Genomic DNA, 56,597 nt, shown 5'->3' on the forward strand with positions numbered 1-56,597 from the left:
TGCACCCGGTGGGTCTGTTCGTGCAGGCACACCCAGAGCCGGAAGTCTTCGGGGACCACGTTGAGCTCGCGAGTGATCTCCACGACGTTCGGGGCGACCAGGATCAGCCGGTTCTGCGTGAAGGGGTCGAACTGGCCGAGCACGTTGGCGGAGAGGAAGGCCAGCACCGCGCCGAGCTCGGCTCCGGCGAAGGAGGAGCCGAAGACCTGCGCATTGGAGCCCTCCTTGCCCAGTTCTGGCTTCTGCTCCAGGGCGATCTTCAATGCCGGTCCCAGCAGCTCCCGGAAGCTCTGCACGTTGGCCTTGGACCAGGTGGCGCGATCCACGATCAGGGTCTCGGCGGGATCGGCTCCCAGGTTCTGGGCCGCATCCAGGCCGGTGATCCGGTGCACGTGATCCACTGCGGCTGCGGCGGCGCCGCGCAGCGCGGCCACCTCCTGCTGGACCTGGGCAGCGCTGAACCGGGGCCCCGCAGGCGCGACTCGCGCCGCCGTCGTGCTGGCGAGCTCCCAGTTGATCATCAGGTCACCGGCTTGAGCCTCGGAGATGCTGTTCATCTCTCCATCACACCACAACAACCCTTCAGCCGGGGCAGGGCCGGGGCCTCAGCCCATGATCCGGCCGGTCACCTGGTCGAGCAGCTTGTCGCTGAGCATCCGGCGGCCGAAGAGCCCCACCCAGGCGAGGTGCCCCAGCGCGTAGCGGGTGCGTGGCCGTGAGCTGGTGGCGGCGCGCTCGATCACTCGGGCGATGACCTCCGGACCCGAGGCGCGGCGCTGCACGCACGCGGGGTTCAGGATCCCGCGGGCGAGCCCTTCCACGCGGTGCGCGTAGTCCCCGTCCCCGGAGGCTCGGCGGGCCGAGTCCAGTGCGTGGGCGCCCCATTCGGTCTTGATCGCTCCGGGCTGGACCACCACCACGCGGACTCCGAAGGGGGCCACCTCCTGGCGCAGCGAGTCGCTGAAGCCCTCGAGCGCGAACTTCGTGGCGTGGTACCATCCGCCCAGGGGTCCGGCCACCTTCCCCGCCACCGAGGAGACGTTGATGATGGTGCCGGTGCCGTGGGAGCGCATCATGGGCAGGCTCAGCTGCACCAGCCGGGCCAGTCCGAAGAGGTTGACCTCGAACTGCCGGCGCGCCTCCTCCAGCGGCACGTCCTCCACGGCACCGAAGGAGCCGTAGCCGGCGTTGTTCACCAACACGTCGAGCCGTCCGGTGTCCTCCCGGATCTGCTTCACCGCGGTGGTCAGCGAGCCCTCGTCGAGCAGGTCGAGCACCAGCGGGACGACGCCGTCTCCGCGCAGCTCCTCGAGTCGCTCAGCACGGCGCGCGGCGCCGTAGACGAGGTACCCGGCGGCGGCGAGTCTGCGCGCGGTCGCGGCGCCGATCCCCGAAGAGGCACCGGTGACCAGCGCGACGGGCTGAGGGGAGGTCATGCTGTGGGCCTTTGCGTGTGGTGGTGGCGGAATCCGCGAGCGCCCCCGGGTGACCACGGCGAACGCTGGGAGTCGGGGCGAGCCGGAGGGTCCCTTGGGGAGACGGAGAAGACCGCAGGCATGCATCGAGTGGGCGTCTTGAGGGAGGGTTCCTGGCCGGAGCGGCCCTGAGATCCCTGAATTCGATCCCTCAGTTCGCCCACTCGATGAGAGGTGGGGCTGGGTCAGCCCTTGAAACGCTCGATGGAGCGGGTCAGCTCGGCCTCGGCCTCGGCACGGCCTGCCCAGCCTTCGATCTTGACCCACTTGCCGGGCTCGAGGTCCTTATAGCGGGTGAAGAAGTGCTCGATCTCCTGGCGCGTCCACTGATCCACGTCCTCGAGCTCCTGGATGTGGTCGAAGCGCTTGTCCTTGGGCACGCAGAGCAGCTTGGCGTCACCGCCGCCGTCGTCGGTCATGTTCAGCACGCCCACCGGGCGGGACTCCACGACGACGCCGGGAACCAGGTCCACTCCGGGGATCCAGACCATGGCGTCCAGCGGGTCACCGTCTTCTCCGAGGGTGTCATCGAAGTAGCCGTAGTGGGTCGGGTACTGCATCGGGGTGAAGAGCACCCGGTCGAGACGCAGCCGGTGGGTCTCGTGGTCGATCTCGTACTTCACGCGCGAGCCTTCAGGGATTTCGATGGTGACATCGTGGGTCAGGGCCACGGGTCCTCCTCATGTAGAGCGTCAAGGGCGGCGTCATGCGGCCGCGCGGGGTGCCCGTGGGGGCCCCGGTGCGCGCCCGTTTCCACGCCCAAGCGTACACAGTGCACCCGCTCGCAGCGGGACGGAGTCACAGCGCCGCAGGGTCGCCGGGGCACAGCGCCGCAGCGCCGCCGGGTCACAGCGCCGCAGCGCCGCCGGGTCACAGCGCCGCAGCGCCGCCGGGTCACAGCGCCGCAGCGCCGCCGGGTCACAGCGCCGCAGCGCCGCCGGGTCACAGCGCCGCAGCGCCGCCGGGTCACAGCGCCGCAGCGCCGCAGCGCCGCCGGGTCACAGCGCCGCAGCGCCGCCGGGTCACAGGTCCTCGGGGAGCTGCACCCGGGTGCCGAGCTGGGTGCCCAGCGTCCTGGCTCCGGCCCGGACGCGAGCGGTCACGGAGCGGGTGCCGTGTCCAGGCTCGGGGAAGACCCGGTTGATCTGCAGCACCGGGCCCACGCGCTGGAGGTCCACCCGGCCCACGAGCTCGGTGCCGGAGAGCACCGCCATGACGTAGTGGCCATAGCGCCGCTTGTCCTTGGGCACATAGGCCTCGAAGGTGTAGTCGAAGCCGAAGATCCGCCGAGCACGGCCGCGGTCTCGCAGCAACGGATCGAACGGGCCGATCAGTCGGGACTGCGCGGCGGGAGCCGTGCCGGCCGGCGGCAGGTCCTCGGGCGGGCGTTGAAGCAGCTGCGGGTCGCAGTAGCCGAGGTCTTTCCAGCCCGGCACCCGGAGCTCGGTGAGTCCTGCAAGCGCGATGCCGTGGGCGGCGTCGGCGGAGGCGAGGTGGTAGTGGTGCGCGAAGTCGGCCACGGTCATCACCCCCAGGGTTCCCGCGGCTCGGCGCGCCAGGTCGGCGCGCAGCTGCTCCGGCGGCAGGTGGGCGGCCTGAAGGACCGCAGCGGGCAGCGCACGTTCTGGCAGGTCGAAGAGTCGAATGATGCCGTTGCGGGCCGTGATCACCAGCTCCCCGGTGCGGACCATGAGCTCTGCCGCCTGCTTGATCTCCGACCAGCTCCAGCCGGTGGTGCGGGTGGTGCCCAGTGCGGCTTCGATGGCGCCGATCTGTGACCCGTCGGGCGCCGCGGCGACGACCTCCCGGATCCGCTCCCGCATCCCAGTGTCCAGCTGCCGCCCATAGGTCTCGCGGACGCGTTCCCGGCGCAGCTGCAGCAGGGGCCAGTCCTCGATCGGGAACACACAGGCCACCTTGGTGAAGGCCTCGAAGGAGACCGGCTCCCGGTGCAGCGGCGCCCCGGCGGGCCAGAGCGAGGAGTCGACCTCCTCGGCGCGTGCGCTGCGCGGCAGCCGGGTCAGCGTGGTGAGCCGTTGGGCGGTAGAGACCCTGGTCAGCGGGTCCAGCTGGATCAGCCCGATGCCGCGCAGCACCTCAGCCGCATCGTCATAGAACCCGGGACCGGCGGGGGGTGGGATGTGCTGGGCTTCGACGACGACGCCGCGGACCCAGTCCGCGGTGACCGGCTGCGGCGTCGTCGTCGACGGTGCGCAGGCCGTGGTGGCGGCTTCGGTGCGGGCAGGCGTGGGCGCGTCGCCGAGGTGAGTCTCGGGCTCAGTCATCGCCTAAGAAGCGCTTGAGCTCGGCGTTGCCCGTCACCCGGATCTGGAAGCCCGGACGGAGCAGGTCGTTCTTCGGCAGCCGGAACAGGTGCTCCCACTCCGGTTCGACCCCGTGGGCGTCGGGGACCCGCTGGGTGCCGGAGGTGAAGTAGCCCAGAGATTCGGAGACCCGGCGGGAGCGTTCGTTCCAGGTATAGGCGCCCGACTCGGCATATTCCGCGCCGAAGTGGTCAAAGGCCCAGAGCAGCATCGCCCCCCGAGCCTCGGCGCCCAGGCCCTGACCCTGCCGGTCCGCGCGCAGCCAGCTGCCGGAACTGACCGTGCGCAGGATGGGCCAGTCATGGGCGTAGCAGTCCTGCATCCCGATCAGCTCGGCGGGCGCACCGTGTCCGGGCTGCCCGGCTGTGGAAGTCTCGTCGCCGGAGTCTTTGAGAAAGACCCCGAATGCCAGGTGCCAGTGCTCCGGGCTCACCGCGGAGCGGGTGGACCAGAGAAAAGGCAGCGACGCCCTGATGAGCGCTTCCGGGTCCTTCTCATTCCAGGCTTGGCGAAAGGGATTCCGGGTGGTGTGTGTGACCCCAGAGCTTGCGGCGGCCACGTAGGCGGGGAAGTCGGTCTCGCGCACGACGCGCAGCTCTAGGCGGGGAGACTCGATGCGCAGGCCGAAGGGCGGCCAGATCTCCTCCAAGGTTCTCTCGAGGGTCACCGGGGGCTCGCTGGGCTGGGGCATCACATGATCCTAACTTCCCGGTACAACCACGCGGTGTCCCCGGTCACGCATTGCCGCGTACTATGTCTGGCATCACATCATTCGCACCGTAACCGGTGTCTGCCTGGGGGCAGGCACCCCTCAATGAGGAGGACACGATGGACGGGGTCAATTCTCTGGTCATCGCCGTGATCGGCATCGCCATGATGCTGAGCGGCTATTTTCTGTATTCGCGGTTCCTCGCGAAGAAGGTCTATAAGCTCAACGCCGAGTTCAAGACGCCGGCGCACCAGTTCAACGACGGCGTGGACTACGTCCCCACCAACCGTTACGTGCTCTGGGGGCACCACTTCACCTCGGTCGCAGGGGCCGCACCGATCGTGGGGCCCGCCGTCGCCGTGATCTGGGGCTGGCTCCCGGCGTTCCTCTGGGTCACCATCGGCACCGTGTTCATCGCGGGCATGCACGACCTGGGCGCCCTCTGGGCCTCCCAGCGCAACCGCGGACAGTCGATCGGCACACTCTCGGGCCGCTACATCAGCGCCCGCGGCCGCAACCTGTTCCTGGTCGTGGTGTTCCTGCTGCTGCTCATGGTCGTCGCCGCCTTCGCCGTGGTGATCTCCAACCTGCTCGTGGCCCAGCCGGGGTCGGTCATCCCCACCTGGGGTGCCCTGATCGTCGCGCTGGCCGTGGGACAGGCGATCTACCGGTTCCGCTGGAACCTGCTGGCGGTGACCGCCGTCGGCGTGATCGCGCTCTACGGACTGATCATCGTGGGCAACGCCTACCCCATCAGCCTGCCGGAGAGCACCTTCGGGCTGGCGCCCAACGGCGTCTGGATCATCGTGCTCTTCCTCTACGCCGGCATCGCCTCACTGCTGCCGGTGTGGGTGCTGCTGCAGCCGCGTGACTACATCAACGGCGTGCAGCTCTTCATCGGGCTCGGCATCCTCTACGGCGCCACCATGTTCGCCACCCCGACCATCGTGGCCCCGGCGATCAACACGAACCTGCCTGAGGGCACGCCCTCGATGATCCCGCTGCTGTTCGTCACGATCGCCTGTGGCGCGATCTCCGGCTTCCACGGGACTGTGGCCAGCGGCACCACCTCCAAGCAGCTGGACCGTGAGACCGACGCCCGGTTCGTGGGCTACTTCGGCGCCGTGGGCGAGGGGCTGCTGGCGCTGGGCGCGATCATCGCGACCACCGCAGGCTTCCAGACGCTGGCCCAGTGGGAGGACGTCTACGCCTCCTTCAACGACAATCCGGTCGGGAACTTCGTCGAGGGCGGCGGCGCCATCGTCAACGCCGGCCTCGGGATCCCGGTGGACCTCTCGGCCACCATCCTGGCCACCATGGCGGTGCTCTTCGCCGCGACCACCATGGACACCGGTGTCCGCCTGATGCGCTTCGTGGTCCAGGAGATCGGCGAGCTGGCCAAGATCCGGATCGGCGTCATCGCGGCCACGGTGATCGTGATCGTGATCGGCGGAGGCCTGACCTTCTCGCAGGGCGCCGACGGCTCCGGCGGCATGCTGATCTGGCCGCTGTTCGGCACCACCAACCAGCTGCTCGCCTCACTGACCATGGGCATCATTGTGGTGATGCTGATGCGCAAGAGGCGCCCGTTCCTGCCGGTGCTGATCCCGATGGCGATCGTGCTCGTGATGAGCTCCTGGGCCGCAGTGGTCCAGGTGTTCAGCTTCTTCAACGGCGGCGAGTGGCTGCTGTTCTCCATCAACGTGGTGATCATCTTCGCCGCGGTCTGGGTGCTCGCCGAATGCATCATGTCCATGAAGCGGGCCTTGAGCGGGAAGAAGGAGCCCGAGGACGACGTCGCGCTCACCGCAGAGGAGAAGCTCCCGCTGCGCTGAGCCAGGAGCGTTCGTGCCGACGCATTCCGTCGGGCCACCTCACATCGAGTGTGCAATTCGTGCAGGTCTTCGACCCTGATCGGTGGAGAAAGCCGGTCGAATTGCACACTCGATGTGCTTCAGGCGGGGCGCGCTGTCACCGTGCACGCGCTTAACGTCCTTCGGGGAGGCCCTCCACCCACCAGGCGATGTCCTGTGGCTGCGGCATGGTGGTGATCAGTTGGGCGAGCAGCACCCAGGCCGGGGTCGGCTCCAGCACGTGGGCGGATCGGAGCAGCCTGCGCTCCTCGGAGTGCATCAGCAGCCCCGCGGGAGTGTCGATGGCCAGCACCCTGCCGACCTGCTGCCCCTGGACGCCGTTGAACTCCGTGGTGGCCGTGATCACGGCGTATTCTCCTGACCGCAGATCAGCGGCAGGACCAGGCGCGATGCCCGCTACAGCGGATGCCAGCGCCTCCCGAGCCTGGTGCTGCGGGCCGGACTCGGCGGAGATGATCTCCCAGAGCAGACGCTCCTCGATCCGCGCGGGGTCGAAGCCTTTGCTCGGTGCTGGCCGCGCCTGCAGGCCGAGCACGTCGATCAGCACTCGAAAGACGGCGCGCCCGCTCTCCGCCTGCAGGGTGAAGGTCGCGGCGGCGGCGTCGCCGCTGGTGTGCACGATCCCCTGCGGGGACATCCACACGTACCCTCGGATGTGCTCCCCGGTCGAGGCGGTGCGGCTGAGCAAGATCAGGCCCTGCTTCCAGGCCAGGGAATCCATGATCTCCTCGTACCCGGGTGCCGCCTGTCCGGCGCTGAAGAGAACGGCCCCGTCAGCACCGATGATCTGCTGGGCGTCGTTGCTGGGGTCGGGGGCGTTGTCCTGGATCATCGCGTCGAGGGAGGCGGCGCTCACGGTGAAGGAGGTGTGCTGCGTGGTGGCGGTCATGAGGCAGTCTCTTTCCATTCCAGCGCGGAGCGCATCATCCAGCTGATGTTGATCCAGTCTGGGAGCAGGGCCGTTGGGAAGGTCACGGTCATCGACACCTCAACCCCGGATCGTCGGGCCACCCATTGATGCAGGGTGACCGGCACCCCCTCTTCGGTCGTGTGGGCGGCGGAGCGCATCACACCGGGCACCTCCTGGGCGCCGACCTCGTCGTAGTCGAGCTGAAGAAGCCGGTAGTCCCGCAGGGCGGACTGCAGCCCGGGCTCCGCCTGCTGCTGGCCAGCCAGCGTCGCCTCCGGGGTCTGGACCTCTCCGTCCAACGGCACCTGGATCAGCGTCACGTTGGGATGGAAGCCCATCAGTTCCGGCTCTCTGGCGCGTCCGATCACCAGCCCGTCATCCAGGCCGCTGTCATCGAAGTCCCACTCGGGAGGCGCATACAGGATCACCGCTGACCGAGGGTGGTCGTAGCTGTTCGGTGAACTCATCGATTTCCAATCACGATTGATGTTTTCGGTAAGCGATCTACCCCTGGACTTTTTCGGCCTTCTTTCGATCCCGTCGACGGCGCCGGTCCGCGCGGTCTTTAACCTTTCTTTCGTAGACCCACTTGGGCATCAGGAATCGCGGCATTGGGACACCCATGAAGGCGAGAAATCCGACGAACACAGAGGCCACCAGCAGGATCCCCAGAGTGCCCACCACCGACACGGGGAGTTCGACTCTCATGGCATCGGCAGCGGCAGTCGCTGAACCTAGGGAGAACAGCATGAGACCTGGCGGCAGCAGGTAGAGATAGAGCGGCTCCGTCAGGGTTCCATACCAATGCGCGTCGCGGATCCTTCTTGGATATACGAAGAAAAATACCGAAGCGGAGAAGAATACGATTGCTCCAAGAATCCACAGAATAAGCAAACCTTAACCTCCGAAGAACGATTTGAACTTGTCGGCAACGGCCTGTGCCTGCTTCCCCACCTCTTCTTTCACGGTGTCGCCAACAGCTTGGCCCAGTGAGCTTCCCGCGACGCCACCGACGACGCCACCGATCACCGCGCCCACGGCGGTTCCTGGGCCAGGCCCGAAGAATGATCCGACGGCTGCCCCCATGGCGGCACCCGCCTTGGCTCCCGCAGCAGCCCCGACGAAGGCGGTGCCGGCCGAAACGGCGGCCCTCGAGGATTTCTCGGCGACACCCATGTCTGGATGCGCGAGGGAGTCTTCTGACCAGCTGGACGCAGCGGTACTGGCGACGCCGACCGGGGCGGCCACTCTCGAAACGACATTTCCGATCCGGCCCCACGTGGCATACGGCGCAGCCGACCCGGGCCGCGGCACCGTCACCATCTTGGTCCTCGAAGCCGCGGACACGCGGCCGAGCATCACTCGAGCACTGTCGCGCACACCCACCGGCCTCCGGAACGGGCTGAGGGCACCATCTTTGGCGATGAACTGACCTGGATTCTTCACATCCTGGTGACTCCACCCCAGACCCGCGCGAACCAGCTTCTCGCCGATCGGGCTGCTCTTCGACAGGCTCTGAATGAAGTTCGGAGGCCACCCATGGCGCACTGCTCCTCGAACCATCAGACCTCGTGCGGAGTCCACGATGAATGCTGCTCCTGTGAGCCCATAGCCCAGCTGCTCCGCTCCGCTGTCTAGGTTGAGCCCTCCCCACTCAGCCCGGCTGCCAGCCAGCGTCTCGACGTAGTCCGTGTACGGGGTTCCCTGTGCCACGTCGGAACCCTCGTTGGACGAGGGGACGACACGCAGACTTTCCCGTCCGTGCGCTGAGGAGGTGGTGATGGCGGCCAATTCAGCGGCGCACGTGTTCTGCGCGTCATCCTTCGCCTCCGCCAGTGCCTGACACTGGGCCTTGAGCCCTTCAATGGCCTCTTCCCGCGCGGAGCGATCATCGTCGTCGGCTCCCTGCACGCCATCAGTCTCGAAGCTGCCGATATCGTTCAGCAGCTGCGCTCGGGTGGTGGCAAGTTCAGCAAGACGCTCCGCGTACCGGCTCAACGCTCCATAGACTCTCGTGCCAGCGTCTGCGAGTTCCTGGGATACAGAAACAGGGGTCGTGAGAGCACTGTGCAACGCGGGGGCCTCGGGTGCCGAGTACTCCTGCTCGAGGGGGCTCCAGGACTGGGTCGCGGCCCGCATCCCGTGGTGCAGCTCTGCCGCTGCCGTCTCCACGCCCCCGGCAGCTATGCGAACGACATCTGACTCATCGAGCTGCACCACCGTGAAGAGTCCCGCGCTCATGAACGCGATCCTCCCGGCATATCGGGCACGTTCACCGAGGAAGCTCGCGAATGCGTCGTGGAACGCATCTGCTCGTCGCCCTCGGAGAAGTGATTCAAAGCCAGAGAGGCTCCCGCCGTCGCGGATCTGGTCTTCGTGATGACCGCCTCGCTCGTCGGATCGAGAACCTCCACCTGAAGGGCCTCGACGCTGCCGGCCACCACTGGACTCTCCGGCAGTGCCGCCACCAGGGCTTCAACTCTTGCCCGGAGGAACTCCCTGCCCTGCTCGACGTCCTCAACAGAGGCTTCCGTGGAAGCAACGGTCTGGCGCGCGGACACATGATGTATATCGAACTTCATGGAGGCCTTTCGGGCGCCGACCTGGGACCAGGCCATCGATGAACTCACTCAGCTGACTGAACATAAGCTACCCCACCTCCGTCCGATCAGACAGGGGGTGCCCGAGCACGTCCTCGTCGAGGGATCTAAGCAGCGGCGCTGCGCAGGGCCCGCAACCTCAGTCCTGCGTCAGCAGACTCCGCAGGACCGGGACCAGGCCGTCCTCCTCCACCGGGGCGGTGAGCTCGTCGGCGACGTCGACGACCTCCTGGGGAGCCTGCCCCATGGCCACTCCGCGAGCCGCCCAGCCGAGCATCTCGATGTCATTGCGCCCGTCGCCGACGGCCACGGTATCCTCCGCCGGCACCTGCAGCCTCTCACGCAGCGCTTCGAGCGAGGAGCCCTTGGTGACGCCGGCGGCGGCGATGTCCAGCCAAGCCGACCAGCCCACCGAATAGGTCACGCCATGCAGGCCGATGCTCTGCACCGCGAGCGCGAATTCCTCGGCGGTGGACTCGGTGGAGTTGACCACCAGTCGGACAGCCTCGGCCTGCTTCATCTCCTGGAAGCTCACGCCGCGGGCGTCGAGGCCGAAGGACATGTCCTCGAAGCGCTCCGTGGAGAGGAAGTCTCCGAGGGAAGTCTCGATGGCGTAGCGCGCATTCGGCAGCCGATCCACCAGCGCGTCGAGCGCGGAGGCTGGATCGAAGACCCGACGATCCAGCACCTCATAGCCCTCCTCCAGAGACACGTCGATGCGCACGGTCACTCCCCCGTTGCTGCATACCGCGTAGCCGTGTTCGATGCCGAAGGTCTCGATCACTGGAAGCGTCGCCGGAAGCGAACGACCGGTGGAGACCACGACGGTGTGTCCATCTGCCACCAGGGCACGACCGGCCTGCTTCACGGCCTCGGACATGCGGCCGTCATGGAAGACGATCGTGCCGTCCACGTCCAGGCAGACCATCTTCTTGCCCGGCGTGTGGGAGAAGCTGCCACCTGCGCCGGCCGGCGGGATCGAGAACTCTTCAGAAGTTGTCATTGCCGATGTATTCACTGTCATCACACTCGCTCAGAAGGGGTAACCGGTCATTATGCCTCATGGGTCAGTCTCGCACTGCCGCGACCCCTGGTTCGGCACGAATAGGCCGAACTATGGGCTTTTGGGTACTGTTGCCATACTTGTCACTTCGCGTTTCACTGCCGCCGTCCGCCTGGTCCTCAGCCGGGTCGCCGGCAGTGCCAGGGAACCGCGCAGGATTGCGACGCTTCGTAGGAGGCACCACAAATGGACACGACGAACTCGGTCTCCATCACCGGCGGCGGGTATACCGCGCAGATCAGCCTCCTGGGCGGTCAGCTGCTGAACCTCTCGCACCTCGAGGATGAGCTCATCGTGCCCGCCGCGCAGACCGAAGGGGCCTTCGCCGGTGCCGTTCTGGCACCCTGGCCCAACCGGACCAAGGGCGCCAGCTACACCTACGCAGGCGTCGAGCACCTGCTCCCGGTCAATGAGGAGGCCACCGGTGCAGCGCTGCACGGGCTGCTCATCGACACCCCGCTGCGCGTTGTCTCCCAGAAAGAGTCCGAGGTGCAGCTGGCCGGCTGGCTGGAAAGCTCGGAGGGCTACCCCTTCGGCCTGGAGATCGCGCTGACCTACCGGGTCTCCGCCGACCTGGGCCTCGCCGCGACGCTGATGGCTCGCTACCAGCCCGAAGAGCTCGCGGACCCCTCCCTCGAAGAGGACACGGACGCCGCTGAGCCGGAAGGCGAAGCCACCGACCCGAACGACCGCGGGGTGGACGAACTCGACGCCGGTGACGCTGACCTGGAAACCTCTGACGCAGCGGAGCCCGAGGCTGACCCAGCAGACACTGACCAGAACGAGGCTGCCCAGCCCGAGGCTGAGGACTCCGATAACGGAGACCAGGGCGCGGCCGAGGAGGACGCAACTCTCGAGCCCGAGCTCACCGCATCCGTCGGAGAAGACGGCGAGACTGCGCCGGCGGAGGCCACCGTGGCCGGCGTCGATGCTCACGGATCAGAGACCGACGAGTCAGAGACGCGGCTTGCAGATCTCGACCCCGAAGAAGCAGCGAGCGCGCACGCCGCAGCCCCGCGGACGGCGCCGTTCGGGGCTGGCTTCCACCCCTATCTCACCGCCGGAGGTGCGCCGCTGAAGGAATGCCGACTGCGGCTTCCTGCACGGACCATGCTGAAGACCAAGGCCGATGGCAGCGTGACGGGGCGCAAATCAGTCTCGGCGGACTTCGATCTCACCAACGGCCCGCTGCTGGCCGGGCGCAGGATCGATCACGCCTTCACAGACCTCCCCGAGGAGGGCTGGACCGCGGAGCTTGTCCACGGACCCTCGGGGTTCGTGGTGCGCATGATCGCTGACACGCCGTGGGTCCAGGTCTACACCGGGGAGCGGATCGATCGCGCGGGTGTCGCCGTGGAACCGATGACCTGCCCGCCCAACGCGCTGAACAGCGGCGAGGACCTGATCCACCTGGAACCCGGGACATGGTTCCGGGTGGGCTACAGCATCGAAGCGATCCGGGTGGACTGAGCGATCGGTCCGCTCAGGGCCGCCTGAGCTCAGACTCGGAACGCCAGACCCGTCAAATCAGGCGGGCTGGGGAACCCACTGCAGCGGGGCATCGACCACGCAGCGCATGGCGCGCAGCGCCCCGCCGCTGGCCGCGGGCGCCGACTGGGCCGAGGCGGTGCGCACCCTGAAGGTGCTCCACTGCGCGGAGAGCACCCGGGAGTTCAGCTCTTTCTCGATGCGCGGGCGCAGCATGTCTGCCAGCGGTCCGTAGACCCCGCCCAGGACGATGTCGTGGACGTCGAGCAGGTTCATCGCTCCGGCCAGCGCCACCCCCAGCGCCCACCCGGCGCGGTCGATCGCCTCGCAGGCGGTCCGGCCGGCGTCGTCGTCGCGCTGGCTGCGCTCCACCAGGTCCTGCGCGGTGGCGCTGCGCTCCATTCCAGCCGCGGCAAGCAGCGAACGCTTGCCGGCGTAGGTCTCCAGGCACCCGAGCGCCCCGCAGCCACACTGCGGCCCCTCGGGCTCCACGGAGATGTGGCCGATCTCTCCGGCCCAGCCGTGCTGCCCGACGTCGACCACCGAGTCGATGACCACGGCGGCGCCGATGCCCATCTGCGCGGAGACGTAGAGGAAGGTCTGCTCCTGCTGGTCAGCCGCGGCGAGCTCCTGTGCCACGGCGAGCGCAGCGAGCTTGGCCTCGTTGGCGGCATGGATGAATCCACCGAATGCATCACGGTGCTCTCCGACCAGCAGCGGCACCACGTCCACGCCGCGCCAGCCGAGGTTGGGCGCCAGCACCAGGGAATGCTCGTCGGCGCCGATCAGACCGGGCAGCGCCAGGACCGTGCCCACCACGCGGGCACCGCGGGCGGTGGCCTGCTGCGCCACCCGCAGCGCCATCGCCCCGGCCCGGGGCAGCACCTCCGAGGGGTCTGATCCGCGGAAGTCGCCGTCGATGATCTCCTCCGCGAGGGTCTCACCGGTCAGGTCCAGGGCACGGGCTGCCATGAAGTCCACACTGATCTCCACCCCGAGCCCGGCCAGGGTGGCCCGCGCGGGATGCAGCGGCACCGCAGGCCGGCCGCGGGACCCGCCGCCCACCGCCGGGGAACCTTCCCGGATGATCCCCGCCGCGAGCAGATCATCCACCAGACGCGAGACAGTGGAGCGGGTCATGCCGGTGCGCATCGCCAGATCGGCCCGGGAGAGCGGCTCCACGGCGGAGAAGATCTCCTCGGTCAGCAGCAGCAGGTTGGATTCCCGCAGCGTCTCTTGGCGCGCCCCGGGACGGGAGGAGTGATCGCTGACCACCCGGTCTCCGCGCGGGGCGCGGGCGAAGTCGCCGCGCTCCTCTCCGGAGCTGCGGCCCAGCCGCGCCAGCGAGCCCCGGGAGGTCACGCCGAACGCAGTGCTCGATCTCGGTCCTGGCAGGCTGCGGGTAGTGTCTTGGGTCACGGACTTGATCTTAGCCCCATTAGGATTTAGGTTACATCTAGAAACAAAATGAGTGCCGGGTCACAGCTTCCCGGTGCACCCCGGAACCATTCCTTTTCCTTCGCAGGAGGCCCCTATGGCATCGACGCCAGCATCTGACTACAAGCTCTCCTTCGGTCTCTGGACCGTCGGATGGACCGCGCAGGACCAGTTCGGCTCGGCCTCCCGCCCCGAGTTCGAGCCGTGGGAGTACCTTCCGAAGCTGAAGGAGGCCGGCGCGTCCGGTGTCACCTTCCACGACGACGACGTCGCCCCCTTCGGCACCGATGACTCCACGCGGGAGAAGTACTTCACCCGTTTCAAGGAGGTCGCCGACGAGGTCGGCCTGAAGGTGGAGATGGTGACCACTAACACCTTCTCCCACCCGGTCTTCAAGGACGGCGGCCTGACCTCCAACGATCGCTCCGTGCGCCGCTTCGGCCTGCGCAAGCTGCTGCGCAACGTGGACCGCGCCGCCGAGTTCGGCGCAGAGACCTTTGTGATGTGGGGCGGGCGCGAGGGCGCGGAGTACGACGGCTCCAAGGACCTCTTCGCCGCGCACGAGCGCTACGCCGAGGGCGTGGACACCATCGCCAGCTACATCAAGGACAAGGGCTATGACCTGCGCATCGCGCTGGAGCCCAAGCCCAATGAGCCCCGCGGCGACATCTTCCTGCCGACCATCGGCCACGCGCTGGGCTTCATCGCCAAGCTCGAGCACGGCGACATCGTCGGGCTGAACCCGGAGACCGGCCACGAGCAGATGGCCGGGCTGAACTTCACCCACGGCATCGCCCAGGCGCTGTGGGCCGGCAAGCTCTTCCACATCGACCTCAACGGCCAGCGCTCCATCAAGTACGACCAGGACCTGGTCTTCGGCCACGGCGAGCTGGCCTCCGCCTTCTTCACCATCGACCTGCTGGTCAACGGCTTCCCCGGCGGCGGACCGAGCTACGACGGCTGGCTGCACTTCGACTACAAGCCCTCCCGCACCGACTACGTCCAGGGCATCTGGGACTCGGCGAAGGCCAACGTCGAGATGGTCACCATGCTCGCGGACAAGGCCAAGGCCTTCCGCGCCGACCCAGAGGTGCAGGCTGCGCTGAAGGCCTCCGGGGTCTACGAGCTCGGCGAGTCCACCCTGGCCGCCGGTGAGTCGCTGACCGACTTCATCGCCGACACCTCCACCTACGAGTCCTTCGACGTGGACAAGGCGGCCGAGCGCGACTACGGCTTCGTGAACCTCAACCAGCTGGCCATGAAGCACCTGATCGGCTGATCCACAGCCGTTCGAGGCAGGCTCAGCAGAAGCACTGAGCAGCAGCATGTGGCCGGTCACCCCAGAGCCCTGGGGTGACCGGCCACCGCCGCGAGATCCTGCAGAAGCACTCCCCACCACCCACCGAGCTCCACCCGCCAGCCCCGCCGGCCGACCCGCAAGGTCAGTCCGCCCGGACTGACGCGATGAAAGGACACGGCATGCCGACTCTGGTCGCAGGCATCGATTCCTCCACCCAGTCCTGCAAGGTCGTCATCCGTGACGCGGACACCGGAGAGCTGGTCCGCACCGGCTCCGCGAAGCACCCCGAAGGCACCGAGGTCGCCCCCGCGGCCTGGTGGGACGCGCTCCTCGAGGCGATCACAGCGGCCGGCGGACTCGACGACGTCGCGGCCGCATCCATCGGTGGCCAGCAGCACGGCATGGTCGCCCTGGATGCTCAGGGCTCGGTCATCCGCGACGCGCTGCTCTGGAACGACACCCGCTCCGCCGATGCCGCGGACGCGCTGATCACGGAGTACGGCGGCGGATCTGAGGGGGCCGCGGCCTGGACGGCGATGACCGGCTCGGTGCCGGTGGCCTCGCTGACCGTGACCAAGCTGCGCTGGCTCGCCGATGCAGAACCCCGCAACGCCGAGCGCGTGGCCGCCGTCGCACTCCCCCACGACTGGCTGACCTGGAAGCTCTCCGGCTCCACCGAGCTCAGTGATCTGGCCACCGATCGCTCCGACGCCTCCGGGACCGGTTACTTCGACACCGCTGCGGGCAGCTATCGCTTCGACCTGCTCGCCCGTGCCCTGCGGATCACCGAGGACGCCGCCCGTCGCATCATCCTGCCGCGCGTTGCCGGACCCGCCGAGCAGGTGGGCACCGGGGACGCCGCCCGAGGCTGGGGGCATCTGCTGCTGGGCCCGGGCGCAGGCGACAATGCCGCCGCAGCCCTGGGACTCGGGATGAGCACCGGCGACGTCGCCATCTCCATCGGCACCTCGGGAGTGGTCTCTGCGGTCTCGCCCAAGCCGATCCAGGACCCCTCCGGGATGGTCACCGGCTTCGCCGACGCCACCGGGGAGTTCCTGCCGCTGGCGGTCACGCTCAACGGCTCCCGAGTGCTCGACGGCGCCGCGAAGATGCTCGGGGTGGATCATGCCGGGCTCGCCGAGCTCGCACTGGCCGCGGAGCCCGGGGCCAACGGACTGACCCTGGTGCCCTACCTCGAGGGGGAACGCACCCCGAACCTGCCGCACGCGACCGGCTCCTTCATCGGGCTCACCCTGGCCTCGATGAACCCGCAGGACGTGGCCCGCGCCGCGGTGGAGGGACTGCTCTGCGGTCTGGCCGACGGCCTGGAGGCCATGACCTCGCAGGGAGTCCCGGTGGAATCGATCACGCTCATCGGCGGCGCTGCCCGCTCTGCCGCCGTGCAGCAGATCGCTCCGGCGATCCTGGGTCGCGAGGTCACGGTCCCGGCGCCGGGCGAGTACGTGGCCGACGGCGCCGCGAGGCAGGCGGCCTGGGTGCTCAGCGGGTCGGCCACGCCCCCCGCCTGGTCCACGGTGCAGACCCAGACGATCACCGGGACACCGACGCCGCAGGTGCGTGAGGCCTATGCTGCTCGCCGGGAGCTGATCGCTGCGCGCGACTGAGACCCGTGCGCGGCGAGACCTGTGCGCGGCGAGACCTGTGCGCGCCCAGACCGGCCTTCTGCCTGCAAGGGGTCGCGCCCTGGCTTGAATCACAAGGCCGTGGCACACTGTCTGTGATCCGCCCGGCTGAGGACGGTGTCCATACCGGCTGCGGCCGCTGCGCCGTACATCCCGGCGCCACGGTGCGGTTGCCCTGATGCGTTGAGCCAGGAAGGAACCGCATGGCAGCCCAGCAGCGCCAGATCACCCTCACCGAGGTGGCGCGCGCGGCCGGAGTCTCCACCGCCACCGCCTCGCGGGCGATCAACGGCAGCTCGCGTCGGGTCAGCGAGGACATCGCGGCGCGGGTGAAGCGCACCGCGGAGGAGCTGGGCTACCTGCCGAACCTCTCGGCCCAGACGGTGGCCAAGGGCGCCTCCCCCACCGTGGCGGTGCTGCTCAGCGACGTCGCCGACCCCTACTTCAGCGCGATCGCGGCCGGGATCATGTCCGGGGCCAGCGAGGCCGGGCTGATGGTCACCATGGCCGCCTCCGAGCGCAGCCCGGTCCGCGAGCTGGAGATGCTGCGCACCTTCCGCAGCCAGCGACCCCAGGCCATCATCGTCGCGGGCTCCCGAGATGAGGAGAACACCCACACCCAAGAGTTCACGGCCGCACTGCGCGCCTACGCCGAGACCGGCGGGCGCGTCGTCGTGATCACCCAGGGCCCCTCCCCCTTCGACCTGGTGGACATCCAGAACCACGACGGCGCCCGGAAGCTCGCCCATGCCCTGGTCGATCGCGGTGGCCGAGACTTCGGCGTGGTCTCCGGACGGATGACCCTGCAGACGAATGCCGACCGGATCAGCGGCTTCCGCGCCGGCCTGGCCGAACGCGGGATCTCGCTCAGCGACGACGCGATCGTGGAGACCGAGTTCACCCGCGACGGCGGCTATGTGGGGATGCATGAGCTGCTGGCGCGGCGGCAGGACCTCGGTGCCCCGCTGGACACCGTCTTCGCCACCTCGGACATGATGGCCTTCGGCGCGGCGACGGCAATCCGCGACCACGGGCTCCGTGTGGGAGCTGACATCTCGCTGGCAGGCTTCGACAACGTCGGGCTCACCGAGGACATGAACCCGGCGATGACCTCGGTGGAGATCCCGCTGCACGAGCTGGGCCAGAGCGCGGTGCGCCTGGCCCTGGGATCCGGCGCGGAGCCGGTGCGGCTGAAGATCCAGACCCGGGTGGTCCTGCGGGCGAGCACCCCGCAGCGCTGACCGCCCCGGATTGACCGCATCCCGTCGGCACCCCGGCCCCAACGCGGTTCTATCCCCCGGCGACCATAGTCGCGAGATGTGACTCAAACCACGGTTTGGCTTGACTTAGTGTGCGCCATGCAACTAAGTTCTAGGAAACCGCTTACCTTGTGACCTGAATCACGTCGCATCTTCTCGCTGCAGGGTAGCCGAATCACTCTGAGGGGAGCTGCATGAGCGCCATCGGTGTCACCGAGGGGAGCAGCCAGCCGGCGCTGCGTGAAGCCGGCGTCGTGCCGGAGTTCACCGACCCGAACGACAAGCCGCAGAAGAAGCGTCGAAACAGCCGCAAGGGCTACGCCGGGACCAACAACACCAACACCTGGAAGCACGCGCTGAAGACCGACTGGCGGCTCTACACGCTGCTGATCCTGCCGCTGCTGTTCCTGCTGATCTTCCGCTACCTGCCCATGGCCGGCAACGTCATCGCGTTCCGCCGGTTCCGCCCGGGATCCTCGATCTTCGGCGATGAATGGGTCGGGATGCACTACATCGAGATGTTCATCCAGGACCCGACCTTCTGGCGGGTCTTCTGGAACACCATCATCCTGGGCGCGCTGACCCTGGCGATCTGCTTCCCGCTGCCGATCGTGCTCGCGCTGATGTTCAACGAGCTGCGCAGCAACAAGTTCAAGCGGATCGCGCAGTCGATCTCCTACCTGCCGCACTTCATGTCCATCGTGATCGTCGCCGGCATGGTCCTGCAGCTGACCAGCGTCAACGGCACCATCAACCAGATCATCGGCTCCCTCGGCGGGGAGACCATGCCGTTCATGCAGCTTCCGGAATGGTTCCGCACGGTCTATGTCTCCTCCGAGGTCTGGCAGACCGTGGGCTGGGGAACCATCCTCTACCTGGCCGCGCTGACCACGATCGATCCCCAGCTCTATGAGGCGGCCCGGATCGACGGCGCCAACCGCTGGAAGCAGATGTGGCACGTGACCATCCCTGGGATCACCCCGACCATGATCGTGCTGCTGATCCTCAACGTCGGCACCTTCATGGCCGTGGGCTTCGAGAAGGTCCTGCTGCTGTACAACCCGCTGATCTATGAGACAGCCGACATCATCGCCACCTACGTCTACCGGGTGGGCATCACCTCGTCGAACTTCTCCTACGCGGCCGCCATCGGCCTGTTCGAGGCGCTCATCGGCCTGGTCCTGATCCTGTCCGCCAACGGCATCGCCCGCAAGCTCGGAGGTAACTCGCTGTGGTGACCATTCCCGCCGAACCCGGCACCAAGGTCGAGAAGGACCCGCGCATCGGCTCCCGCCCGACCCAGACCATCAAGATCAAGGACTCGAAGTCCTACTCCGCGTTCCGAGTCTTCAACGGGATCGCGATCATCGTGATCTGCGCGGTGACGCTGTATCCCTTCATGAACATCATCGCCCAGTCCTTCTCCTCGGAGGGCTACATCAACGCCGGCGAGGTCAACCTGATCCCGCGCGGATTCAACGTCACCACCTTCGAGGTGGTGATGAGCGATTCGATGTTCTGGCGCAACTACGCGAACACCGTGATCTACACCGTGGTGGCCACCGCCATCGCCATGGTGCTGACCACCTGCTTCGCCTACGCGCTGAGCAAGCGGCACCTGAAGGGACGCAGCTTCTTCATCGGAGTCGCGGTGTTCACGATGTTCTTCAACGGCGGCCTGATCCCGAACTACGTGCTGATCAACGCGATCGGCTTCACCAACACGATCTGGGCGATCGTGCTGCCCAACGCGATCAGCGTGTTCAACCTGCTGGTGATGAAGGCCTTCTTCGAGAACTTCTCCGAGGAGCTGGAGGAGGCCGCCGAGATCGACGGGCTCACCACCTACGGCATCCTGTGGCGGATCGTGATCCCGCTCTCCAAGGCCGTCATGGCGACCATGATCCTGTTCTACGCGGTGAGCTTCTGGAACGCCTGGTTCCAGGCCTTCCTCTATCTGGACCGCAGGGAGCTCTACCCGGTCACCGTGTACCTGCGGAACCTGCTCGCCGGGGCCACCGGCACCGAGCAGATGGGCGGGGCGGCCGGTGAGAGCACGCAGATCGCCTCCAACGTGCAGTCGGTCACGATGCTGCTGACCACGCTGCCGATCATCTGCCTCTACCCGTTCCTGCAGAAGTACTTCGTCCGCGGCATCATGCTCGGCTCCGTCAAGGCTTGACCCACCCCCCGTCGCAGCTCTCCCGCGGCACCAGACCTCGCACCGGATCAATGGATGACCCGGACAGGCACGAAAGGATCACTCGCACATGAACACTCCAGTCACCGGCACCCCTGAGGGACGACGTCGACGCTTCCGGCGCACCTGGCCCATCACCTCCGTCCTGGCCGCCTCGGCGCTGCTGCTGGTCTCCTGCGGCGGCGACGCCGAAGGTGAAGGCGACGCGGCCGCCGAGATCGATATGGAAGCCTCCGGCGCCGGGGCCATGGAGGACTTCGCCGCCGGCGACACCTTCGTGGCCACCGAACCGGTGGAGTTCTCGCTGCTCTATCGCGATCACCCGAACTATCCGATCCAGGACGACTGGGAGTTCCTGAACAAGCTTGAGGAGGAGCACGGGGTGACGCTTGAGACCAGCAACGCTCCGCTCTCGGACTGGGCGGAACGTCGCGCGCTGGTGATCGGCGCCGGTGACGCCCCGGACTTCATCCCGATCACCTACCCCGGGGACGAGACCCAGTTCATCGCCGGCGGGGCGCTGCTGCCGGTGAGCGACTACCTAGACCTGATGCCGAATCTGACCCAGAAGATCGAGGACTGGGAGCTGGAGGAGGACTTCGCCTCGCTCTACCAGGAGGACGGCAAGTTCTACGTGCTCCCGGGGCTCCTGGAGGACCCGCAGCACCAGTACTCCTTCGCGGTGCGCGGTGATATCTGGGACGAGCTGGGACTGGAGGATCCGGAGAGCTTCGAGGAGTTCGCCGATCAGCTGCGGCAGGTCCAGGAGGCCTACCCGGACATGGTCCCCTACTCCGACCGCTGGTCGGAGAACGGGCCCTTGGAGGCGACGCTCAATGTGGTGGCACCGAACTTCGGCACCAGCGCCGGCTGGGGCTACGGCGACGGCATGCACTACGACGCCGAGGCCGATGAGTTCGTCTACGCCGGAGCGATGGAGGAGTACCGGGATCTGCTCGCCTACTTCGCCGGACTGGTGGAGGAGGGCCTGATGGATTCCGAGTCGCTGACCCAGGACGACGACCAGGCGATCCAGAAGTTCGCCTCCGGAGGCTCTGCCGTGATCGGCGCCAACGATCAGGAGCTGCTGACCTACCGCACCTCCATCGAGGAGGTCGGCGACGAGGACATGGAGGTTCGCATGATCCGGGTGCCCGGCGGCCCCGCAGGTGACATGGTCGACGCCAGCCGGCTCGAGTCGGGCATGGCGCTCTCCGCCGATGTCGCCGAGGAGGAGGACTTCGTCGCCCTGCTGCAGTTCCTGGACTGGCTCTACTACTCCGATGAGGGCATGGAGTTCTCCAAGTGGGGTGTGGAGGGCGAGACCTACACCAAGGACGAGGACGGCAGCCGCACGCTGGCGGCGAACATCGACATGAACGGGCTGAACCCCGAGGGCGAGGAGCAGCTCAACGTCGACTACGGCTACCACAACGGCGTGTTCATGCTCGCCCACGGCTCCTCCACGGAACTGGTCCAGTCCATGCTCCGCGACGAGGTCATCGAGTTCCGCGACTCCATGGACTCCAAGGAACGCCTGACCCCGGACCCAGCCCGCCCGCTGGATGAGCTGGAGCGCGAGCGCGCCTCGATCAACCAGACCCAGCTGACCGACCAGGTCCGCACCGCCACCGCCCAGTTCATCCTGGGCCAGCGCGACATCGAGGAATGGGACGCCTTCGTCGCAGAGCTGGAGTCCTCCGGCATGGCCGAGTTCGTGGACCTGCACAACGAGGCCTACCAGCGCGCTCAGGAGACTCTCGACGGCGACGTCGTCGAGGACTGAGCCTGAACGACCCGCTGCTGCGCCCCGGCCCGTTTCGGGCCGGGGCGCACTATCTTGGAGCTCTATGGATATCGATCGCAACGGCCCGCTCAGCCGGGTCACGAACTTCGTGTACCGGCTGCTGATCATCGAGCTCGGCTTCGTGCTGGCCACAGCACCCGCGCTGATCGGCATCTTCCTACTCGATCCCGACCCCAGCAACATCCCGCTCTACGCGGTGTGCGCGCTGCTCTTCGGTCCGGCGATCACCGCCGGAATCTATGCCTGGCGCACCGATCACGACGTCGTGCCCTGGCTGCGCTTCTGGAAGGGCTGGATCGAGGGCCTCGCCCAGTCGCTGCTGATCTGGGTCCCCGCCGTGGCGCTGCTGGCGCTGGCAGCCTTCAACGCCGCCTACGCCCAGGTGGGTCTCGGCTTCATCGTGGCAGGCATCGTGATCGGCGTCGCCGGGGTGATCGCCGCCGTCGCCGCGCTGGTGGTGATCGCGAACTTCTCCTTCCGCGCCCGGGACCTGTTCAAGGTCGCGCTCTACGGGGCGGCGTCGGCTCCGCTGGCCGCACTGGGGATCGTCTCGCTGCTGGTGATCACCGCCGGGCTCATCGTGGTGGTCTCCGACTGGCTGCCAGTGCTGCTGGCCTCGTTCCTGCTGCTGCTGCTGACCCGCACAGTGGCCCCGATGCTGCACCAGATCCGCACCGACCTGGTGATCCAGCAGAACTGACCCGGCGGCCCCGGGGCCTGTAGGCCCCGCATATCGCTGGGCCCACGCAGACCCGGTTCAACCCCTGCCCACTGTGATCGCCCCCTACATCTGTTTATCGCATCCCTATGCCAAGTCCCATGGCTTTGGACGGAAATAGGGAAGGGACATGGCATAGAGATGCGACGGATGGCCAAGGGGCAGAGGGGGCAGCCAGGCACAGGGCCAGCCCGACACGGGGAAGCCGGGCACAGGGAAGCCCCCGACGCTGATGCATCGGGGGCTTCCCTGTGGGAGCGGGCGGCGCCGAGCTAGCTGATCCGGGCCGGGGTGGTCAGCACGCGCTGACCCGTGATCTCCCGCACCGCCCCGGTGAGCTCCAGCTGCGCCTGCAGCGGCAGATCCCCCGCGGAGGGCCCGGCGTAGAGGTCGATGGCCCCGGGCTCCACGATCCGGCGGTAGTCCACGCCGGTGAAGGAGAACCGGTCGGCGTGCACCTGGAAGGTCACCGTGCGGCTCTGACCCGGTGCCAGCTCCACCTTCGCGTAGCCCAGCAGCTGACGCACCGGGCGGGCCACGGAGGCCACCCGATCGCCGAAGTAGAGCTGGGCGACCTCTTCGGTGGGGCGCTCACCGGTGTTGGTGATCTTCACCGAGACCTCCGTGGCGCCGTCCACGGCGAGCTCCGCATCCGAGACGGTGAGCTCGGAGTACTCCACGGAGGTGTAGCTGAGTCCGTGGCCGAAGGGGTAGAGCGGGGTGGGATCGAGGTTCGAGACGCCCTGGCTGTTCAGGCCCAGCGGGGCTGCGATGTAGCCGGAGGGCTGGCCGCCCGGGTGCACCGGGACCCCGATCGGAAGTCGACCGGTGGGCTCGATGGCGCCGCGGAGCAGATCCGCGAGGGCACCGCCGCCCTCCTCACCGGGGAAGAAGCCCTGCACGATGCCCGCGCAGCGCTCCGCGACGTCACCCAGGGCATAGGGACGACCGGAGGTGACCACGAGCAACACGGGGGTGCCGGTGGCCAGCACGGCTTCGACCAGCTCCTGCTGGGCGCCGGGAAGCTTGAGATCCGCGACGTCACAGCCCTCACCGGAGGTGCCGGCGCCGAACATGCCGGCGAGGTCCCCGACGGTCACCACGGCGATGTCGGCAGCCGCAGCGGACTCAGCCGCCGCCGCGATCTGCGAGTCGTCGTAGTTCACGATCGGCGAGCCGTAGCTGTAGCTGACCTCCGACTCGGGGTAGGCCTCGCGCAGGGACTCCAGCATCGAGGGCATCGGCACGCCGATCCCCTTATGCGGGAAGGTCCCGGCGGGGTACTTGGCCAGCACATGGTTCGGGAAGGAGTAGCAGCCCATCATGGTGCGCGGCTCATCGGCGGAGGGCCCCACCACGGCGATCCGCTTGCCCGCCAGCGATTCAGCTGTGGCCGGCAGGACGCCGTCGTTCTTCAGCAGCACCAGCGACTTCGCCGCCACCTTGCGGGCCAGGGCGCGGTTGCTCGCCGAGTCCAGGTCCGCCGACTCGTCGATGCGAGGCTCCCAGTCGGCGTCGTCCGCACCGCGGTCGAGCAGGCCGAGCTCGGCCTTCTGCCGCAGCACCCGGCGCACCGAGGCGTCGAGAACGGATTCCTCGAGCAGGCCGTCGCGGACCTGCTGGGCCAGCGTGCGGTAGCCGCCGGTATGCGGCAGCTCCACGTCAAGGCCGGCCGAGATGGCCAGCCGAGCGGCCTCGGCCTGGTCAGCGGCCACATGGTGCATCTTCTCCAGGAATGCCACCGACCAGTAGTCCGCGACCACGGTGCCCTCGAAGCCCCACTGCTCGCGCAGCACCTCGGTGAGCAGCCAGTGTGAGGCTGCGGGGGCTTCGCCGTCGATGTCGGCATAGGAGTTCATCACCGAGCCGACCTTGCCCTCCCGGACGGCGAGCTCGAAGGGGTAGAAGATCATGTCGATGAGTTCGCGCCTGCCCATGTGCACCGGGGCGTGGTTGCGCGCCGCACGGGAGGCGGCATAGCCGGCGAAGTGCTTCAGGGTGGCGATGATCCCGGCCGACTGCAGACCCTTCACATAGGCGGTGGCCAGGGTGCCGATCACATAGGGGTCCTCCCCGATGGTCTCCTCCACGCGACCCCAGCGGGCGTCGCGGACCACGTCGAGGACCGGGGAGAGTCCCTGCTGGACTCCGGTGGCGGCCATGTCTGCACCGATTGCGGCCGCCATCTCTTCGATGAGCTCCGGGTCGAAGGTGGCGCCCCAGGCCAGCGAGGTCGGGTAGACCGTGGCCTGGTAGGCGGTGTAGCCGGTGAGGCACTCCTCGTGGGCGATCGCGGGAATCCCGAACCGGTTCGCGGCGATCACCGCGGCCTGGCGCTGGCGCAGGTCCGCAGCACCCTCGGGCACCGAGAGCGCCACCGTGCCGTAGGTGCGGGTCAGGTGGCCCTCGCCGTCGAGGATCTCGGATTCGAAGGGCAGCTTGCCCGAGGACATGGCGTCCTCCATCGGCGCGACCTCCCCCTGGGTGTCCGGATCCTCGCGTATCTCCCAGTGCGAGCCGAGCTGGGAGACCTTCTCCTCCAGCGTCATCTGCGCCAGCAGCGCCTCCGCGCGCTCGGCCGCCGAGAGCGAGGCATCGTTCCAGGGGCCGGTGATCCGGTCGGGGGTCTGGTTGCTCATCTGTGAACTCCTTCGATGTTCGGCGCAGCCGTCGTGGTCGGTGCAGCGCAGTGGTCGCGGTCGGTCGGGGAACAGCGAAGCTGCCGGTCGGGAAGGACCGGCAGCTTCGCTGAGGGATCAATCGGTGGGGCTCAAGCTCACTTGCCGAAGCCTGCGGTCAGCCCGGCCACGATGTGGCGGCGGGCGAGCATGTAGACCACCAGCAGCGGCAGCGCGGAGAGCACGACGGCGGCCAGCGTGGCCGGCACGTCGATGCCGAACTGGCCGCTGTACTCCCACAGTGAGAGCGGCAGCACCCGGACGTCGCTGCTCTGGGTGAGCACCAGCGGGAACAGGAATCCGTTCCAGACCTGCAGCGCCTGGTAGATGCCCACGGTCATCAGCGCCGGCTTGGCCATCGGCAGCACCAGCGCGGTGAGGATCTTCCACTCCCCGGCGCCGTCCACCTTCATCGACTCGAAGAGCTCCATGGGGATGTCGCGGACGAAGTTCACGATGATCAGCACGCTCAGCGGGATCGCGAAGGCGATCTGCGGCAGGATCAGCGCCCAGAGGGTGTCATAGAGACCCAGCTGCTGGATCAGGTAGTACACCGGGATGATCGTGGCCTGCACCGGGATCGCGATGCCCAGCAGGATGACCTGGAACAGCCGCCGCCCGCCCAGGGTGGTGGACCGAGCGATGTAGTACGCGGCCATCACCGAGACCGCCAGCACGACGGCGACGGTGGAGAGCGTCACGATCAGCGAGTTGGTGAAGTAGTGCAGGAAGTCGTTCTGGATCACCCGGATGAACGGTGCCAGCGTGGGGTTCGTGGTGGGCAGCAGCTGGTTCGAGGACCGCAGGTCCTCGCTGGTGCGGAACGAGGTGATGACGATGTAGTAGATCGGCAGGATGATGACGGCCAGCCAGAGCCACCCGCCGAGGCCGCCGAGAATGTTCGGCTTCTCCCCCGGGGCGCCGGTGCGGCGGACCTTGTTCTGCTTCATCTCGCGCTGCTGGAACCCGGGCACCTCGGGGTTCAGCGCTTTGCCGGCGTCGGGAGTCGCGGATTGGGTGCTTGCGGTGTGAGTCATCATGCGCCTGCCTTGTCGCTCTCCATCTTCGATGAACCGGAGATGATGTTCAGCAAGAGGGAGAGGGTCAGTCCGATGGCTACCAGGATCACCGCGATGACCGAGGCGTAGCCGAGGTTGTATGAGCTGAAGCCGGTCACGTACATGTCCAGCGGCAGGATCCGCACTGCGTTGGCGGGCTGGCCGCCGGTGAGCACGAAGATCAGGTCGAAGTAGGTCAGTGATCCGACGAGCATCAGGGTCGAGGAGGTGATGATCGTGTAGCGCAGCTGCGGGATCGTGATCGAGAAGAACTGTCGGACACGTCCGGCGCCGTCGATGGTGGCTGCTTCATACATGGACTGCGGGATCTGGCGGACCCCGGCCTGGTAGAGCAGACCGTGGAAGGGCACGAAGCACCAGCCGACCACGAAGATCATCACCCACATGACCAGGTCGGAGTTCGACAGCCAGTCATTGGGCAGCCAGTCAAAGGGCAGTGCGGCGGAGAGGCCGTAGTTCGGGGAGAACAGCGACTGGAAGGTCAGGCCCACGGCCACCGAGGAGAAGAGCAGCGGCAGGAAGTACAGGACTGCGAGCAGGGCGCGATAGCGCTGCTGGCCCGCCATGAAGACTCCGAGCAGCAGGGCCACGGGCGCCTGGAAGAGGTAGGAGCCGACGACGAAGGTGATCGTCAGGCCCAGTGCGGTCCAGGTGAAGGGCCGGTCGAAGAGCACCGCCTGCCAGTTGGTCAGGCCCACCCATTCGGGGGAGCCCAGAACGTTCCACTCCATGAAGGAGATCACGACCACCCCGAAGAGCGGTATCAGGGCGAATATTCCGAAGAACAAGACGGCAGGCAGGGCCATGAGGAATGAAGGTCCCTTATGACCCGATCCGGTCGTCCTGCTTCGAGCGGCGGTTTCAGTCATGAGCTCGATTCAGATTCTGGTTGTCGGTGCAAGGCAATCGGTTCGGGGCGGCCGATGCAGGCCACCCCGAACCGATTGTTGGATCTATCAGAGAGAGTTCATCGCGTCGACGAACTCCTGGGGAGTCATGTCCCCGCGGAGGATCTGCGAGAGGTTGTCCGTCAGCGGCTGGGCCACCTCGGGAGCGACTGCCTGATCCCAGGAGAGCTGGAAGTGGTTGGCCTCGCCGACCAGGTTGGAGGAGAAGTCGAGGAAATCGGCGTCCTCGGTCTCTGCGATCTGGTCCTCGATGTCAGCCAGCGGCGGCAGCGAGCCGGCCTCCAGCATGGCGGTCACGGTCTCCTCGTTGTAGAGGTTCTCGCTGATGTAGTCGAAGGCGATCTGCTGCTCCTCCTCCGAGGCATCCGCTGAGACCGACCAGAAGTTGGCTGGGTTGCCCACGATGTTCGAGGGGTCACCGGCGCCGTCCTCCAGGGTCGGGAAGGAGGTGAAGCCGAAGTCACCGGACTCCGCGAACTCCGGGAAGTCCTGGTGGATCGTGGAGTAGACCCAGGAGCCCTGCAGCAGCATCGCGGCCTGGCCGTCAGCCAGCAGCTGGGCATCCTCGTTCTGGTCCGCGGTCACCGAGTTGTAGGTGTCGATGTAGCCGCCGTTCTCACCGAGATCCTGCATGGTCTCCAGTGCGAAGAGGATGGACTCGTTGTCCCATGCGCCCTCTTCACCTTCGACGACTGCCTGGAAGACCTCTTCGCCGCCGTGGCGATCGGTGAGGTACTGCAGCCACATCAGCGCCGGCCAGACGGAGCCACCGGCGAGCGAGAAGGGAGCGACGTCGTTCTCATTGAACGTGTCGATGGCTGCCTCGACGTCTTCCCAGGTCTCGGGGATCTCCACGCCGGCCTCATCGAAGACGGCCTGGTTGTAGTACATGACCACTGGCTGCACATCGTTCAGCGGCACCGCGTAGGTGCTGCCGTCGATCTGGCCGTTCTGCCAGACCGAGTCGAAGACCCGGGACTCGAGGTCTCCGGTGTGCTCGCTGAGGTCGACGATGCGCTCTTCCTCGGCGTACTCCAGCAGCGCGCCGCCGGTCCAGGACATGATCAGCGTGGGCGCCTCGCCGGAGCCGACCGCAGTGCGGATCTGACCCTTATAGGAGTCGTTCTCGATGGCTTCGGTGTCGATCTGAGCGTCTTCGTTGGCTTCGTTCCAGCGGTCGAAGTCTTCCTGGATGGCCGGCCAGCCGCCGCCGGTGAGGATCCATGCGTCAGCATTGGCCTCGCCCCCGCCGTTCTCGCCTCCCCCGCCACAGGCGGAGAGTGCCATCAGGGATGTCACGCCCAGGCCTGCAGCGGCCACTCGAGTTGTTCTACGCATCGTCGCGTCCTTTCTCATCAATGCATGCGAGCCCCAGCCGTGTACCGATACATCGCCGAGGTCTTCCCGGCTCTCCGGATCGGCCGGACGGGTGACTCAGCAGTACAGCGCCACAGTCCGGACCAGGAGCGCCTCTGGTGCCAGAGACGGACTCCTCGCAGACTGTGATCTGGATTTCGTCTTGCCGTAAGACTAAATAGCTGGCAGGTGTGTGTCAAGACACAGCAGATGACCGAGGTCACACTGGCGCAACATGATCGGACGGCGTCTTCGGCGAGCACTCCAGGCCAGGAGCTTCGCCGCCCGGAAACCTGTCGAGGCTCGCTGGATCAACAGCGAGCAGCTCCCGGGAGGCGAAGCGCAGGTCTCAGTCGGTGGGCTGCGTGGCGTTCATGTTCTCGGCGAACTCCTCGGGTGTGAGGCTTCCATCGAAGACCTGACCCAGGTTCTCCAGCAGCGCGCGCTCCTGACTGGGGTCCACCGCCTGATCCCAGGAGAGCTGGAAGTTCGGCGCCTCGGTGACCATGCCGTAGGCGAAGTCCAGGAACTCCGGGTCCTCGGTCTCGGCGATCTTGTCCTCGAGTCCGGTCAGCGGTGGGATGTTGCCGGTCTCGAGCATGCCGTCGACGTAGTCGTCGTTGAACAGCCACTCCGAGAGGTAATCGATACCGGCCTGCTGCTCTTCCTCCGTGGCGTTCGCCGAGACGGACCAGAAGTTGGCGGGGTTGCCCACGATGCTGTTCGGGTCACCCTCGCCGCCGGGGATCGACGGGAAGGTGGTCACCCCGAGATTGCCGGACTCCATGAATTCCGGGCTCTCCTCGAGCAGCCGCGAGTACACCCAGGACCCCTGGAGCACCATGGCCGAGAGCCCGTCTGCCACCAGGTGGGCATCCTCATTATTGTCTGCCACCACAGAGGCGAAGCCGGGATCGAAAGCACCTGCCTCCACGAGTTCCTGGATCCGCTCCATGGCCTCGATGATCGCCGGATGCGACCAGGCATCGGGCTCCCCTGCCACCACGGCCTCGAAGGCTTCGGGGCCACCGATCCGATCGGTGAGGTAGGAGGCCCACATCAGCATCGGCCAGAGCGAGCCGCCGGCCAGTGAGAACGGGTGCACACCCTGGTCCTGGAAGACCTCGACGGCCTCAAGCATCTCGTCCCAGTCGGTGGGCACCTCGATGCCGGCCTCGTCGAAGAGCTCCTGGTTGTAATACATCATCACGGGCTGCACGTTGTTCATCGGCACCGCATAGGTGGCGCCGTCGACCTCGCCGTTGGCCACCACTGAATCGATGAGCCTCTCGCGGAGATCTGCGGTCGGTTCGGTGATGTCGGTGACATAGTCGCCCTCGACGTACTCCAGCAGCCCACCACCGGTCCAGCCGACGATCAGCGTAGGAGCCTCGCCGGAGCCCACCGCGGTGCGGATCCGCTCCTTATAGATGTCGTTGGCGAAGCTCTCCACCGTGAAGGTCTGCTCCGGGTTCTCCTCGTTCCAGGCCTCGAAGTCCTCTTCCACCACGGTCCAGACTCCGCCGTTGAGCACCCAGGCGTCGGGCTCGGTGCTCCCGGCGTCACCGCCGCCGCAGGCGGAGAGCCCGAGAAGGGACCCCGCGGCCAGGACGGCGGTGCTCAGTTTTGCTTTTCTTCCCCACATAGAAATCAATTCCCTGTCTCATCAAAGTGCGAGTGATCTTCTGATAGATGCGTTGCAGCACGCGCGGACCTGCATCTGCAGCGCGATGCCTGCGCCGGGGCGGGTCAGCCGTGGCAGGCGTTTCCTCAGGCGACGAGCGCGTAGAAGCCCCAGCTGAGGAAGAAGGCCATGAATCCGATGGCGGTGGCCATCACGGACCAGGTCTTCAAAGTGGTGATCGTGTCGAAGCCGCAGAAGCGGCCCACCAGCCAGAAGCCGGAGTCGTTGAAGTGCGAGAACGTGATCGATCCCGCCACGATGGCGACCACCAGGGCCGCCAGGGCGAAGCCGTCGAGTCCCAGTTCCATGACGCCGGGGGCCATGATCCCGCCCGCGGTGGTCGCAGCCACGGTGGCCGAGCCCTGCGCGACGCGGATGACCACGGCGACCAGGAATCCGGCGAGGATCACCGGGAGTCCCATCGCGTCCAGGCCTTCGGCGATGGATCCGCCGATCCCGGTGGCGGTGAGCACCGCGCCGAAGGCGCCGCCGGCGCCGGTGATCAGGATGATCGAGCAGACCGGAGCCAGCGCGTTGTCGATCAGGTCAGAGAGCGCGTCGCCGAGCTTGCCCGAGCCCTTGCGCGGCCTGATGAAGAGCAGGTACATCGCGATCAGGGTGGAGATCAGCAGCGCCACCGGGGTGGGGCCGATCAGCTGGGAGAGCGCGTACCCGAAGCTGTCCTCGCTGATCCGCCCGTCCGCTGCCAGCGTGTTGGAGAGCGCGTTGTAGAAGATCAGCGCCAGTGGCAGCAGCAGCACCAGGATGACGGTGCCGAAGGCCGGGCGCTCGTGCTCCTCGGTGACCCGGGACTCGCCGAAGAGGTTCGGCACCGGGAAGTTCGGGTAGCCCTTGGCCATGACCAGTCCCAGCCGGTAGCCGGCCAGGTACCAGGTCGGAAGCCCGACCATCAGGGCCACGATCAGCACCAGCCCGATGTCGGCGCCCATGACCGTGGCCGCCGCCGTCGGTCCCGGGTGCGGCGGGGTCAGCGCATGCATCATCAGGAAGGCACCGATGGAGGGCAGCACGTAGAGCATGAAGCTGCCCCCGAGCCGTCGCGCCACCGTGTAGATCACCGGCAGCATCACGATGAAGCCGGCATCCAGGAAGATCGGGAAGGCGTAGAACAGCGAGGCCACGGCCAAGGCCAGCGGCGCCCGCTTCTCCCCGAAGGTCTTCAGCATCTTGTCCGCCAGGACCTGGGCGCCGCCGGAGACCTCGACCAGCCGGCCGAGCACGGCACCGAAGCCGATGAGCAGCGCCACGTTGCCCACGGTGGTGGAGAAGCCGCCGACGACCACCGAGAGCACGTCGCCCACGGCGATGCCCGCCGCCAGAGCCGTGACCAGCGAGACGATGATCAGCGAGAAGAAGGCATGGAGCTTCACCTTCACGATCAGCACCAGCAGCAGGACGATCGAGCCCAGCGCCAGAGTCAGCAGGGCCGCCGTGGGCAGCTCGAAGGCGAGGTGAGTTCCTCGTTCACTTCTTGCCCTTCGGAGCGGGACCGAGCTCACGGACGAGCTCACCCATGCGGGCGTAGGCCTTGTTGCGGTAGGCGATGAGCTCAGCCTTGGTGGCCTCGTCGAAGTCTCCGGTCCAGCCCTTGCCGTTCTTGAGCCCGTGCCGACCGGCCTCGACGTTCTCCGTCAGCAGCGCCGGGGCGGCAAGCCGCTCGCCGTAGGCCTCGGAGAGCGTATTGAATCCGAGCCCGTAGACGTCCAGCCCGGCCTGGTCCGCGATCGCGAACGGGCCGAAGAAGCCCAGCCTGAAGCCGAAGGTCGTGCGCACCACGGTGTCCACGTCCTCGGCGGTGGCGATGCCCTCCTCCACCACCGAGGCGGCCTCCTTGAGCAGCGCGTACTGCAGCCGGTTGAGCACCATGCCGGGAGTGTCGGCGACCTCGGCGCCCTCGCGGCCGGCCCGGGCCAGCAGGTCCTTCACCGCGTCGACGACGTCGGGCGTGGTGGCCTCTCCGGAGACCAGCTCCACGCCTGGGATGAAGGGCGCGGGGTTGGAGAAGTGCACGGTGAGGAAGCGCTCGGGGTGTTTGACCGCTGAGACCAGGACGTGGACCGGGATCGTGGAGGTGTTGGTCCCGATGATCGCGTCCGGCCGGGCGTGTGCCGAGATCTTGCCCAGCACCTCCCGCTTGACCTCGGGGGACTCGAACACCGCCTCCTCGATGAAGTCTGCCTCGGCGACAGCCTCCTCCAGGGTGCGCCCGGCGCTGAGGTTGGCCTTGATGCGCTCGGTGGAGCCGGCGGTGTAGAGACCCTGGTCCTCGAACTCCTGGGCCTCGGTCAGGAGGCGGGCGAGGCCCTTGCGCGCGGCGTCGACGTCGACGTCGACGATCTCCACCTGCAGGTCGGCGAGCGCCAGGGACTGGGCGATCCCGCCGCCCATGTAGCCGGCGCCGACGACGGTGACAGTGTTGATGGTTCTAGCCATGGGTCTCAGATCTCTTTCGTCATGGGGTTTCGGGCACCACCGTGCTCTGGTGGCGCAACGGGTGAGCGGACCGACGGGTCCGCGGGTCTCTAGGCGCCTTCGGCGGCGGCGGCCGCGCGCAGCGGGGAGTTCTCCGCCGAGGTGAGGACCTGACGGATGTAGTCGCGGTTCTCAGCGCAGACGCCGATGGAATCGGAGCCGTAGTGCTCGCAGCAGAATGGGCCGCTGTAGCCGAGCTCCAGGGCGCGGCGAATGATCTTGCGGTAGTTGATCAGTCCATACTTCAGCGGCATGGGGGCCGATGAGTAGCCTCCGACCGCCGGATCCTCATCCCGGGTGTAGTTCTTGATGTGCCAGAAGTTCGCATGCGGCAGCACCTTCTCGAACATCTCCTCGTAGCCCGGCATCGGGCGGTGCAGCCGGATGAAGTTGCCCAGATCCGGGTTCAGCCCCACTGCGGGGTGGTTCACCTCGCCGTGGAAGGCGACCGCCTCGTCGGCCGTGCCCAGGAAGGTGTCCTCATACATCTCCAGGCTCAGTTCGATGCCGTTGGCCTGGGCGTGGTCGCCGAGTTCGCGCACTCGCTCCACGGCCAGGGGCCGCAGCGCGGGATCGTCCTGGTGCCCCTCGGCGAGCCAGAACCAGAGTGCCTTCTCCTGCGCCGGCGTCAGCGCCTGCATGAAGCCGGTGTTCACGATCGTGGCCCCGAACTCCGGGGCGATGTCGATCAGCCGGTGGGCATCGGCGAGGTTGGTCTCTCCGTGCTCGCGGTCGATGACCGAGTTCCGGGTCATCGAGATGGACGAGATCTTCAGCCCCTCGTCGGAGAGGACCTTCTTGAACTCCTCCAGTCGGGCTGGCGAGAGCTTCTGCAGCGGCAGCCATGCATCGGTGGGGTCGATGTGATCGAACCCGAGTTCGCGCATCTGACGCAGGCAGTCGGACCAGTAGGTCGTCGACGCCTGCCAGACCGGAACGCCCTCAGAGGTCTTGCCTCCAAAGGCGAGCATGTTGCCGGCGATGGGCCATGAGGCTGCTGTGAACATTTGTTCCCTTCAAACGTGCGTGCGGATTCATCTTTGGTCAGTTGTGGTGCTGTGTCAAGCGTCACACCGGTGAACCGGCATGCTGATGAGCGCTCAGGGGGCCGCTGACCTAGGCTTTTGCGGTCTCGGCGGCGATCTCGAGAAGATTCAGATAACCCTCGAGCCTCCAGGCCGCGCGGCCGACGAAGAGCCCCTCGACCCCCGGGATGTCCAAGAGCTCCGCGGCGTTGTCTGCGGAGACGGATCCCCCGTAGAGCAGGGCCTGGACCTTTCCGGAGAACTCTTCGGAGAGCACCTCGAAGGGTTCGCGCAGCTCCGCGACCTTCGCCGGCCGGCCCTGGGCCCCGATCGCCCAGATGGGCTCATAGGCGATGAGCACCCGGCCCAGCTGATCCTCCGGAAGCCCGCGCAGGGCGCCTCGGGCCTGGTCCAAGAGATACTCAGAGGTCCCACCGCGCTCCTGGACCTCGGCAGGCTCCCCGATGCACAGCAGGGGAACCAGGCCGTGGCGCAGCGTGCTCGCCACCTTCAGCCGCGTCGTCTCGATGGTCTCCCCGAAGTGCTCTCGACGTTCCGAGTGCCCGATCTCCACCATCGTGGCGCCGGCATCGGCGGCCTGTGGGACCGAGATCTCCCCGGTCCAGGCTCCGCCGTCCTCCCAGTGGGCGTTCTGCGCGCCCAGGCGCACCGTCCGGGTGGAGCTCGGGCCGAGCTCCTGGGCCACAGTGGTCAGCGCGGTGTAGGGCGGGATGATGAAGGGCTGGACGCGCTCCAGCAGCTCCGGCCGCTGCTCGAGGGCCGAGCGCAGGTCACGGGCGTAGCTTCGCGCCTCGGAGACGGTCTTGTTCATCTTCCAGCTGGTGCCGATCCAGCGGATCATCAGGAGACCGACTTCAGCCGCTCGGCGAGGGCAGTCATCAGCAGCGCGAAGGACGTGGCCCCTGGGTCCGGAGTGCCCAGGGACTTCTCCCCCAGCACCCGGGAGCGACCGAGCCGGGCCTTGAGCTCTGCGGTCGACGCCGCAGCCTCGGTCGCCACGGAGGCGGCCGCGGCCAGAGCGGCGGAGAGAGACTCCTCGGCCTGGAACTGCTTGTCCAGCGTCTGCGCGAAGGGCGCGGCGGCGTCGACCATGGTCTTGTCCCCCGGCTGGGCGCCGCCCAGCCGCTGGACCGCCTCCACGGCGTTGAGCAGCGCCTCGACCCCGGCGGAGGAGTCCGGGGCGGCGTCGTCGGCGAGCGCACGTCCGGCGGCGGTCAGCGCCGAGCCCCACAGGGCCCCGGAGGTGCCGCCTGCGGATTCGGCCCAGGCGGTGCCGGCGTGGACCAGGAGCGTGCGGGCTCCGGCGCCGCGCTCACGCGCCTTGCGCCCGGCCTCCACAGCTCCGCGGCTGCCCAGCACCATCCCCTGGCCGTGATCGCCGTCCCCGGCGACGGCGTCGAGCTGGCCCAGCTCGGCCTCATGGGTGGCGCAGACCTCGGCGAAGAGCTCAAGGATCTCCTGGACCGACTCGGCGCCGCGCTGGGAGTCTGCCGTGGCCTCGGGCACGCTCTCCTCACCGGGTGTGTAGAACTCGGTGCGCGGGGCACGCTCTGCGTGGGCCGGGAGCCCGCGGGGCTCACCGCGCCGGTAGGCAGGGGTGTCCACGGCCGCAGTCCAGTGCTGCTCCAGCTCTTCGTCGAGGAAGACCAGGGTCAGCGAGAGTCCGGCCATGTCGAGGCTGGTGACGAACTCCCCGACCTCGGGCTGCACGGCGGTGAGTCCCGCCTCGGAGAGTCGCTCGGCGATGCGGTGGTAGACGACGAAGAGCTCTTCGTACTTGACCCGGCCCAGCCCATTGAGCAGCACCGCGACCCGGCCGGAGCCGGCCTCGGGAGCGTCCTCCATGATGCCTTCGAAGAGCAGGTCAGCGACCTCCGCTGCGGTGCCCATCGGGATCTCGCGGATCCCGGGTTCACCGTGGATGCCGAGGCCCACCCCCATGGTTCCGTCGGGGACGTGGAACAGCGGCTCCTCGGCGCCGGGCAGCGTGCAGCCGTCGAAGGCGACGCCGAAGGAGCGCGTCGCGTCATTGGCCTTCCAGGCGATGCGCTCCGCCTCGTCGATCTCGGCCCCGGCCTCGATGGCGGCACCGGCGATCTTGAAGACCGGAAGGTCTCCGGCGATGCCTCGGCGGTCCCGGTGGTTCTCCCGGGTGTTGGAGGCGATGTCATCGCTGACCCGGATGATCCGGACATCCACGCCCTCGGCGCGCAGCTTCTCCGCCGCGGCGCCGAAGTGCAGGACATCTCCGGCGTAGTTGCCGAATCCCATGATCACCCCGCCGCCGTTCTCGGCATTGCGGGCCACCGAGTAGACCTGGGAGGCCGAGGGCGAGGAGAAGATGTTCCCGCAGGGAGCGCCGTGTCCCATGCCGGGTCCGACCCAGCCGGCGAAGGCCGGGTAGTGCCCGGATCCGCCGCCGATCACCAGGGCGGGCTGGCCCGCAGGAGTCTCGGTGGACCGCACGACGCCGCCATGGACGGCGGTGACATACTCGGAGTGTGCTGCCGCGAAGCCAAGCACGGCCTCCTGAGAGAAGGTGGATGCTGAATTGAGCAGGTAGGTCATGGCTGTCCTTGTGGTCCCGGATCCGCACTCCCGAGACCGGCAGTACAGATGTTCACTGACATATGTGCTGAGGCCACACTAGAGCAGATGGCGTGATCGGCACCACTCCTGCGGCGGATTCGCCGCGGCATGGAAGATACGATGTCCCGATGGAGGCAACTGAGGTCATGAAGGAGGCAGCGGCGAGCACGTCCGAGCTCGAACGGCTCTACCGCGCCGCCCAGCTCTACTACGAGCAGGGCGCCACGCAGGCTGAGGTGGCCGAGCAGCTGAAGATCTCACGGCCTTCGGTGAGCCGGATGCTTGCCGAGGCACGGGCGCAGGGGATCGTCGAGATCCGCGTGCATCGTCCGACCTCGACAGGCATGGATGAGCTCAGCGAACGGCTCAGGATCCGGCTCGGGCTCGACGGCGTGCACCTGGCTCCGGGGGACCAGTCGGAGCGGGTCGGCCTCGGGCTGGGCCCGGTGACCCGGCAGGCTCTGGCCGCCGCGAACCTGCGTGCCGGGGATGTGCTGCTGCTCGCCTCCGGGGAGACCACCTATGCGCTGGCGCAGCAGCGGCTGGGGAACTTCTCCGGGGTGGTGGTGGCACCGACGGTGGGCGGGCAGGCCGAGCCAGACCCGTGGCACCAGACCAACGAGGTGGTGCGCGCCTTCGCCGCCACCTCGGGCGGCTATCCGCACTACCTCTTCGCCCCCTCGATGCCCTCCGAGGCCCTGCTCTCAGCCCTGCAGGATGACCCCGGGTACCGCCAGGTGATCGCCGACTGGAATTCGGCCAAGGTGGCGCTGGTGGGCATCGGCGCCGCCCCGCTCTCGCGCAGCTCGATCGCCCAGTCGGTGCCTCGGCACCACCCGAACCTGGCGAAGTCGATCGGGGATGTGTGCCTGGCGTTCTATGACCCGCAGGGCAACGAGATCACCTTTCCAGGCAATGAGCGCATGGTGCGGATCCCCGGAGAGACCCTGCGGGCCGTGCCGACCCGGATCGCGGCGGCAGTCGGGGCCCATAAGGCGCCGAGCATCATTGCAGCGGCCAACGCAGGGTGGTTCAACATCCTGGTGACCGACGAGGCCACCGCTCGTGCGGTGGACCGCCAGCCCTAGCTGCAGCTGCCGGTGCCCTCGTAGCGGGTGATCGCTGCGACCTTCTCCGCCGAGGCGCTCGAGGCGTCGAACTCGTGGCTCAGCCACTCGGTCACCAGCTTCCGGGCCAGCTCCTTGCCGATCACGCGTTCACCCATGCACAGCACCTGGGCGTTGTTCGAGAGCACCGCGCGCTCCACCGAGTAGGCATCGTGAGCCGTCACGGCACGGACCCCCTTGACCTTATTGGCCGAGATCGCCACACCCAGTCCGGTGCCGCAGATCAGCAGCGCCCGGTCCGCCTGGCCTGCGGCGACCTGCTCTGCCGCCGCCACCGCGATGTTGGGGTACGCGGTCTTGTCGGAGTCATCGCCGACGCCGACGTCAATCACCGAGGCCACCCGAGGGTCAGCCTCCAGATCGGCCTTCAACGCCGCCTTATAGGAGTAGCCGGCTTCATCGCTGCCGATGACGATGCGGAACTGACGCTTCATGATGTCTCCTCGACTGGTACCTGGGGTCTGCCTCCATGCTACGTGTCGCCGAACAAACGTCAAATACATCTGTTCAGATACGTGCCCCGGGTATGCGAGAGCCCCCCGGCGGCACCTGGAAGATGCTGCCGGGGGGCTCCGGCCGGCCCTGAATGTCAGGGCTGGTGATGCTGGCTCTAGGAGACCGCGCCGGCCTTGTCGAGGTGGGAGCGGATGAACCACTGGAACAGCTCGAGCTCCTTGGCCTGCCCGATGAGCAGGTCCTCGGTGATCGGATCCAGCTCGCCGACCTTGTTGAGCACATCGCGGTGGTCTCCGATGACCCCGTCGTAGACCTTCTCCAGCTCGGCCAGGTGAGTCGAACCATCGGCCTTGAACAGCGGGTAGTCCTCCCAGTGACGCTTGGAGACCAGTTCCCCGCTGAGCCCGGAGGGGGATCCGCCGAGGGTGGCGATGCGCTCGGCGACCTCGTCGGCGAAGCCGCGCACGACCTCGGTCTGCGGGTCGAGCATCTCGTGGATGGCGATGAAGTTCGGGCCCACCACGTTCCAGTGCACGTGCTTGAGCACGAGGTGGAGATCGTTCAGCGCGTACAGGCGGGACTGCAGCAGTCCGGCGATCTCGTGGCCGTTCTCCTGGGCAAGACCTGGTGCGGTGTAGTCGGAGTACTTCTGAGTCATGTGACACTCCTTGTGCTGTTGCGGCAACGGGCGCTGTTCGGCGCCGACCCTGTTGATACTAATGATTCAGAAAAGCGCTGGCTAGGCAGATGAGCCTAGCCTCAGTTGAGCTCGCTCACGTGCTGGGCTCGATGACCTCAAGGCCACCGAGATAGGGGCGCAGCGCGGCGGGAACCCGCACGGTGCCGTCGGCCTGCTGATGGTTCTCCAGGATGGCCACCAGCCAGCGCGTGGTCGCCAGGGTGCCGTTCAGCGTGGCCAGCGGCGTCGTCGGCCCTTTGCTGCCGTCGTCCTTCAGCGTGCGCTCTCGGATGTTCAGTCGGCGTGCCTGGAAGGTGGTGCAGTCCGAGGTGGAGGTCAGTTCACGGTAGGTCTGCTGCGAGGGCACCCAGGCCTCACAGTCGTACTTCCGGGCGGCAGAGAGGCCGAGATCTCCGGCGGCGATGTCGACCACCCGGTAGGGCAGCTCCATCTTCTGCAGCATCTGCTCCTCCCATGCCAGCAGCTTGGCGTGCTCGGCGGCGGACTCTTCCTCGGTGCAGAAGACGAACATCTCCAGCTTGTTGAACTGGTGCACTCGCAGGATCCCGCGGGTGTCTCGGCCGTGGGAGCCGGCCTCCCGGCGGTAGCAGGTGGACCAGCCGGCGATCCGCTCCGGTCCCTGCCCAAGGTCGAGGATCTCATCGGAGTGATACCCCGCGATGGCCACCTCCGAGGTCCCCACCAGGTAGAGGTCGTCGCGTTCCAGCCGGTAGATCTCGTCGTCGTGTTCCACGTCGAATCCGGTGCCGGCCATGGTCTCCGGGCGGACCAGGGTGGGGGTGATCATCGGGGTGAAGCCGGCCTCGACCGCCTGGTCCATGCCCATCTGCATCATCGCCAGCTCCAGGCGTGCCCCGATGCCCTTGAGGAAGTAGAAGCGCGAACCGGAGACCTTCGCGCCGCGTTCCATGTCCAGAGCCGCGAAGGACTCGGCGAGCTCGAGGTGGTCCTTGGGCGTGAAGCCCTCGGCGTCGAAGTCACGGACCGCTCCCTCTTCCCGGAGCACCACGAAGTCGTCTTCACCGCCGGCGGGAACCCCCTCGTGGATCAGGTTGGGGAAGGCGCCCTGGAGTCCTCGAAGCTGCTCCTCGGCCTGCGCAGACTCGGCCTCGGCGGCCTTGACCTGATTCGAGAGCTCCTTGACCTCGGCGAGGAGCTGCTGCTTCTCCTCACCGGCGGCCTGAGCGACCTTCTTGCCGAAGGACTTCTGCTCCGCGCGCAGCGTCTCGAAGCGAGTGATGGCCGCACTGCGGGTCTGCGCCGCGGCGATGAGTGAGTCCACGGCGGACTCCTCCGCCTGACGTGCGCGCTGGCTGGCCCGGTACTTCTCGGGATTCTCGATGAGGTCCTTGATGTCGATCACGCCCCTTAGCCTATCGCCACCGGGGCGGCGCTCGGAGTGGCGATCCGGCGCCGAGCCCGCAGGCGCCGGATCGAGGCCCTTGAGGCTCAGGGGATGCCGTGAACCCACGGCAGTAGACTGACGCTGATGACTACTGCCACGCTCAGCGCGCTCCTCTGGTCCACGCTCGTCCTCGCCGCGATCCTTCTGATCGCCGTGGTGTGGCTGGGCGTTGCCCACCGCCGGCTGCGTCGACGCACCGAGGAGCTCACCCAGGAGCTCGATCGCGCGCCCAGCGGGCGCTCCCAGGCGGGCGATGCGCCGGGACGCCTGGTGGCCGTGGTGGTCAACCCCACCAAGGACTCCGCCGACGACGTCGTGCGTCAGATCCATTCCGGATGTTCCCGGGCAGGGATGCCGGCACCGCTGGTGATGGCCTCCAGCGCCGAGGACCCCGGGCATGAGATGACCCGCAGGGCGCTGCAGGCCGGCGCGAGCGTGGTCATCGCAGTCGGCGGCGACGGCACCGTGCGCGCCGTGGCGGCCGAGCTCACCGGCTCGGAGACCGCGCTGGGCATCGTGCCGCTGGGCACCGGGAACCTCTTCGCCCGCAACGTGGGGCTGCCATACCAGGATCTGCGGGCCTGCGTGGATGAGGCCCTGCATGGCCGAAGCCACCGCGTGGACAGCCTGGATCTGAGCCTGGAGCGCGCCGATGGACGCATTGACGAGGAGATCTCGCTGGTGATCGCCGGCGGTGGTCTGGATGCGGAAGTCATGGGCGACACCCGCGACGCGCTGAAGCAGCGTGCCGGCTGGCTGGCCTACGGCGAGGCCGGATTGCGCCACATCATGGGCTCGCGCTCGAGCATCACCATCACGGTCGACGACGGCGAGGCGCAGCCTCACCGGGTGCGCTCGGTGCTGCTGGCCAACTGCGGGTCGCTGCAGGCCGGCATGGTGCTGGTGCCCTCTGCCAAGTTCGACGACGGCCACATGGACGCGGTCCTCTTCAGTCCCCGACATGCCTGGGACTGGGCGAGGATCATGGCGAAGACCGTGACCCGCTTCGCCGCGGACATCCCGGTGATGACCGTGCGTCAGGCCAAACGCGCCACCGTCACGATGGACGAGCCGATGCCCTTCCAGATCGACGGCGACGCGGTCGGCGAGGTCGTCAGCGTCTCTGCGCGCGTCCGCCCCCATGCCCTGGTGGTCAACGGCGTCTCCGTCCGGGGCATCGCGGATCTGGAGGCCACGGACGAAGACACCGAGTCGGACCAGCGGACGGATCCGGACGGCGGCCCTCAGTTCACCGAGGGCCGGATCACCAAGGAGCCCCAGGGAGCCTGATCGGCTCCCCAAGGCTCCGGACTAGCGGTCAGCCCCGCTGACCTGGGCGGATCAGATGCCTGCTGCTTCAAGGATGCCGCGGCATTCCTCGAAGCTGGCGTCCTCCTCCCAGGCGGCGGCCCCCTCCTCATGCTCCACCAGCGTGCGCTGGATGATGCAGTAGGTGGGCTTGCGCTCGTAGTCACCCTCATGCACCGTGGCGTCGCCCTCGCCGGGGAAGGTGTTGGGGACCCAGCTCTGCGCGTCCAGGGTTCCCCAGATGGTGAAGGAGTTGCACAGGCTCACCTCCAGGCAGGCCTGCAGCACCGTGGCGTAGCGCTCCGCGGCGCCAGCACGATCCTCCGGGGACATCATGTCGTTCTCATCGACCTCACCACGCACATCGATCTCGGTCACCGCGGTGTGGATGCCCAGATCATCGAAGCGCTGCAGGTTCTCCTGGTAGCTGTCGTCGAAGCCGTACTGCATGGACAGGTGGGTCTGGGCACCGAAGCCGTGCACCGGCACACCGCGCTCGAGCTGCTCGCTGATCAGGTCGTAGTACCGGTCAGCCTTGGCGTTGAGGCCATCGACGTTGTAGTCGTTGTAGAACAGCAGGGCCTCGGGGTCCTCTTCGTGCGCCCAGGTGAAGACGTCGTCCAGGATCTCCGGGCCCAGCTCGCGGATCCAGATGTTCTCGCTGTCCCGGATGCTGGCGGCCTCGTCGTCCTGGAAGATCTCATTGGCCACGTCCCACTGGTCGATGCACCCGGCATAGCGGGAGACCACCGTGCGGACATGGTCCTCAAGGATCTCGCGCAGCTCAGCCTCGGTGAAGTCCCCCTCCTCCAGCCAGTCCGGATTCTGCGAATGCCAGGACAGCGCGTGTCCGCGCAGGTCCATTCCGTTGGCCTCGGCGAAGGCGACGACGGCGTCGGCCTGTTCGAAGTCATAGACCCCCTGCTCGGGCTGGACGAACTCCCACTTCAGGAAGTTCTCGTGGGTCAGAGACGAGTACTCCTGCGCCAGGTGCTCCCGGTATTGCGGATCCGAGGGGAACGGGTCGGGATAGTCGGCGTCTGTGTGGTGTCCGCCGCCGGCCGCGATATTGCCGATCCGCAGATCATCCGGTGCGACGCCGGCGAGTGAATCACGATCCCAGGAGCCCTCGACCGCCCCGCTCTCCGGGGTGAACTGACACTGCGTCTGCCCGGGCGCCTCCTCTCCCCCGCCGTTGCCGTTTCCTTTTCCGTTGCCCTTCCCGTTGCCCTTGCCCTTGCCATTGTCGCCGCCCTTGCCTTTGCCGTTGGCGTGGTCCGGAGGCCCGGGCTGGCCGGCGTGATCGGGCTTGCCGGGCGTCCCGGCATGGTCGGGACGCCCCTGCGACTTCTGGCCCGGCTTCTCGGCGGCTGCGTTGACACTCGCCTCTGCGCCCGGGGCGGACTGTGCCGAAACAGGGACTGCCCCTGCCATGGTGGGGGTGCCGAGCGCCAGGGCGCCGGCACAGACCACCGCGGCGGTCAATGTTCGTCTGTTGGATCGGGTGAACATGCATTCTCCTCGTTATCGCCATTGACGTGCGTTCACGGCGGCGTGAGCCGCTATACAGGAGGTGACCCAGTGACTCGTCTTCGGAGACGCACCGACCGATTGCTGCGGACTAGAGAGGCTCACGATGTGACCTGGAACACCATTTTGTATCACCAAGAGACTAAAAACTGGTCACAGGAGTGTCAAGGCTCACACGGCATATGGTCAGGAGTGGAGACCTTTAGGCACATGTCGGAGACGGCGGATCCCGCTCCCCCGGCTCCCACCCTCGGCTGCGCCGAGTGCGGGGCCCGCGCCGGGCTCTCTTACGCGTGTCTCAAGCGAGCTGATCCCGCTCCCCCGGCTCCCACCCTCGGCTTCGCCGAGTGCGGGGCCCGCGCCGGGCTCTCTTACGCGTGTCTCAGCGAGCTGATCCACGCGGAGGCGGCGGTGAAGGCTTCGTCGGAGACTTCCGGGGTGGGCTGCTGGGGCTTGCGGTCGGCGCGCGGATACGAGCCGAGGAAGCGGATCCCCGGGGCGAACCGGTGGATCCCGGCGAGCGCGTCAGCGACGCGCGCCTCGTCGATGTGACCTTCCAGGTCGATCGAGAAGTAATACTGTCCCAGACCATCCCCGGTGGGCCTGGACTCGATACGGCACAGGTTGACCCCTCGGGTCGCGAAGTGTTCCAGGAGCTCCATCAGAGCGCCAGCACGGTCCTGCGGCAGCGGGATCATGATGGTGGTCTTGTCCGCTCCGGTCATCGGAGGAATGGCCCCGGGCTGGGAGACCAGCACGAATCTGGTGACCGCGCCTGTGACGTCTTCGATGCCGCGCTGGACCACATGCAGACCCAGCTGCTGGGCCACCAGAGGGGAGCAGACTGCCGCATCGGCCAGGGGCGAATCGGCCTGCAGGCCACGGGCAGCCGCAGCGGTGGAGGATGCCGGAACGAACTCAGCCTCCGGGATGGCGGACTCCGCCCAGCGCCGCACCTGAGCCCAGGCGTGGGTGTGCGTGGCCACGGTGCGGATCTGCTCGAGGGCCAGCGGCTCCGAGGAGGCGAGCACGAAGCTGATGTTGATCAGCTCCTCGCGCAGGATGTGCAGCTCATGGGCCACCGAGATGGCATCCAGAGTCGCGGTGACCCCACCTTCCACTGAGTTCTCAATCGGGACCATCGCGGCGTCGACCTCGCCGGACTGCACCAGGTTCAACGCCGTGAGCACCGAACCCACCGGCACCCGGTCCGCCTGCTGGGCGCCAGGCACCTGAAGCAGCGCAGCCTCGGTGAAGGTCCCGGCGGGACCCAGGAAGGAGTACCTCCGGGCAGGGGGCTGAGACGGCATCTGCTGACTCAACGGACCTGGGGGTCTTCCCCGGTGGAGGACTCCATGGGACGCCCCGCCTCGAGCCAGCCCCCCATGCCGTCACCGACGAACACCGCGGAGTAGCCCTGCCCGGTCAGCCAGGCGGTGATCTGCACGGCGCGCCCGCCGGTGCGGCAGATGACGTAATAGTCCTCGTCGGGATCCAGCTCCGCCTCGAACCGCGCAGGAATCTCGTCGACCGGGATGTGCAGCGCCCCCGGGGCGTGGCCCTCGGCGAACTCGTAGCCCTCCCGCACGTCCAACAGGCTCGCTTCGGCTGGAACATCTGCGGCGCGGACGGTCTCGAAATCTGCCATCTGCAGCCTCCTTCAACACGGACGGAACATCTCTGGTGCGCTGTCAAGACTATCCCCTGCCAGGATCGGTCGGCATAGAGTGAGCCCATGGTGCATCCCCTCGATCCCGCCCCGCTCCTGGAAGCGTCCTCCGCCGGCTCGGCGTCGCCGATGCTCGACTTCCGGGCAGTCAGCGCCGTGCAGTGGCGCCGCGAGCTCGCCACCGGGGAGGTCTCGGCCGTGGACCTGGTCACCACCGCCATCACTGCCGCCAGCAACCAGTCCCAGCTCGGCGCCTTCCTGTATCTGGACCCGGCCTCCGCACTGCTGCGTGCCGCTGAGATCGACGAGGTCCGCCGCGCGGTGCTGGACTCCCGCGCCGGAAGCTCCCGCAGCGCCGTGATGGAAGAACTCGCCGGGCGGGCACCCCTGCTGGGGATGCCGACCGCCTTCAAGGACCTGGTGGATGTGGCAGGGATGCCCACCACCCGGGGAACGAACGCGCTGCCCGCCACAATGCCGGCCCACGATCATCGCCTGGCGCGTCGTGTCCACGCCTCAGGGGCGATCAGCCTCGGCAAGACCCAGGTCCCCGAATTCGGACTGCCCTGCTACTCGGAGAACGAGCTGGCACCCGCGGCGCGGAACCCGCTGGCCCCGGAACGGACAGCCGGTGGATCCACCGGGGGTGGCGCAGCTGCGGTAGCGGCCGGAATGCTGCCCCTGGCCCCCGGCAGCGACGGTGGCGGCTCGGTCCGGATCCCTGCCGCGGCCTGCGGCCTGATCGGCCTGAAGCCCGGGCGCGGCCGGCTCCCCGACGACGACCCGCGCCGCACCGTGCGCAACCTCGCCGTGGCGGGGCCGATCGCCCACACCGCCGAAGACGCCGCCCTGCTCTTCGATGTGATGGCAGGTCACCGCTTCCACCGGTCCGGCTCCGCTGACCGCCTCCCGGCAGGACCCGCGCTGCGTCGGGTCCACGAGGCGCTGGAACACGGCGTGGAGCAGCTGCGCATCGGGGTGATCACCGAGTCTCCGTTCTCCCCGGACCTCGACGTCGTCCTTGCCGAATCGGCGGTCCTGGCCCTGGAGCGGGGGCTCTCCCGGTTGGAGCAGCGCGGTCACATCCTGCAGGGCAGCAGCCACTGCACCGGCGCGGAGGCGTTCTGGCCTGCTGACTACCATCGGCATTTCCAGGCGCTGTGGACCGCTCCGCTGGGCGAACTCGACCCGCCGGCCGCGCAGCTGGCCGCGATGGCACCGCTGACCCGGTACTTCATCGAACTGGCGCGGAACAGACCCGAGGCGCAGACGCGCGAATCCATCGCCGCTCTGGAGGAGTTCGCCGCAGACGCCGAGGCCTTCATGGGCCCCTGGGATGTGCTGGCCACGCCGATGTTGGCCTTCGCCCCGCCGGAGATCGGGTGGTTCGCAGGCCTGGAGCCCGAGGAGAACTACCGGGCGCAGTGCCGGTTCACCCCCTACAGCTCGGTGGTCAACGTGATGGGGCTGCCAGCGATCAACGTGCCCACCTATACCGATCCCCAGGGCCTGAGCTGGTCGATCCAGCTGATCGGCCGCCCTGGATCCGAAGAGCAGCTGCTCGCCCTGGCCGCGACGCTCGCCCAGAACTGAACGCTCACCCAGAACTGAACGCCCCCCGGGGGGGGGGGGGGGCAGGAACACACAACAGCGCCGGGCCCGATGACTCGGACCCGGCGCCGGGAATCACTCGCTGCGACCGCGGCAGTAGCCCAGCCGCGGCGAGATCAGATTCAGTTGTTCTTCTTCAGGCCTTCGGCGAAGCCCTTGACGCTGTCCTTCACGTCCTGGGCGGCATCCTTGGCCTTGGCCTGATTCTTCTGGCTGTTGCCCTCGGCCTGAGTTTCCTTGTCGCCGGTCAGCTTGCCGAAGCCTTCCTTGGCGGAGCCGGTGGCTTCTTCGGTCTTGTTGCTCGTCTTGTCATCGAGTCCCATAGTGACCCCTTTCGTCGGCGGACAAGTCCCTGGTCACGCTACCGAGGACACTCGGCACTGTCACTCGCAGAGCGTCATTTCCAGGGAACTCACAGCGAACCGATGCCGCACCGCAATCAACGGCTGCCCGAGCTCGGATCCGATGGGCGCTCCGTGTCTTGGGCGGCCAGGCCCTCGGCGTTGAAGGGGGTGGCCAGGGCATCCTCGTCGTCCGTGGCGAAGCCGACGTCGGTGCCCCGCCAGCGTGCGATCGCGCTGAGCACGTGATGAATGGCCAACGCCGCGAAGCTGCCCAGTGCGATGCCCTCGAAGACGATCTCGCCGAAGACCATGGTGAAGTTCGCGATGGCGATGATCAGCGGCACTCCCGCCACGGCGAGGTTGATCGGGTTGGCGAAGTTCACCCGGTTCTGCACCCAGATGCGGACGCCGAGCACACCGATCATGCCGTAGAGCACGGTCCCGGCCCCGCCGAGCACACCGACCGGGACGGTGGCGATCAGCGCCCCGAACTTCGGCAGCAGCGCCAGGGCGATCGCGAACAGTCCTGCCACCCAGTAGGCCGCAGTGGAGTAGACCCGGGAGGAGGCCATGACCCCGATGTTCTCGGCATAGGTCGTGGTGCCCGAGCCGCCTCCGGTGCCGGCCAGCATGGTCGCGGCGCCATCGGCCATCAGCGCGCGGCCGGTCAGCGGGTCCAGGTCTCGCCGGGTCATCAGGGCCACGGACTTCACGTGGCCCACGTTCTCGGCCACCAAGACCAGCACCACCGGGATGAAGAGCCCCAGCACGCCGAGGTGGAAGCTCGGAGTGGTGAACTCCGGCAGGCCCACCCAGCCGGCGCCGCCGATCCCGGAGAAGTCCACTTCCCCGCGCACCACGGCGACCACGTAGCCGACGACCACGCCGAGCAGGATCGAGAGCCGACCCAGCAGCCCACGGAAGAGCACCCCCGCCAGCAGCATGGACACGATGGTCACGCTCGCGGTCACCGGGGCCTCATTGACGTTGTTCCAGGCCGCCGGTGCCAGGTTCAGACCGATCAGCGCCACGATCGCGCCGGTGACCACCGGAGGCATCAGCCGTTGGATCCAGTGGCTGCCGGCGAAGTGCACCACCAGGCCCACGACGATGAGCCCGAGCCCGGCCAGGAAGATCCCGCCGAGGGCCCCTGACATCCCGTACTGGGCCGTTGCGGCACCCACCGGGGCCAGGAAGGCGAACGAGGAGCCCAGATAGCTGGGAATCCGGCCTGCGGTGATGATCAGAAACGCGATGGTGCCGATCCCGGAGAAGAACAGCGTGGTCGATGGCGGGAAGCCGGTGATCAGCGGTACCAGGAAGGTGGCGCCGAACATGGCGACCACATGCTGCATGCCCACGCCGGTGGTCTGCAGCCAGCCCAGCCGCTCGTCGGGGGTCACGACCTCGCCGGGTCGGACCGTCTTGCCGTCACCGTGGAGCGTCCATCCGAAACCAGGGAGGCGCCGCTTCTTCTGCGTAGTCATCACAGCAACCCTAACTCCACCTGAGCGGGGTCGCGGCAGAGCCTGAGCATGGGACGCGTCACCCCGATCCATTTCGGAAACATCTATTTCAATCACATGATGATTACATTCGACGCATTTCTCCGCGAAGAACACGCCGATCCCTCGATACCCTTGCCAGGGCTGGGGTGCAGCGCCACGAATAACCCCGGGACAATACTTTTCTCGGGCTCCGGGACCTGGTTTTCGCCGCCGATTCGCGGGTTTCGCGGTTGAATCTCCATATCGGCTCACTACTGTGGACTCCGATGCCTGATACCGCAGATAGTCCTGCCCAGAACTCCACCGAGGCCTCCACGGGCCCGGAGCGAGTTGAGATCCGCATGCCCACCGTGGCCGATGGCACCTCCCTGTGGAGGCTCGCCGCCGGAACCAGGGTCCTGGACGTGAACACCCCCTATGCCTACCTGTTGTGGGCGCGGGACTTCGCAGAGACCTCGGTGATCGCCGAGGTCGACGGAGAGCCCGCAGGGTTCATCTCCGGGTACCGACGCCCCAGCTCCCCTGAGACCCTCTTCATCTGGCAGGTCGCCGTGGACTCCCGCTTCCGCGGACGTCGGCTCGCCTCCCGGATGCTGAGCACTCTGGTGGACTCCACCTCCCCGCACCGGCTGGAGACCACCATCACCTCCGACAATGCGGCCTCGATCGCGCTGTTCACCGGTCTGGCGCGGGACCGGGGCGCGGAGATCACCACCACCGGACTCTTCTCCGAGGCGGTCTTCCCCTCGGCCGATGAATCCGGCGAGGTCCATGCCGCCGAAGACCTCTACACGGTGGCCCCGCTGAACTGAACCGGCCTCCGAAACCCACCCGACGGCGCACCCGCTCCACCGAGCGGCCCAATGCGGCCACGCCGTCGCTCTGAGTGAATATTCACCCGACTTCCCCAGAACGTAAGGACAGATGAGCATCATGGCTACAGATATCTTTGAGACGCGAGAGTCCCAGGTCCGCAGCTACTGCATGAACTGGCCCGCCACCTTCGCCAAGGCCTCCGGGCCCTACCAGTGGACCGAGGACGGCACCCGCTACCTGGACTTCTTCTCCGGCGCCGGCGCCCTGAACTATGGCCACAACCACCCTGAGCTGCGTGACCTCGTCGTGGACTACCTCGCCAACGACGGCGTCACCCACTCCATGGACATGAAGACCCCCGCCAAGCGTCGCTTCCTGGAGACCTTCGAGCGGGTCATCCTGGAGCCCCGCAAGATGGACTACAAGGTGATGTTCCCGGGCCCCACAGGCACCAACACCGTTGAGGCCGCGCTGAAGCTGGCCCGCAAGGTCACCGGTCGCCAGCACATCCTCTCCTTCACCAACGCCTTCCACGGGATGACCCTGGGTGCGCTCTCGGTCACCGGCAACTCGATGAAGCGCCGCGGCGCCGGGATCCCGCTGACCAACTCCTCGAAGATCCCCTATGACGACTACTTCGACGGCGACATGCCCGACTTCCTGTGGCTGGAGAAGATCCTCGAGGACTCCGGCTCCGGCGTGGACAAGCCCGCCGCGGTGATCGTGGAGACCGTCCAGGGCGAAGGCGGCCTCAACGCCGCCCGCATGGACTGGCTGAAGTCCCTCGCGGACCTGCTGCGCCGGCACAAGATCCTGCTGATCGTCGATGATGTCCAGGCAGGCTGCGGGCGCACCGGCCGCTTCTTCTCCTTCGAGGAGGCAGGCCTCTACCCAGACATCGTCTGCGTGTCCAAGTCGATCTCCGGCTACGGCCTGGCCATGGCGCTCACCCTGTTCAAGCCTGAGCTGGATGTCTGGGAGGGCGGCGAGCACAACGGCACCTTCCGCGGGAACAACCTCGCGTTCATCACCGCGGCGCGCGCCCTGGAGCTCTTCTGGTCCGATGACAGCTTCCAGAACCAGCTGGGTGAGCGCATCAAGGAGCTTCGCGACGGCCTGGAGAAGATCGCCGAGCACGTCCCCGGCGCCTCGATCCGCGGCCGCGGATTCCTCACCGGCATCCACTTCCCCAACCCGGACACCGCCGGGAAGACCGCAGCGGAGGCGTATAAGCGCAACCTGCTGGTGGAGACCTCCGGACCGCAGGACGAGGTGCTCAAGCTCATGCCAGCGCTGAACATCGAGTCCGAGGATCTGCAGAAGGGCCTCGCCATCGTCGAGGAGTCCGTCCTGGCTGCCACCGGCAACCTTGGCGAGCCCTCGCGGCTGCGCGCACCTCGCTGAACCTGCTCTCGGGCATCCCGCCCCTAGTCCGCAACAGCCACTGATCGGAGATCCGCGTGTACACCTTGAACATCGACGCCCTCAACGGCACCGACCGCGACATCCAGCAGGAGAACTGGCGCTCCCGGCGCATGGTCCTGGCCAAGGAGAAGGTGGGCTTCTCGCTGCATGAGACCACCCTCTACGCCGGGACCACGAACGAGTTCTGGTACGCCAACCACGTGGAAGCCGTCTACTGCGTGGGCGGCAAGGGCACCCTGACCGACCTGGAGACCGGAGAGAAGTACACCATCACCGATGGCTTCCTCTACATGCTCGACGGGCAGGAGAAGCACCGGGTCGAGGTGGAGGAGGAGATCCGCGTGGTCTGCGTCTTCAACCCGCCGGTCACCGGTCGCGAGGTCCACGATGAGAACGGCGTCTACCCGCTGATCCTCGAGGATGAGACTGCCTGATCAGCTCAAGGACTGAGCAGCCGCGGCGCTGAGCCGCGGCCTCCTACGGCGCCCGTCCGCCTGCACCACGGAAGACACCGTGGTGCAGGTGGGCGGGCGCCGTCGTCGTGTCTGGCCTGGATCTCAGCCCGCGCGGCAGCCCGGCGTCGACCGCCAGGCGGGGTGCGGGGGTTTTGGACTTCTGTCTGAAGCTGTGATGTGATGCACAAGACATGTGACCCACCACACGTGAGTCCTGCGTCACCACAATCACCTTCACAACGGATCGTCGGGCACGTACCTGCCCGTGAAAGGGACATATCACCATGGCTTCTGTCACCTATGCCTCCGCCAGCCGCATCTACACCCCAGGCGCCCGGCCGGCCATCAACCAGCTCCAGCTCGAGATCGCCGACGGCGAGTTCCTGGTCCTGGTGGGACCCTCCGGCTGCGGCAAGTCCACCGCACTGCGCATGCTGGCTGGCCTCGAGGAGGTCAACGAGGGAGCCATCATGATCGGTGGTGAGGACGTCTCCCACGTCTCGCCCAAGGACCGCGACATCGCGATGGTCTTCCAGAACTACGCCCTCTACCCGCACATGTCGGTGGCCGAGAACATGGGCTTCGCGCTGAAGATCGCCGGGGTCTCCAAGGAGGAGCGCGCCGAGCGGGTCAAGAAGGCTGCCGAGATCCTGGACCTGGTCCCCTACCTGGAGCGCAAGCCGAAGGCGCTCTCCGGCGGTCAGCGGCAGCGCGTGGCCATGGGCCGTGCGATCGTGCGCTCTCCCAAGGTCTTCCTGATGGATGAGCCGCTCTCGAACCTCGATGCCAAGCTGCGTGTGCAGACCCGCACCCAGATCGCCGCACTGACCCGCGAGCTGCAGACCACGACCGTCTACGTCACCCACGACCAGGTCGAGGCCATGACCATGGGCGACCGCGTCTGCGTGCTCAAGGACGGGGTGCTCCAGCAGGTCGACTCGCCGCGCAACCTCTACGACACGCCCGCCAACGTCTTCGTCGCCGGCTTCATCGGCTCCCCCGCGATGAACCTGTTCCAGGTCAAGATCCAGGGCCAGGGCGTGGTGCTGGGCAATGACATCCTGCCGATCCCGGACGGCCACCTGGAGAAGGCCCACGGTGATCACGTCACCCTGGGCGTGCGCCCCGAGGACATGGAGCTGACCAGCGACGGCTCCGGTCTTCCGATGACGGTGGATCTGGTCGAGGAGCTGGGCGCAGACGCCTACATCTTCGGCACCCCCGACGGCATCAGCAGCTTCCAGCCCTTCATCGTCCGGGTGGACGGGCGCCGTCCTCCCATGCGCGGGGAGCGGGTCACGATCAAGCCGAACCCGCACCATGTGCATCTCTTCGACAACGAGACCGGCCTGCGCCTGAACGGCCACGTCCCGGAGGGCACTCCCCACGCCTCGATCTCCGACGTGGAGGCCCTGGCGGACGCCGAGGACTGAGCGGCCGATAGGGATGCCGCGGCAGGCTGGGATGAATTCGACCCCCGGACCTGCCGTGGCGCCCAGCAATTGCACAGGTGAGCACACGTAGGGTGGGGGTCATGGCCAATAGAGCGTTATCTATTGTCATTTCCATAGTGCTGGTGCTGGTGGTCCTCCGGATCGCCCTCTGGCTGTTTGGCGTGATCCTGAGCCTTGTGGCCAACATCGTGCTCGCGATCCTGGTGGTGGTGGGAGTCCTCTTCATCATCGGGGCAGTGCGCAGACGTTAGCGCAGAGCATTCAAGACCGACCAGACGCACCATTATCGAAAGGCTAGAAAACCATGGGACGCATTCTTCCGATCAGCCTGACCGGCATCCTGCTCATCGTGATCATCGTCATCCTGCTGACCTGATCCACTGAGCCGAGCAAGACCCCGAGAGGGCGGGATCCGATGATCGGATCCCGCCCTCTTGCCGTTTCGAGTGCGCTGCGCCCCCACCACACCGGAGCCCCGGGTCATGAGCGGTGGCGACTCAGTCCTCGCTGAGTCCCGCCGCGGGCTCCACCCTGGAGAGCGCCCGTGCCGGGAGCAGCGCTGCGAGCGCGGCGGCCAGCAGCGTGATCCCCCAGAGCATCGCCAGTCGCAGCCATGGCACATCGACCATCACGGTCCAGTCCGACCGCGCGACCATCGAGGCCACACCGGCCCAGCCGAGGAACACAGCGAGCGCGGTGCCGATCAGCAGCGCAGCGGAAGCCAGCAGCAGCGCCTCGATGCTGATCATCTGTCCCACCGAGCGGCGATTCATGCCGAGAGCGCGCAGCAGGGCCGCCTCCCGACGACGCTCCAACACCGAGAGCGAGAGCGTGTTGCTGACCCCGATCACCGCGACCAGCACCGAGGCGCCGAGCAGGACCAGCACGATCAGCAGCACGGTGTCGATGACCTGGGCGAAGCTGGCTCGCATCAGCGCCCCGACGTCGTTGAACTCCTCGGCATGGTCTCCCAGCAGCCCCGACAGACCATAGGACTCCTCCGGTCCGACGCCCTGGGCCAGCCGGATCAGAGTCAGGCCCTGCGCATCTTCGAATGTCCAGGCGGACCCGTCGTGTGCGGTGGTGACCTCGGCAACGGTTCTCTCGGTGATCAGCACCGTGCCCCCTGGAAGCCATGAGGCGACGGTGCCTTCCACCGTGATGGCCTGCTCTGCGGCACCTGAGGAACCCGTGCCGTGCGGGGTGAGTTCCAGCTCCGCGCCGTCGCCGGAGAGGACCTCGCCGTTGAGCTGCGGAGCAACGAGCGCCTCCCCGGTAGCGGGGGCGAGGCCCTCGGTGCGGGCCACTCCGGAGAAGGTCTCCTCCGTCACGAGGACCACTCGACCCTCCGCGCTGCCACGCTCCCCCGACACGGTGGCCGCGGCACCCTGGGCGCTGGTGAACGACTCGACGAGGTCGCTCTCAGCCAGGTCCGCCGCCAGCTCGCCGTCCACAGCAGCGGCTGACGCCTCCACCGGGTAGCTCTCGGCGAGTTCGTCGTAGAGCACCGTCTGCGCCGTCGAAGCGCCCACCATCATGGTGCCCACCAGGGTGACCCCGACCAGCAGGGCCGAGGCGGTCGCCGTCGTCCGGCCCGGCACCTGCCGGGCGTTCTGCCCTGCCAGCGGCGCGTTGACCCGCAGCCCGGGCACCCTGCCCAGAAGCGCACCGGCATGAGCCACCAGAGGCGGCACCACCAGGCGGGCCAGGACCAGCACTCCCGAGAAGCCGATCATGGCGCCGGCGACACCGACCAGCGGTGCGGGCAGGCCCAGCGGGACGTTCTCCCCTGCGGCGAGCAGGGCGGCGGCCAGAACTGCGGCGAATCCTCCCAGCGTGAGGATGAGTCCGAGCACGATGCGCACCGCTGAGGGTCGTCGGGCTCCAGGGGTCAGACCGACCGGGCGCAGCGCGGCCATCGGGGCGACGCGTCCGGCCTTGATCGCGGGCAGCAGGGCCGAGAGCACGGTGACCGTGACGCCCAGTCCGAGCCCGATCAGGGCGGCGAGCAGCGTCGGGGTGGCCAGCGGCAGCTCCGGAGCGAAGCTGGCGCGGGCGATGGCCGAGAAGCCCAGCGCCGCCCCGGCGCCCAGCACGACCCCGACCGCACCGCCGAGCAGTCCCAGCAGTCCGCCTTCGAGCAGCGTGGCGCGCTTGAGCTGTCCGGTGGTGGCACCGATGGCACGCAGCAGGGCCAGCGTGCGCACTCGGGAGGCGACGAGCACCTGGAAGGTGTTGGAGATGACAAGCCCGGAGACGAAGACCGAGATGCTGCCGAAGCCGATGGCGAGGTAGGCCAGCAGATTGGCGCTCCCGGCCTGCTGGGCTATGCGAGCATCCACGATCTCCTCGGTGGTCTGCGCCTCGAGCGCGGCGAGGCCGGCGGCCCGCTCCTCATCCAGGCCCGCGGCCTGCTCGGTGATGAGGTCCTGGATCTGAGCCTGGACCGCGAGGACGTCGCCCTCGGCGTCGAGCTGCACTCGGATCTCCTCCGGGCCAGGGCTGAAGGGCATCCGGTCCATCCCCTCGGCAGTGAGGTAGCCGCGGGGCGAGCCCTGGGTCTCCAGCACGCCCACCACGGTGTAGTCCTCCTGCACCACCGTGGGCTCTGCGCCCTCCTGGGCATCCTCGGCGTAGACGAAGTCCTGCGCACTCAGGGTGTCGCCGAGTTCGAGACCTCGGCCCTCGACCGCGGCCGAGCTGATCACGATCTCATCCTCGGCCTGAGCCTCCCGACCCTGGACGATCTCACCCTCGCGGGTCTGGGACTGCTCACCCACCTGGAAGCCGATCCTGGTGCTGCCGTCGGCGGCGACCTCGCTGATGTATCCGGATCCGATCGCGTCGGCGATCGCGACCCCGTCGAGCTCTCCGATCGCCTCGGCGAGCGGCACGTCGTCCCGGAGGGGCTCGTCGGTCTCCTCGTCCCAGGCGGAGAGCCCGACAGTCTCGATGATCAGATCGCTTCCGGCGGCCTCAGCCTCGAGCTGCTGAGTCAGGCTGCTGTTGAAGGAGTCCACCATCAGGATCCCCGCCACGATGAACGCCACCGAGATGGCGACGGCGGCGCCGGCCGCGAACAGCTTCTTCCCGGCCGAGCGAAGATTCACCCGCAGCACCGGATTCCGGCTCATCGTCCGGCCTCGATCAACGCGGCGGCGAGCTGCTCGGGCGTGGGCTTCTCCAGCGTCCCGGCCACCCGGCCGTCCGCCAGGAGCACGGTGCGATCGGCCTGTGCCGCGGCGTTGGCATCATGGGTGACCATGATGACGGTCTGGCCGAACTCATCCACCGCGGTGCGCAGCAGACCCAGCACCTCGGCCCCGGCGCTCTGGTCCAGGTTGCCGGTGGGCTCGTCGGCGAAGATCACCGCGGGTCGGCCCACCAGGGCGCGGGCCACGGCCACGCGCTGCTGCTGCCCGCCGGAGAGCTCGAAGGGACGGTGCCCCAGCCGGTCACCAAGTCCCAGCCGGTCGATGACCTGGCGGTAGAAGGCCTGGTCCACGGATCCGCCGCCCAGGTTGGTCGGCAGCAGGATGTTCTCCTCGGCGGTCATCGCCGGGACCAGGTTATAGGCCTGGAAGATGAAACCGATGCTCTCGCGGCGGACCCGGGTCAGCTGTTTCTCGCTGAGACCGGTCAGGGTGGTCTCCCCTCGCGCTGAGGAGAGGATCACCTCGCCGTCGTCGGCGGTGTCCAGCCCGGCCAGCACGTGGAGCAGGGTGGACTTCCCGGAGCCGGAGGGGCCCATCACCGCGGTGAACTTCGCGGCAGGGAACTCGATGGAGAGCTCGCGCAGCGGGTGGACCGCCGCGTCCTCGGAGCCGTAGGTCTTCTTCAGCGCCCTGGCGCGCAGGGCTGGTGTCAGTGTGGTGATCATGCTCTTCACACTAGGAACCAGCGGTATGCTCCCACATCGGACCACAGGCCGGTCTGGGTCTCATCCTGCAGGATGAGGACCATCGCCAGCAGTGCCGAGGCACCGCCAGGATGACCTCAGGCGACCAGCCCGGTCTCATAGGCGAAGACCACGGCCTGCACCCGGTCCCGGACCTCCAGCTTGGCCAGCACCTGCCCGACGTGGGTCTTCACCGTGGCCTCGGAGACGAAGAGCCGGTGCGCGATCTCGGTGTTGGAGTCCCCGGTGGC

General features: G+C 67.5%; 50 protein-coding genes (2 of these 50 running past the window's edge). 17 read left to right on the forward strand and 33 right to left on the reverse strand.

Annotation, left to right across the window (positions count from 1 at the left end; genetic code table 11):
- The 5 genes from HNR24_RS09260 to HNR24_RS09280 all read right to left on the reverse strand — a co-directional run.
- Positions 1–557, reverse strand: partial view of an Rv3626c family coenzyme F420 biosynthesis-associated protein gene (locus tag HNR24_RS09260; protein ID WP_182495630.1) — the 5' portion only. The gene continues 514 nt to the left of window position 1, outside the view; only the first 557 of its 1,071 coding nucleotides appear in the window; the start codon lies at positions 555–557; its stop codon lies beyond the left edge, outside the window.
- Between the two features lie 48 nt (positions 558–605).
- The gene (locus HNR24_RS09265) at positions 606–1,436 is read right to left on the reverse strand and encodes an oxidoreductase (RefSeq protein ID WP_182495631.1); all 831 of its coding nucleotides are present in this window, start codon (positions 1,434–1,436) and stop codon (positions 606–608) included.
- Positions 1,437–1,660: 224 nt separating this feature from the next.
- Complete coding sequence (locus tag HNR24_RS09270) at positions 1,661–2,140, reverse strand: inorganic diphosphatase (RefSeq protein ID WP_058888177.1); 480 nt, start codon at positions 2,138–2,140, stop codon at positions 1,661–1,663.
- A 357-nt stretch (positions 2,141–2,497) separates the two neighbouring features.
- Complete coding sequence (locus HNR24_RS09275; RefSeq protein WP_182495632.1) at positions 2,498–3,760, reverse strand: DNA glycosylase AlkZ-like family protein; 1,263 nt, start codon at positions 3,758–3,760, stop codon at positions 2,498–2,500.
- Positions 3,753–4,490 (reverse strand): GNAT family N-acetyltransferase, encoded by a 738-nt coding sequence (locus HNR24_RS09280; RefSeq protein ID WP_182495633.1) that lies wholly within the window; start codon positions 4,488–4,490, stop codon positions 3,753–3,755. Before HNR24_RS09280 ends, HNR24_RS09275 begins: the two co-directional genes overlap by 8 nt.
- A gap of 137 nt (positions 4,491–4,627) precedes the next feature.
- Between HNR24_RS09280 and HNR24_RS09285 the strand changes: the two genes are divergently transcribed.
- Positions 4,628–6,343, forward strand: coding sequence for a carbon starvation CstA family protein (locus HNR24_RS09285; RefSeq protein WP_182495634.1), 1,716 nt, complete (start codon positions 4,628–4,630; stop codon positions 6,341–6,343).
- Positions 6,344–6,494: 151 nt separating this feature from the next.
- On the opposite strand, the gene HNR24_RS09290 is transcribed toward HNR24_RS09285, so the two are convergent.
- The 6 genes from HNR24_RS09290 to HNR24_RS09315 all read right to left on the reverse strand — a co-directional run bounded on the left by HNR24_RS09290 (position 6,495) and on the right by HNR24_RS09315 (position 10,895).
- A complete protein-coding gene (locus tag HNR24_RS09290; RefSeq protein ID WP_182495635.1) occupies positions 6,495–7,271 on the reverse strand; it encodes a hypothetical protein in 777 nt (258 codons plus the stop codon).
- A complete protein-coding gene (locus HNR24_RS09295; protein WP_058887993.1) occupies positions 7,268–7,759 on the reverse strand; it encodes a hypothetical protein in 492 nt (163 codons plus the stop codon). Before HNR24_RS09295 ends, HNR24_RS09290 begins: the two co-directional genes overlap by 4 nt.
- Positions 7,760–7,796: 37 nt before the next feature.
- Complete coding sequence (locus HNR24_RS09300; protein WP_058887992.1) at positions 7,797–8,186, reverse strand: hypothetical protein; 390 nt, start codon at positions 8,184–8,186, stop codon at positions 7,797–7,799.
- A gap of 3 nt (positions 8,187–8,189) precedes the next feature.
- Positions 8,190–9,533: a glycine zipper domain-containing protein gene (locus HNR24_RS09305; RefSeq protein WP_182495636.1), complete on the reverse strand. Its 1,344-nt coding sequence runs from the start codon at positions 9,531–9,533 to the stop codon at positions 8,190–8,192.
- Positions 9,530–9,874, reverse strand: coding sequence for a DUF6507 family protein (locus HNR24_RS09310; protein ID WP_182495637.1), 345 nt, complete (start codon positions 9,872–9,874; stop codon positions 9,530–9,532). The genes HNR24_RS09305 and HNR24_RS09310 overlap by 4 nt, the downstream gene beginning before the upstream one ends.
- A 157-nt stretch (positions 9,875–10,031) precedes the next feature.
- Positions 10,032–10,895 carry an HAD family hydrolase gene (locus tag HNR24_RS09315; protein ID WP_375139273.1) on the reverse strand — a complete coding sequence of 288 codons (864 nt, stop codon included), beginning with the start codon at positions 10,893–10,895 and terminating at the stop codon, positions 10,032–10,034.
- Positions 10,896–11,141: 246 nt separating this feature from the next.
- Here HNR24_RS09315 and HNR24_RS09320 point away from each other — a divergent pair, with 246 nt between their 5' ends.
- Positions 11,142–12,425, forward strand: a complete 1,284-nt coding sequence (locus HNR24_RS09320) for an aldose epimerase family protein (RefSeq protein ID WP_182495638.1) — start codon at positions 11,142–11,144, stop codon at positions 12,423–12,425.
- A gap of 57 nt (positions 12,426–12,482) precedes the next feature.
- On the opposite strand, the gene HNR24_RS09325 is transcribed toward HNR24_RS09320, so the two are convergent.
- Complete coding sequence (locus tag HNR24_RS09325; protein ID WP_179441440.1) at positions 12,483–13,862, reverse strand: ROK family protein; 1,380 nt, start codon at positions 13,860–13,862, stop codon at positions 12,483–12,485.
- 115 nt (positions 13,863–13,977) lie between these two features.
- Between HNR24_RS09325 and xylA the strand changes: the two genes are divergently transcribed.
- The 7 genes from xylA to HNR24_RS09360 all read left to right on the forward strand — a co-directional run bounded on the left by xylA (position 13,978) and on the right by HNR24_RS09360 (position 22,789).
- Positions 13,978–15,159 (forward strand): xylose isomerase, encoded by a 1,182-nt coding sequence (xylA, locus tag HNR24_RS09330; protein WP_182495639.1) that lies wholly within the window; start codon positions 13,978–13,980, stop codon positions 15,157–15,159.
- A 200-nt stretch (positions 15,160–15,359) separates the two neighbouring features.
- Positions 15,360–16,805 (forward strand): xylulokinase, encoded by a 1,446-nt coding sequence (gene xylB / locus HNR24_RS09335; protein WP_182495640.1) that lies wholly within the window; start codon positions 15,360–15,362, stop codon positions 16,803–16,805.
- 221 nt (positions 16,806–17,026) lie between these two features.
- The gene (locus HNR24_RS09340; RefSeq protein WP_182495641.1) at positions 17,027–18,064 is read left to right on the forward strand and encodes a LacI family DNA-binding transcriptional regulator; all 1,038 of its coding nucleotides are present in this window, start codon (positions 17,027–17,029) and stop codon (positions 18,062–18,064) included.
- Positions 18,065–18,276: 212 nt separating this feature from the next.
- A complete protein-coding gene (locus tag HNR24_RS09345) occupies positions 18,277–19,320 on the forward strand; it encodes an ABC transporter permease (RefSeq protein WP_058887984.1) in 1,044 nt (347 codons plus the stop codon).
- A 44-nt stretch (positions 19,321–19,364) separates the two neighbouring features.
- Positions 19,365–20,264 carry a carbohydrate ABC transporter permease gene (locus HNR24_RS09350; RefSeq protein ID WP_232301721.1) on the forward strand — a complete coding sequence of 300 codons (900 nt, stop codon included), beginning with the start codon at positions 19,365–19,367 and terminating at the stop codon, positions 20,262–20,264.
- An 88-nt stretch (positions 20,265–20,352) separates the two neighbouring features.
- Positions 20,353–22,068 carry an ABC transporter substrate-binding protein gene (locus HNR24_RS09355; RefSeq protein WP_182495642.1) on the forward strand — a complete coding sequence of 572 codons (1,716 nt, stop codon included), beginning with the start codon at positions 20,353–20,355 and terminating at the stop codon, positions 22,066–22,068.
- 64 nt (positions 22,069–22,132) lie between these two features.
- A complete protein-coding gene (locus tag HNR24_RS09360) occupies positions 22,133–22,789 on the forward strand; it encodes a hypothetical protein (protein ID WP_058887983.1) in 657 nt (218 codons plus the stop codon).
- 290 nt (positions 22,790–23,079) lie between these two features.
- Here HNR24_RS09360 and HNR24_RS09365 read toward each other — a convergent pair whose 3' ends face one another.
- The 10 genes from HNR24_RS09365 to HNR24_RS09410 all read right to left on the reverse strand — a co-directional run bounded on the left by HNR24_RS09365 (position 23,080) and on the right by HNR24_RS09410 (position 36,619).
- Entirely contained in the window at positions 23,080–25,446 is a 2,367-nt protein-coding gene (locus HNR24_RS09365; RefSeq protein WP_182495643.1) for a glycoside hydrolase family 3 N-terminal domain-containing protein, read from the reverse strand.
- A 137-nt stretch (positions 25,447–25,583) separates the two neighbouring features.
- Positions 25,584–26,525 (reverse strand): carbohydrate ABC transporter permease, encoded by a 942-nt coding sequence (locus HNR24_RS09370; RefSeq protein WP_375139274.1) that lies wholly within the window; start codon positions 26,523–26,525, stop codon positions 25,584–25,586.
- Positions 26,522–27,370 (reverse strand): carbohydrate ABC transporter permease, encoded by an 849-nt coding sequence (locus HNR24_RS09375; RefSeq protein WP_157075363.1) that lies wholly within the window; start codon positions 27,368–27,370, stop codon positions 26,522–26,524. The genes HNR24_RS09370 and HNR24_RS09375 overlap by 4 nt, the downstream gene beginning before the upstream one ends.
- Positions 27,371–27,520: 150 nt before the next feature.
- Entirely contained in the window at positions 27,521–28,810 is a 1,290-nt protein-coding gene (locus HNR24_RS09380) for an extracellular solute-binding protein (RefSeq protein ID WP_157075362.1), read from the reverse strand.
- A 367-nt stretch (positions 28,811–29,177) separates the two neighbouring features.
- On the reverse strand, positions 29,178–30,473 hold the full coding sequence (locus HNR24_RS09385) for an ABC transporter substrate-binding protein (protein WP_182495644.1): 1,296 nt from the start codon (positions 30,471–30,473) through the stop codon (positions 29,178–29,180).
- Between the two features lie 125 nt (positions 30,474–30,598).
- Complete coding sequence (locus HNR24_RS09390) at positions 30,599–32,032, reverse strand: GntP family permease (RefSeq protein WP_310735422.1); 1,434 nt, start codon at positions 32,030–32,032, stop codon at positions 30,599–30,601.
- A complete protein-coding gene (locus HNR24_RS09395; protein ID WP_182495645.1) occupies positions 31,998–32,966 on the reverse strand; it encodes a 3-hydroxyacyl-CoA dehydrogenase family protein in 969 nt (322 codons plus the stop codon). Before HNR24_RS09395 ends, HNR24_RS09390 begins: the two co-directional genes overlap by 35 nt.
- A gap of 89 nt (positions 32,967–33,055) precedes the next feature.
- Entirely contained in the window at positions 33,056–34,012 is a 957-nt protein-coding gene (locus tag HNR24_RS09400) for a sugar phosphate isomerase/epimerase family protein (protein WP_182495646.1), read from the reverse strand.
- A gap of 109 nt (positions 34,013–34,121) precedes the next feature.
- Complete coding sequence (locus tag HNR24_RS09405) at positions 34,122–34,892, reverse strand: triose-phosphate isomerase (RefSeq protein ID WP_182495647.1); 771 nt, start codon at positions 34,890–34,892, stop codon at positions 34,122–34,124.
- Complete coding sequence (locus HNR24_RS09410) at positions 34,892–36,619, reverse strand: dihydroxyacetone kinase family protein (protein WP_182495648.1); 1,728 nt, start codon at positions 36,617–36,619, stop codon at positions 34,892–34,894. The genes HNR24_RS09405 and HNR24_RS09410 overlap by 1 nt, the downstream gene beginning before the upstream one ends.
- A gap of 149 nt (positions 36,620–36,768) precedes the next feature.
- Here HNR24_RS09410 and HNR24_RS09415 point away from each other — a divergent pair, with 149 nt between their 5' ends.
- On the forward strand, positions 36,769–37,728 hold the full coding sequence (locus HNR24_RS09415) for a sugar-binding transcriptional regulator (RefSeq protein WP_182495649.1): 960 nt from the start codon (positions 36,769–36,771) through the stop codon (positions 37,726–37,728).
- On the opposite strand, the gene HNR24_RS09420 is transcribed toward HNR24_RS09415, so the two are convergent.
- The 3 genes from HNR24_RS09420 to serS form a co-directional block, all read right to left on the reverse strand.
- Positions 37,725–38,201, reverse strand: a complete 477-nt coding sequence (locus HNR24_RS09420) for a ribose-5-phosphate isomerase (protein ID WP_058887973.1) — start codon at positions 38,199–38,201, stop codon at positions 37,725–37,727. The two genes, HNR24_RS09415 and HNR24_RS09420, sit on opposite strands and share 4 nt — an antisense overlap.
- A gap of 176 nt (positions 38,202–38,377) precedes the next feature.
- The gene (locus HNR24_RS09425) at positions 38,378–38,881 is read right to left on the reverse strand and encodes a Dps family protein (protein WP_058887972.1); all 504 of its coding nucleotides are present in this window, start codon (positions 38,879–38,881) and stop codon (positions 38,378–38,380) included.
- A 115-nt stretch (positions 38,882–38,996) separates the two neighbouring features.
- Positions 38,997–40,286: a serine--tRNA ligase gene (serS, locus tag HNR24_RS09430; protein WP_058887971.1), complete on the reverse strand. Its 1,290-nt coding sequence runs from the start codon at positions 40,284–40,286 to the stop codon at positions 38,997–38,999.
- A gap of 126 nt (positions 40,287–40,412) precedes the next feature.
- Here serS and HNR24_RS09435 point away from each other — a divergent pair, with 126 nt between their 5' ends.
- On the forward strand, positions 40,413–41,618 hold the full coding sequence (locus HNR24_RS09435) for a diacylglycerol/lipid kinase family protein (RefSeq protein WP_182495650.1): 1,206 nt from the start codon (positions 40,413–40,415) through the stop codon (positions 41,616–41,618).
- Positions 41,619–41,669: 51 nt separating this feature from the next.
- Here HNR24_RS09435 and HNR24_RS09440 read toward each other — a convergent pair whose 3' ends face one another.
- The 3 genes from HNR24_RS09440 to HNR24_RS09450 all read right to left on the reverse strand — a co-directional run bounded on the left by HNR24_RS09440 (position 41,670) and on the right by HNR24_RS09450 (position 44,814).
- Positions 41,670–43,148, reverse strand: a complete 1,479-nt coding sequence (locus tag HNR24_RS09440; RefSeq protein WP_058887969.1) for an endo-1,4-beta-xylanase — start codon at positions 43,146–43,148, stop codon at positions 41,670–41,672.
- 389 nt (positions 43,149–43,537) lie between these two features.
- Positions 43,538–44,476: a prephenate dehydratase gene (gene pheA / locus HNR24_RS09445; RefSeq protein WP_182495651.1), complete on the reverse strand. Its 939-nt coding sequence runs from the start codon at positions 44,474–44,476 to the stop codon at positions 43,538–43,540.
- 8 nt (positions 44,477–44,484) lie between these two features.
- Positions 44,485–44,814, reverse strand: coding sequence for a rhodanese-like domain-containing protein (locus tag HNR24_RS09450; RefSeq protein ID WP_058887967.1), 330 nt, complete (start codon positions 44,812–44,814; stop codon positions 44,485–44,487).
- Between the two features lie 87 nt (positions 44,815–44,901).
- On the opposite strand from HNR24_RS09450, the gene HNR24_RS09455 reads away from it, so the two are divergent.
- Positions 44,902–46,428 carry an amidase gene (locus HNR24_RS09455; protein ID WP_259392435.1) on the forward strand — a complete coding sequence of 509 codons (1,527 nt, stop codon included), beginning with the start codon at positions 44,902–44,904 and terminating at the stop codon, positions 46,426–46,428.
- A 140-nt stretch (positions 46,429–46,568) separates the two neighbouring features.
- Here the strand turns inward: HNR24_RS09455 and HNR24_RS09460 are convergent, their stop codons facing one another.
- Both HNR24_RS09460 and HNR24_RS09465 read right to left on the reverse strand, forming a co-directional pair.
- Positions 46,569–46,769 (reverse strand): CsbD family protein, encoded by a 201-nt coding sequence (locus HNR24_RS09460; RefSeq protein ID WP_058887966.1) that lies wholly within the window; start codon positions 46,767–46,769, stop codon positions 46,569–46,571.
- Between the two features lie 116 nt (positions 46,770–46,885).
- Positions 46,886–48,277 (reverse strand): uracil-xanthine permease family protein, encoded by a 1,392-nt coding sequence (locus tag HNR24_RS09465; protein WP_182495652.1) that lies wholly within the window; start codon positions 48,275–48,277, stop codon positions 46,886–46,888.
- 287 nt (positions 48,278–48,564) lie between these two features.
- On the opposite strand from HNR24_RS09465, the gene ectA reads away from it, so the two are divergent.
- From ectA to HNR24_RS09490, 5 genes are all read left to right on the forward strand, one after another.
- A complete protein-coding gene (ectA, locus tag HNR24_RS09470) occupies positions 48,565–49,110 on the forward strand; it encodes a diaminobutyrate acetyltransferase (protein ID WP_182495653.1) in 546 nt (181 codons plus the stop codon).
- A 121-nt stretch (positions 49,111–49,231) separates the two neighbouring features.
- A complete protein-coding gene (gene ectB, locus HNR24_RS09475; protein WP_058888170.1) occupies positions 49,232–50,518 on the forward strand; it encodes a diaminobutyrate--2-oxoglutarate transaminase in 1,287 nt (428 codons plus the stop codon).
- Between the two features lie 56 nt (positions 50,519–50,574).
- Positions 50,575–50,973: an ectoine synthase gene (locus HNR24_RS09480; protein WP_058887964.1), complete on the forward strand. Its 399-nt coding sequence runs from the start codon at positions 50,575–50,577 to the stop codon at positions 50,971–50,973.
- 305 nt (positions 50,974–51,278) lie between these two features.
- Positions 51,279–52,427, forward strand: coding sequence for an ABC transporter ATP-binding protein (locus HNR24_RS09485; protein WP_179441417.1), 1,149 nt, complete (start codon positions 51,279–51,281; stop codon positions 52,425–52,427).
- Positions 52,428–52,528: 101 nt separating this feature from the next.
- On the forward strand, positions 52,529–52,699 hold the full coding sequence (locus HNR24_RS09490) for a hypothetical protein (protein ID WP_179441416.1): 171 nt from the start codon (positions 52,529–52,531) through the stop codon (positions 52,697–52,699).
- 246 nt (positions 52,700–52,945) lie between these two features.
- Here HNR24_RS09490 and HNR24_RS09495 read toward each other — a convergent pair whose 3' ends face one another.
- The 3 genes from HNR24_RS09495 to HNR24_RS09505 all read right to left on the reverse strand — a co-directional run.
- Positions 52,946–55,582, reverse strand: coding sequence for an ABC transporter permease (locus HNR24_RS09495; protein ID WP_182495654.1), 2,637 nt, complete (start codon positions 55,580–55,582; stop codon positions 52,946–52,948).
- A complete protein-coding gene (locus HNR24_RS09500) occupies positions 55,579–56,328 on the reverse strand; it encodes an ABC transporter ATP-binding protein (RefSeq protein ID WP_058887961.1) in 750 nt (249 codons plus the stop codon). The genes HNR24_RS09495 and HNR24_RS09500 overlap by 4 nt, the downstream gene beginning before the upstream one ends.
- Before the next feature lie 116 nt (positions 56,329–56,444).
- Positions 56,445–56,597 carry the end of a response regulator gene (locus HNR24_RS09505; RefSeq protein ID WP_179441413.1) on the reverse strand. It continues 528 nt past the right edge of the window, so 153 of the gene's 681 nt are visible here — the last part of the coding sequence; the start codon falls outside the window, past its right edge — the gene reads right to left on this strand; the stop codon is at positions 56,445–56,447.

The sequence above is a fragment of the Nesterenkonia sandarakina genome (assembly GCF_014138825.1).
Taxonomy (GTDB): Bacteria; Actinomycetota; Actinomycetes; order Actinomycetales; family Micrococcaceae; genus Nesterenkonia; species Nesterenkonia sandarakina.

Excerpts from the sequence above, each read along its gene's own strand:
- HNR24_RS09265 (WP_182495631.1), bottom strand. The coding sequence starts at position 1,436 with ATGACCTCCCCTCAGCCCGTCGCGCTGGTCACCGGTGCCTCTTCGGGG.
- HNR24_RS09275 (WP_182495632.1), bottom strand. The coding sequence starts at position 3,760 with ATGACTGAGCCCGAGACTCACCTCGGCGACGCGCCCACGCCTGCCCGC.
- HNR24_RS09280 (WP_182495633.1), bottom strand. The coding sequence starts at position 4,490 with ATGCCCCAGCCCAGCGAGCCCCCGGTGACCCTCGAGAGAACCTTGGAG.
- HNR24_RS09285 (WP_182495634.1), top strand. The coding sequence starts at position 4,628 with ATGGACGGGGTCAATTCTCTGGTCATCGCCGTGATCGGCATCGCCATG.
- HNR24_RS09290 (WP_182495635.1), bottom strand. The coding sequence starts at position 7,271 with ATGACCGCCACCACGCAGCACACCTCCTTCACCGTGAGCGCCGCCTCC.
- HNR24_RS09295 (WP_058887993.1), bottom strand. The coding sequence starts at position 7,759 with ATGAGTTCACCGAACAGCTACGACCACCCTCGGTCAGCGGTGATCCTG.
- HNR24_RS09305 (WP_182495636.1), bottom strand. The coding sequence starts at position 9,533 with ATGAGCGCGGGACTCTTCACGGTGGTGCAGCTCGATGAGTCAGATGTC.
- HNR24_RS09310 (WP_182495637.1), bottom strand. The coding sequence starts at position 9,874 with ATGAAGTTCGATATACATCATGTGTCCGCGCGCCAGACCGTTGCTTCC.
- HNR24_RS09315 (WP_375139273.1), bottom strand. The coding sequence starts at position 10,895 with ATGACAACTTCTGAAGAGTTCTCGATCCCGCCGGCCGGCGCAGGTGGC.
- HNR24_RS09320 (WP_182495638.1), top strand. The coding sequence starts at position 11,142 with ATGGACACGACGAACTCGGTCTCCATCACCGGCGGCGGGTATACCGCG.
- xylA (WP_182495639.1), top strand. The coding sequence starts at position 13,978 with ATGGCATCGACGCCAGCATCTGACTACAAGCTCTCCTTCGGTCTCTGG.
- xylB (WP_182495640.1), top strand. The coding sequence starts at position 15,360 with ATGCCGACTCTGGTCGCAGGCATCGATTCCTCCACCCAGTCCTGCAAG.
- HNR24_RS09340 (WP_182495641.1), top strand. The coding sequence starts at position 17,027 with ATGGCAGCCCAGCAGCGCCAGATCACCCTCACCGAGGTGGCGCGCGCG.
- HNR24_RS09345 (WP_058887984.1), top strand. The coding sequence starts at position 18,277 with ATGAGCGCCATCGGTGTCACCGAGGGGAGCAGCCAGCCGGCGCTGCGT.
- HNR24_RS09355 (WP_182495642.1), top strand. The coding sequence starts at position 20,353 with ATGAACACTCCAGTCACCGGCACCCCTGAGGGACGACGTCGACGCTTC.
- HNR24_RS09360 (WP_058887983.1), top strand. The coding sequence starts at position 22,133 with ATGGATATCGATCGCAACGGCCCGCTCAGCCGGGTCACGAACTTCGTG.
- HNR24_RS09365 (WP_182495643.1), bottom strand. The coding sequence starts at position 25,446 with ATGAGCAACCAGACCCCCGACCGGATCACCGGCCCCTGGAACGATGCC.
- HNR24_RS09370 (WP_375139274.1), bottom strand. The coding sequence starts at position 26,525 with ATGATGACTCACACCGCAAGCACCCAATCCGCGACTCCCGACGCCGGC.
- HNR24_RS09375 (WP_157075363.1), bottom strand. The coding sequence starts at position 27,370 with ATGGCCCTGCCTGCCGTCTTGTTCTTCGGAATATTCGCCCTGATACCG.
- HNR24_RS09380 (WP_157075362.1), bottom strand. The coding sequence starts at position 28,810 with ATGCGTAGAACAACTCGAGTGGCCGCTGCAGGCCTGGGCGTGACATCC.
- HNR24_RS09385 (WP_182495644.1), bottom strand. The coding sequence starts at position 30,473 with ATGTGGGGAAGAAAAGCAAAACTGAGCACCGCCGTCCTGGCCGCGGGG.
- HNR24_RS09395 (WP_182495645.1), bottom strand. The coding sequence starts at position 32,966 with ATGGCTAGAACCATCAACACTGTCACCGTCGTCGGCGCCGGCTACATG.
- HNR24_RS09400 (WP_182495646.1), bottom strand. The coding sequence starts at position 34,012 with ATGTTCACAGCAGCCTCATGGCCCATCGCCGGCAACATGCTCGCCTTT.
- HNR24_RS09405 (WP_182495647.1), bottom strand. The coding sequence starts at position 34,892 with ATGATCCGCTGGATCGGCACCAGCTGGAAGATGAACAAGACCGTCTCC.
- HNR24_RS09410 (WP_182495648.1), bottom strand. The coding sequence starts at position 36,619 with ATGACCTACCTGCTCAATTCAGCATCCACCTTCTCTCAGGAGGCCGTG.
- HNR24_RS09415 (WP_182495649.1), top strand. The coding sequence starts at position 36,769 with ATGGAGGCAACTGAGGTCATGAAGGAGGCAGCGGCGAGCACGTCCGAG.
- HNR24_RS09420 (WP_058887973.1), bottom strand. The coding sequence starts at position 38,201 with ATGAAGCGTCAGTTCCGCATCGTCATCGGCAGCGATGAAGCCGGCTAC.
- HNR24_RS09425 (WP_058887972.1), bottom strand. The coding sequence starts at position 38,881 with ATGACTCAGAAGTACTCCGACTACACCGCACCAGGTCTTGCCCAGGAG.
- HNR24_RS09435 (WP_182495650.1), top strand. The coding sequence starts at position 40,413 with ATGACTACTGCCACGCTCAGCGCGCTCCTCTGGTCCACGCTCGTCCTC.
- HNR24_RS09440 (WP_058887969.1), bottom strand. The coding sequence starts at position 43,148 with ATGTTCACCCGATCCAACAGACGAACATTGACCGCCGCGGTGGTCTGT.
- pheA (WP_182495651.1), bottom strand. The coding sequence starts at position 44,476 with ATGCCGTCTCAGCCCCCTGCCCGGAGGTACTCCTTCCTGGGTCCCGCC.
- HNR24_RS09450 (WP_058887967.1), bottom strand. The coding sequence starts at position 44,814 with ATGGCAGATTTCGAGACCGTCCGCGCCGCAGATGTTCCAGCCGAAGCG.
- HNR24_RS09455 (WP_259392435.1), top strand. The coding sequence starts at position 44,902 with ATGGTGCATCCCCTCGATCCCGCCCCGCTCCTGGAAGCGTCCTCCGCC.
- HNR24_RS09460 (WP_058887966.1), bottom strand. The coding sequence starts at position 46,769 with ATGGGACTCGATGACAAGACGAGCAACAAGACCGAAGAAGCCACCGGC.
- HNR24_RS09465 (WP_182495652.1), bottom strand. The coding sequence starts at position 48,277 with ATGACTACGCAGAAGAAGCGGCGCCTCCCTGGTTTCGGATGGACGCTC.
- ectA (WP_182495653.1), top strand. The coding sequence starts at position 48,565 with ATGCCTGATACCGCAGATAGTCCTGCCCAGAACTCCACCGAGGCCTCC.
- ectB (WP_058888170.1), top strand. The coding sequence starts at position 49,232 with ATGGCTACAGATATCTTTGAGACGCGAGAGTCCCAGGTCCGCAGCTAC.
- HNR24_RS09485 (WP_179441417.1), top strand. The coding sequence starts at position 51,279 with ATGGCTTCTGTCACCTATGCCTCCGCCAGCCGCATCTACACCCCAGGC.
- HNR24_RS09490 (WP_179441416.1), top strand. The coding sequence starts at position 52,529 with ATGGCCAATAGAGCGTTATCTATTGTCATTTCCATAGTGCTGGTGCTG.
- HNR24_RS09495 (WP_182495654.1), bottom strand. The coding sequence starts at position 55,582 with ATGAGCCGGAATCCGGTGCTGCGGGTGAATCTTCGCTCGGCCGGGAAG.
- HNR24_RS09500 (WP_058887961.1), bottom strand. The coding sequence starts at position 56,328 with ATGATCACCACACTGACACCAGCCCTGCGCGCCAGGGCGCTGAAGAAG.